This is a genomic window from Bradyrhizobium sp. LA2.1 (genome assembly GCF_040547725.1).
In the GTDB taxonomy this organism is placed as follows: domain Bacteria; phylum Pseudomonadota; class Alphaproteobacteria; order Rhizobiales; family Xanthobacteraceae; genus Bradyrhizobium; species Bradyrhizobium barranii.
The window spans coordinates 342,442-398,456 of sequence record NZ_JBEPQI010000006.1; the positions used below are offsets into that span (position 1 = coordinate 342,442).

A 56,015-nucleotide genomic window follows, 5' to 3' on the forward strand; every position below is an offset into this window, starting at 1 on the left:
AGCCGGATGGGCCGATCAGCGCCACCACGCCCCCCTTGGCCACGTCGAGGCTGATGTTCTTCAAAACCTCGTTGCTGCCAAAGCTCTTGCGCAGGCTGCGGATCTCGATCTTCGAAGTGTTCTTGGATGGCTCGCTCATTCGCTGACCGCCAGTCGCTTCTCGCCGCGGCGGACGATGATGGTTAGCGGAATCAGGATCGCCGCATAGGCGACCGCGACCGCGGTGTAGGTCTCGAGCGGCCGGTAGCTGTCATGGGCGGCGACCTGGCTCTGGTAGACGAGGTCGGGCACGGCGAGCACCGAAACCAGCGAGGTGTTCTTGAACTGGATGATCGACTGGTTCATCAGCGCCGGGATCATGCGCTTGATCGCCTGCGGCAGCACGATGCGCCGCATGCTCTGTCCCGGCGTCATGCCGAGCGCGGCGCCGGCTTCCGACTGGCCCTTGTCGATCGAGATGATGCCGCCGCGGATGATCTCGGAATAGAACGAGCCGCCATAGAGCGAGAGCGCCAGGGCTGAGGCCGTGATCGGCGTCATCTCGACGCCGGCCAGGATCGGCAGCGCGTAATAGAACCAGATCAGCTGCACCAGGATCGGCGTGCAGCGGAACGCCTCGATGAAAGTGAGGGCGATCAGACGCACCGCCTTGAAGCGCGACAGGCTGCCGAACGCGCCGAACAGGCCGAAGACGAGACCGAGCACGACGATGACCACGGTGAAGCCGACGGTAACGCCGAGCCCGTTGAGAAAGAGCCAGCGATAGCTCCAGAGGATGCCGAAGTCCCACTGATACATGCGTGTTCTTACTCGTACCCGATGTCAGTCCAGAAACTTGCCGTCATGCCCGGGCGTAGCCGTCCGAAGGACGGCGTCGCTTCCGCTCGCCTATGTCCCGGGCATCCACGTTCTCGGTGCCATGGGGCAGGCGTGGATGGCCGGGACAAGCCCGGCCATGACGATGTGGATACTTCAGGCGCTCATCACCTACAGCGAAACGCCCGGCGGAATGTCCGCTTCGGTCACGCCCACCAGCTCCATGTTGGTGATGATCGCGTTGCGGATGAAGCCGAGGCCCTTGTTGAAGTCGATCCAGGTGTTGACGTAGTCGCGGAAGGTCTTGTCGTTCTCGCGGCGGAAGCCGGCATTCGACGTGGTGGCGAAGATCGGCGTCGGCAGCACGAACTGGCCGAGCGAGGGATTCTTCTTCAACACGGTCAGCGACAGCATGGTGATCAGGCACTGCGCGTCGACGCGGCCGGTTTGCAGCGCGGCGGTGGCATCGTCGGCGGTCTTGAGTCGCGAGATCTGCGCCTTCGGCGTCAGGCGGCTGACGACCTGGTCGTGTGAGGAGCCCTGGTCGACGGCGATCTTGACGTCGGGCGAGTTCAGCTCGGCCCAGCTCTTCGGCTTGAAGTCCTTCTTGCAGAGGATGCCGAAGGCGTTGTTGAAGACCGGCACCGAGAAGTCGACCACCAGCGCGCGCTTCGGGGTCGGGTTGAGGCCGAAGAAGATGTCGATCTTGTTGGACTGCAGATCGAGCACCGAATTGCCCCAGGTGGTCTCGGTGATCTCGAGCTCGGCCTCCATGTCGTCGGCCAGCCCCTTGGCGATGTCGATGTAGAAGCCCTTCCACTGGCCGCTGGCGAGGTCCTTCATGTAATAGGGCGCGCCACCGCCGACCGCGCCGATCCGCATCTTCTTGGTGCGGCGAATGCGGGCAAAGGTCGATTCGTTGGAATCCGCTGCGGTCTGCGCCACGGCCGGTGAGGCCAGCGTGGCCGCAGCCATCGCGCCAAGTCCGACAATCGATGCGACATCACGACGTGTAACCATTTTGAGGAATCGCTTTTCTGGTTGGATGAAGGTGTGTGGTTGAGCTTGCGCAAAAAATTCGCCCATCAATCGGCGTCAGCCGGCTGAAAAATGCTCTGGATCGGATTTTTGCGCACCCTTTGTTTCAGTTCCGGCAGGATTTCATAGAAAGGCGCTGCCGGGCGGGCCCTGTCAAGACTCGATTGCCTCAGGGATGTGCGGGGCCTCGAAGATAGGCAGGGAGCCCATCGGCCTTGACGCTTTCCGAGGCGAACGTCCGCATCTGCACTTCGCGACAGGCGTGCCGCGACGATACGCGAGGGAAGGCCCGGCGAGCGCGTCGGCTCGAGCTATTTTCGCGAGAAAATTGAGAGGCTTCGGCGGTTCGCTTTAAAAATGCGAACGGCGCCCTGTCGGCGCCGTTCGCCGAAGACGGCGAAAGGCCGGTGCGGATCGACCGACGCTATTCTGCGGCCTTTTCCGTAGCCTTGGCACGAGCGGTCGCGAGGCGCGTCAGCGCGTCGCGGACGCCCGCGCCATAGGCGGGATCGGCCTTGGCGCAGTTGGCGATGTGCCGTTCCTGGATCGCGATGGCAGCGGCGCCGACAGCACGCGCCGTGTTGTCGAACAGGGCCTGCCGCTGGGCTGCGTTCATCTTGCGAAAGAGGTCGCCGGGCTGCCGATAGTGATCGTCGTCGATGCGGTGATCCCAATGTGCGGCTGCACCATCGATCTCGAGCGGCGGCTCGTTGAGATCGGGCTGGTCCGTCCACTCGCCGCGGCTGTTCGGGAAATAGGTCGGCGTCCTCCCGAGATTGCCGTCGGTCCGCATCGCGCCATCGCGATGGTAGCTGTGATATGGGCATTTCGGCGCGTTGACAGGGATCAGATGATGGTTGACGCCGAGGCGATAGCGCGCCGCGTCCCCGTAGGAGAACAGCCTCGCCTGCAGCATCTTGTCGGGCGAGAAGCCGATGCCCGGAACGACATGAGCCGGCGAGAAGGAGGCCTGTTCGACTTCGGCGAAGACGTTTTCTGGATTTCGGTTCAGCTCGAAATAGCCGACCTCGATCAGCGGAAAGTCCGCCTTCGGCCAGATCTTGGTCAGGTCGAACGGGTTGAAGGCAAACGCCTTGGCCTGATCGTCGGTCATGATCTGCACGAACATCGTCCAGCGCGGGAAATCGCCGCATTCGATGCTCTCGAACAGGTCGCGCTGGTGAGTCTCGCGGTCCTTGCCGATGAGGGCTTCGGCCTCGGCGTCGGTCAGGTTTTCGATGCCCTGCTGCGTCCGGAAGTGAAACTTCACCCAGGTCCGCTCGTTGGTGGCATTGATGAAGCTGTAGGTATGGCTGCCGAAGCCATGCATGTGCCTGAAGCTTCTGGGAAGGCCGCGCTCGCTCATCACGATGGTGACCTGGTGCAGAGCCTCCGGCAACAACGTCCAGAAATCCCAATTGTTGTCGGCGCTGCGCATTCCGGTCCGGGGATCGCGCTTGATCGCATGATTGAGGTCGGGAAAGCGCAAGGGATCGCGGAAGAAGAACACGGGCGTGTTGTTGCCCACCATGTCCCAATTGCCTTCCTCGGTGTAGAACTTCAGCGCAAAGCCGCGGATGTCGCGTTCGGCGTCGGCTGCGCCGCGCTCGCCGGCCACCGTCGAGAAGCGCGCGAACATCGGCGTCTGCTTGCCGACTTCCGAGAAGATATTCGCTTTGGTGTATCGGGTGATGTCATTGGTCACGGTGAAGGTGCCGAAGGCGCCGGAACCCTTGGCATGCATCCGTCGCTCCGGGATCACTTCGCGATCGAAATGAGCCAGCTTCTCGATCAGCCAGACGTCTTGCAGCAGCGCGGGCCCGCGGCGGCCCGCGGTCATGATGTTGAGGTTATCGCTGACGGGCGCGCCCGTCGCATGGGTCAAACGTTTCGGCTCATCGGCCATGGAATGCTCCTGAATATGGGGTCATTGGCTATTGCTGCCCGCGTGCGAAATCTCAGGCTCGCATGGGTCCACAGCAGTCGATTTCGAGATCGCACTGTCCTTGCGCGAACGCCGGTCAACCGTGCCAATGCGAGTTGCGGATGACGCTGCAGAAATTGCCGCGATGGAAATGCGGCTCCTTGTCGGCGATGACGTCGGCCTTGACGTTGCCGAACGTCGTGTCAGGCCGATGCTTGATGCCGTCGTAGAAGGCCTGGATGATGTCTTCCTTGAAGTGCGGCGTGCGCGGAAACGCCTTCACGACCGTCTCGCGCTCCGCGTCGGAATATTCGCTGTAGGTGAGCCCGAGCACGTCCATCTCGACGCCCGCGGTCACCAGCGCGACGACGGGGTGCATGTGCTGTGGGACGCCCGGCGTGGTGTGCAGGGCGATCGCGGTCCAGACCGTGTAAGCGTCGGCTTCTGAAATGCCGTGGCTGCGCAGGAAATCGCGCGCGGCGTGCGCGCCGTCGACCTCGAACCGCTCGTGCTGGCTGCCATCGCCCGGCATCAGGCCGATGTCGTGAAACATGGCGCCGGCGTAGAGCAGCTCGCGGTCGAACGTCAGCCCACGGCGGACGCCGGCCATCGCACCGAACTGGTAGACGCGGCTGGAATGGTTGAAGAGCAGGTCCGTTTCCGTGTCGCGGATGTATTCGGTGATGGCGCGCGCCAGCTTGCTGTCGGGAATGACGGCGGCCTCGGTGATTTCTGACATGATCAGCTCCTGAAATTTCGATCGCGCTCACTGTAAATCCGGGCTATGTTGTCTTAAATCGACGTTACACGTCAAAAACGGACAAATCCGGATCGAGGCAGACATGGGCGCAAAGCCGAAACCAAGGACGGTTGTGATCGTGGCGCTGCCCGGCGTGCAGCTGCTCGATGTCGCAGGGCCGCTCGATGTGTTCGCCGAGGCGAACGTGCAGGCCGGCTATCCCGCCTATGCCTTGTTCGTGGCGGGCGCGGAGCCAGGGCCGATCCGCAGTTCCTCAGGCGTCCGGCTGATGCCCGACCGAATCGTCGACCGCGACTTCCAGGAGCCGATCGACACCTTGCTGGTGGCGGGATGCCCGAACGCGGCCGAAGTCCCGGCGGACGGGAGCGTGATCGACTGGCTGCGGCGGCGGGCTTCGCGGACCCGCAGATTCGGCTCGGTTTGCAGCGGGGCCTTCTTCCTTGCCGCCGCCGGTCTCCTTGATGGCAGGCGGGTCACGACGCATTGGGCGGTCGCAGACATGCTGGCCAGCAAATTCCCGTCGGTCACCGTGGACAAGGATGCCATCTACGTCACCGACGGCAAGCTCCGCACGGCCGCCGGCGTGACCGCAGGGCTCGACCTCGCGCTGGCACTGGTCGAGGAAGATCTCGGGCGCGACACGGCCATGAGAGTCGCAAGCCAGCTCGTGATGTTCTTCAAGCGCCCGGGTGGGCAGATGCAGTTCACCCGCAAGGGCGAGGCTGTTCCCGCCGGCCGCGCCGCATTGCAGGAGCTGCAGCGCTGGGTCGCCGCCAATCCCGGGCTCGACCACAGCGTTGCGAGCTTGGCGACGCGCATGGAGCTCAGCCCGAGGCACTTTGCACGGCTGTTCCGCGCCGAGGTGGGCGTCACGCCTGCGACCTGGGTCGAGGAAGCCCGCGTCAATGCGGCGAGGCGGCTGCTCGAGTTTGGCAATGAAGCCCCGAAGCAGGTCGCGCTCCATTGTGGATTCGCGGACGCCGATACGCTGCGTCGCGCGTTCAATCGTCACGTCGGCGTGACGCCCGCCGAGTATCGCAAGCGGTTTGCGCGAATCACGGAGGTTCCAGGTCGCCAACACTGAGCCGGCTTCCGCGTCCAAATGGGCCGGCCGGGGCCGCCCAGCGGGGTGTGCGGGACCCACGGATACCCGCTTGCTTTCCCGACCTTTTGGCCCCAAATAGGGACCGGGAGATTGGCGGTGGACGAGCCACTCGCCAACCGGGTCAGGTCCGGAAGGAAGCAGCCCTAACGAGGTCCGGATCGGGTCGCTCGTCAGTCTCCTACCTGTTTTTCCGAGCGAATTGCGCCGGCGGGCTTCCCGCCAGCGCGCTCCTTTCCGCAAAAGCCGGGCGAAAGACATTCCATTGCGGATCGACCGATGACCGACGCTGGCGCCCCTCCCAACCCCGACAGCGCCGGCCAGGCCAGCACGCCCTACCGGGTGCTGGCGCGCAAATACCGGCCCTCCAGCTTCGACGACCTGATCGGCCAGGAGGCCGTGGTCCGCACCGTCTCGAACGCGTTCGAGACCGGGCGCATTCCGCAGGCCTGGATCCTCACCGGCGTCCGCGGCGTCGGCAAGACCACCACCGCGCGTATCCTTGCCCGTGCGCTCAACTACGAGATGCCGGACGGATCGGTGAAGGGCCCGACCATCCACATGCCGACGCTCGGCGTGCATTGCCAGGCGATCATGGAAAGCCGGCACATGGACGTGCTGGAGATGGACGCCGCCTCCCACACCGGCGTCGACGACGTCCGCCAGATCAATGACAGCGTGCGTTACGCGCCGGCCAGCGCCCGCTACAAGGTCTACATCATCGACGAAGTCCACATGCTGTCGACGGCGGCGTTCAACGCCTTCCTGAAGACGCTGGAGGAACCGCCGGAGCACGCCAAATTCGTGTTCGCGACCACCGAGATCCGCAAGGTTCCGGTCACCGTGCTGTCGCGCTGCCAGCGTTTTGACCTGCGCCGGGTCGAGGCCTACGTGCTGATGAAGCACCTCGCCAATATCGCGGCGAAGGAGAACGTCGAGATCGAGCCCGAGGCGCTCGGCATCATCGCGCGCGCCGCGGAAGGCTCGGTGCGCGACTCTCTGTCGCTGCTCGACCAGGCGATCGCGCACGCGGCAGGCACCGTGAAGGCGGATGCGGTCAGGCAGATGCTGGGGCTCGCCGACCGCACCCGCGTCATCGACCTCTTCGATTCGCTGGCGCGCGGCGACATCGCTGCCGCTTTCAAGGAGTTCCGCGACCAGTACGACGTCGGTGCCGATCCGATCGTCGTGCTATCGGACCTTGCCGAGTTCGTCAATTTCGTCACCCGCGTGAAGATCGTGCCGGCGACCGCCGACAACGTCGCCTATGGCGAGACCGAGCGCGTGCGCGCGCGGGATTTTGCCTCGAAGATCTCGATGCGCGTACTGTCGCGGATGTGGCAGATGCTGCTCAAGGGCATCACCGAGGTGCAGGCCGCGACGCGCCCGGCAGCGGCCGCCGAGATGGTGCTGGTGCGCATCGCCTATGTCGCCGACCTGCCGACGCCGGACGAAGCGATCAAGATGCTGGAGCAGAACGGCGGCGGCTCGCCGGTCGTGGGCGGCGGAAGTGCCGCGCGCAGCGGCGCGCCGGGTGCGCCGGTGGCCTCCGCGGCGCCGGTTGCTTCGGCTGCACCCATGCGCGCGCCGACCTCGTCACCGTCCGGGTTCGGCGGCGGCGCTGCCCGGCCGCAGATGGCGGCGCCCGCGCCGGATCCGCAAGGGGCCGCGCCCCAGCTGCGCATCACGAGCTTCACCCAGCTCGTCGCGGTCGCCGGGCAGAAGCGCGATCTCATGACCAAGGCCGCGCTCGAAGGCGACATGCGCCTCGTCCGTTTCGAGGAGGGCCGGCTGGAAGTCGCGCTCGAGCCCAACGCCTCCAAGACCATGATCTCCGAGCTCGCGCGAAAATTCGAGCTCTGGACCGGCCGGCGCTGGACCGTGATCGTCTCCAACGAGCAGGGCCAGCCGACGCTGCGTTCGGTGAACCACGCGGCGAAGCAGGAACATGCGCGCTCCGCCGAAGCCGATCCGCGCGTGCAGGAGGTGCTGTCGCGTTTTCCCGGTGCGAAGGTCGTCGAGGTCCGCAGGCTTGCCCCCGAGGCGCCGGAAACCAATATGAATGCGGACTATGGCAGTGACGATCCGCCCGATGGTTCCGACGGCGACGATCTCTAGAGCATGATCCGGACCCGAAGGGCCGCGTAGCGCAAAGTGTGAAGCGGTTTTCCGATTAGATCAGGCTCAAACCAAGAGTTAAGGCGCGATGACGAGTCATCGCGCCAACCAAGGACAGCACCGATGGTCGATATTTTCGGCATGATGAAGCAGGCGCAGCAGCTGCAATCCAAGATGCAGGAGATGCAGGATCAGCTCTCCAACGTCGAGGTCGAAGGCATCTCCGGCGGCGGTCTCGTCGCCGTGCGCATGACTGCGAAGATGGACGTGAAGGGCATCAAGATCGATCCCTCGCTGATGAAGCCGGAAGAGCGCGAGGTGCTCGAGGACCTGCTCGTCACCGCCCTCGGCGATGCCCGCCGCAAGGCCGAAACGGCCGTGCAGGAGAAGATGCAGGCGCTCACGGGCGGCCTCAGCCTGCCGCCGGGTATGTTCGGCCAATAAGATGGGTTCGGTTGCAGGTCCCGAAATCGAGCGGCTGGTCCAGCTCCTCGCACGGCTGCCGGGCCTCGGTCCGCGCTCGGCGCGGCGTGCGGCGCTGCATCTGATCAAGAAGCGCGAAGCGCTGATGATGCCGCTGTCCTCGGCCCTGCAGGTCGCGCTCGACAAGGTCCAGGTCTGCAAGACCTGCGGCAACATCGACACGCAAAATCCCTGCACGGTCTGCACCGATCCGAAGCGCGATCCCGCCATCATCGTCGTGGTCGCCGATGTCGCCGATCTCTGGGCGCTCGAGCGGGCCAATGCCACTCAAGGGCGCTATCACGTGCTGGGCGCGACATTGTCGCCGCTCGACGGTGTCGGCCCGCAGGATCTCACCATCGACGCGCTGGTGGCGCGCGCGCATGCTGCCGAGGTGCACGAGATCATCCTGGCGCTGAATGCGACGGTCGACGGCCAGACCACGGCGCATTACATCACCGACCTGCTTCAGGACGCCAACGTAAAAGTAACCCGGCTGGCCCATGGTGTGCCGGTCGGTGGCGAGCTTGATTATCTCGATGAAGGTACGCTATCGGCCGCCATGCGGCAGCGGACCCTGTTCTAGCCATCCAGACCTACGGAACGGACGACATGACGAAACTTTTCGCCACACGATCGGCTTTGGTCGCGACGATGATAATGCTGGCGACCCCGGCCATCTCCGCGCAGCAGGACGACGGCGCGCCGCCGCCGCCGAAGCCCGGCAAGCCAATCAGTGCCGGCGAGGTGCTCTCGGGCGAATTGAACGCAATGAAGGTGCGCGACATCAAGAACGCCGGCAAGCGGATTGCGATGTACCAGATCACCTCCGAGCCGCGTCGACTGCCGGCGCCGAACGGGCTGTGCAATCTCGAGACCGGCCCTGAGACGTTCCAGCTCGTCACTTCGAGCGACGCGCAGGCCACGCAGCTGAAATCGTTCGTCGGCAAGGCGATCTCGGTCAAGGTCGACGAAGTCGCCTGCGCCAGCGATCCCGGCCAGATGAGCGAAGCCGTGATCACGAAGTGGAGCCTGATCAAGAAGCAGTAGGGGGCGCGGCTCCAGCCGAGCTACCGTAGGGTGGGCAAAGGTGCAAAGCGCCGTGCCCACCATTCTCCCGGCGACGATTCAGGTGGTGGGCACGCTTCGCTTTGCCCACCCTACGGCATCGCGGGCGTAGCGCGTGCCGAGTTTACACCCTTACCGGCCCCAGCGTCTCGAAATGCCCGCGCTTCTGCAGCCAGGCCAGCAGCACAAGGCTCGGGATCGCCACCAGCACGCAGATCACGAAGAACAGCGGCCAGCCCGTCGTGTCTGCCACGAAGCCCGCACTCGCTGACAGATATGTTCGTCCGACCGCCGCAAGCGCGGTGAGCAGCGCGTATTGCGTCGCCGTGTGCAGCGGATTCTGGCACAGCGCGGAGAGATAGGCGACGAAGATCACGGTGCCGATGGCGCTGGTAAAGTTCTCGCAGGTGATGGCAAAGGCCAGCGCCCATTGGCTGGTGCCGACGAAGGCCAGCCAGGAGAAGGAGAGATTGGCGAGCGCCTGCACCACGCCGCCGATCCACAGGCTGGTCGCCAGCGAATAGCGCCGCGCGAGGAAGCCGCCGGCAAAGCCGCCGATCAGCGTTGCCGCGAGGCCGACGCCCTTCACGATCGCCGCATAATCGTTGCGGGAAAATCCGAGGTCGATCACGAACGGCGCGGTCATCGTGCCGGAGAAGGCATCGGTGAACTTGAACAGCACGACGAAGGCGAGCGCGGCGAGCGCGTCCTTGCGCGACAGGAATTCCGAGAAGGCCCCGATCGCCGCGTGCAGCACGCGCGCGAACGCCGTCTCGGTTTGTGTCGCAGCTTCCGCCCGCGCCGATTGCTCGGGCTCGGTCGCGGCCAGCGCGGTGATCGTGCCGATCAGCACCATCGCCGCCATCACCACGTAACCCCACATCCAGGCCGACGCGCGCGGAATGCCGGTACCCTCGAAGCCGGACACGATGAACAGCGCGCCCGCGGTCGAGACCAGCATGCCGATGCGATAGGCCGCGACATAGGAAGCCATTCCGGCGGCCTGCTCGCTCTCCGGCAGGCTCTCGACGCGGAAGGCGTCGACCACGATGTCCTGCGTCGAGGACGTCGTCGCGACCAGCAGCGCGCCGAGCGCGACGTAGAACGGCGAGCGCGCGGGATCGGTGAGTGCCAGCAGCAGGATCGCGATGATCAGCAGCAATTGCGAGAACAGCAGCCAGCCGCGCCGCCGCCCGAATGCGCGCGTGAACAGCGGCACATGCAGCGCATCCACCAGCGGCGCCCACAGGAATTTCAGCGTGTAGGGCGTGCCGACCAGCGCAAACAGCCCGATGGTCTTGAGGTCGACCCCGGCCTCGCGCATCCACACCAGGAGCGTCGAGCCCGACAGCGCCAGCGGCAGCCCAGACGAGAAGCCGAGGAACAGCACGATCAGCACCCGCGGTTGCAGGTACACGGCCAGGCCGTCGCGCCAGGAGGTGGGGGCCGTGTCGGGGCTGGCAGGGGAGGTCGCGTCGGGTGCGGTCATGGAGAGGTGTTAGCAGATTCTGGGGGCGCTGCCTCGTCTCCCTCTCCCCGTTCTTACGGGGAGAGGGCGGGGTGAGGGGCCTCTCTCCGCGCGCGAGATCGACGCGAGACCTGTACCCCCTCACCCGGATCGCAAGGGCGATCCGACCTCTCCCCGCAAGCGGGGAGAGGTGAACAACTCACTCCCCCGCCTGGAGCTTCCTCGGGAACAGGTCCGCGGCACCGGTTGCCACCAGATGTGGACCCTCCGGCGCATCGGTCTTGCTGAAATCGAGCTCCTCGATTCGCCCGGCGCGCTTCTCGATCTTGTCGGCGGAGATCAGCACCTGCCGCACGTCCTCGTTGGCGTCGGCAAAATGCTTCTGCAATTTCAGCACGCGGTCGCGCAGGCGTCCCAAATCGTCGCCGAGCTTGATCACCTCGGTGCGGATCTGGTCGGCGGCGTCGCGCATGCGCGCGTCCTTCATGATCTGCTGCATCACCTGGATCGCGAGCATCAGCAGCGAAGGCGACACCAGCACGACACGGGCGCGATAGGCCTTCTGGATCACGTCGTCGAAACCGTCATGGATCTCGGCGTAGACCGATTCCGACGGCACGAACATCAGCGCCATCTCCTGGGTCTCGCCGGCGACGAGATATTTGTCGGCGATGTCGCTGACATGCTTCATCACGTCGCCGCGCAGCCGCTGCGTGGCGATGCGCTTCTCCTCGTCGGTGCGCGCATCGTGCAGCGCGGTCATCGCCTCCAGCGGAAACTTTGCGTCGATGCAGAGCGGCCGCTGGTCGGGCAGGAACACCACGCAGTCCGGTCGCTTTCCCGTCGAGAGCGTGAACTGGAACTCGTAGGCGCCCTTCGGCAAACCATCCTGGACGATCGCCTCCATCCGCGCCTGGCCGAAGGCGCCGCGCGACTGCTTGTTGGCGAGCACGTCGCGCAAGGTCGTCACCTGCGTGGTGAGGTCGGTGAGGTTCTTGTGCGCGTTGTCGATGATGCCGAGCCGCTCGTGCAGGGCGCGCAGGCTCTCCATGGTGTTGCGGGTCGAGTGTTCCATCGACTGGCCAACCCGATGGGTCACCGAATCCAGCCGCTCGTTGACCGCGCGCGTCATGTCGGCCTGGCGGCCGGCCAGCGCCTGGGTCATGGCGTCGGCTCGGCCGGCGGCTTCGCTCTGGGCGTGCAGCACCTGGCTGAGGCGCTCCTCGAGCTCGTCCGCGCGGATGGCATTGGCCATGGCGAGTTCCGCCCCGCGCCGTCCGGAGCGCGCGATCACCACCGCGATCACCACCAGCAGGATGACGACGAGGGCGCCGAAGCCGATCAGCGCATCGATCGTGCGGACCGGCCAGTCGCCAGCCAGGAAAATGATCTCGTTCATGGCGGCCCTTGTAGCCGATTCGACACCCTCCGCGAACGAATAGCGAACGCTTATGGTTAATAGCCCCCTAATTTTTATGGTTAACGAAACCTGAAGTTTTATGGTTAGCGAAGGGTTAACGGAGTTCCTCGCCGCATTGACCGCATCCGGCATGCGGCTTAAATCGCGGCCATGGCCCTCAGAGAAATCATCATCCTGCCCGACAAGCAGCTGCGTCTGGTCTCCAAGCCGATCGAGAAGGTCACGACGGAGATCCGCAAGCTTGCCGACGACATGTTCGAGACCATGTACGACGCGCCCGGCATCGGGCTCGCGGCGATCCAGATCGCGCAGCCCTTGCGGCTGATCACCATGGACCTCGCCAAGCCTGACCCGGACGGCGAGACAAAGCCGGAGCCGCGTGTCTTCATCAACCCTGAAATTATCGCCTCCTCCGAGGATCTGTCGGTCTACGAGGAAGGCTGCCTCTCGATCCCCGAATATTACGAGGAGGTCGAAAGGCCTGCGAAGGTGCGCGTGCGCTTCACCGACCTCGACGGCAAGGTGCACGAGGAGGACGCCGAAGGCCTCTACGCCACCTGCATCCAGCACGAGATCGACCATCTCAACGGCGTGCTGTTCGTCGACTATCTGTCAAAGCTCAAGCGCGACCGCGTGATCAAGAAGTTCGAGAAAGCCGCCAAGCGCGCGGAGTAGCCACGTCCTCCGCCGTCATGCCCGGCCTTGTGCCGGGCATCCGCGTTCTTTGCCGCCGCGAGCAGCGAGAACGTGGATGGCCGGGACAAGCCCGGCCATGACGAGTAACTTGCTCGTTTCCGAGGATTGTCTCGCCACATGCCCCTCCGCCTCATCTTCATGGGCACGCCCGATTTCTCCGTGCCGACGCTGCTCGAGCTGGTCTCGCATGGCCACGAGATCGCGGCGGTCTATACGCGCGCGCCCAAGCCCGGCGGGCGGCGCGGCCTGCAATTGCAGCCGACCCCGGTCGAGGAAGCCGCGCGAAAGCTCGGCGTTCCCGTGCTGACGCCGAAGTCGTTGAAGACGCCCGAAGCGCTCGACGAGTTTCGCGCCTTTGACGCCGATGCCGCTGTCGTCGTCGCCTACGGCATGATCCTGCCGCAGGCGATCCTCGATGCGCCGAAGCTCGGCTGTTACAATCTGCACGCCTCGCTGCTGCCGCGCTGGCGCGGCGCCGCGCCGATCAACCGCGCCATCATGGCAGGCGATGCCGAGAGCGGCGTCATGGTGATGAAGATGGATGTCGGTCTCGACACCGGCGACGTCGCCATGGCCGAGCGTCTTGCGATCACGGACAACATGACCGCGGTCGATCTGCATGACCGTCTCTCCCGGCTCGGCGCCGATCTGATGGTGCGCGCGATGGCCGCGCTCGCCCGCGGCGGGCTCCAGCTCAAGAAGCAGAGCGAGGATGGCGTCACCTACGCCGCCAAGATCGACAAGGCCGAAGCGCGGATCGACTGGACCAGGCCCGCGCGCGCCGTGCTGCGCCACATCCACGGCCTGTCGCCGTTTCCCGGCGCCTGGGCCGAGCTTGAGAATGCGCGCGTAAAAATCCTGCGCTGCGAGTTGGCGAAGGGCTCCGGTGCACCCGGCGAGGTGCTCGACGACCAGCTCACGATTGCCTGCGGCGAGGGCGCGATCCGCATCCTCGAGCTCCAGCGCGAAGGCAAGGCGCGGATGCAGGCCACGGACTTTTTGCGCGGCGTGCCGGTGAAGCCGCCGATGCGGCTGGCCTGATGCCCCGCTACAAGCTCACCATCGAATATGACGGCGCGCCGTTCTTCGGCTGGCAGGTGCAGGACACGCTGCCTTCCGTGCAGGGCGCGTTAGAGGCGGCGGTGAAGGCGATGACCGGCGCGGATCTGCGCGTGCACGGTGCGGGCCGCACCGATGCCGGCGTGCATGCGCGCGGCCAGGTCGCGCATGTCGACATCGAGAAGCAGTTTCCGCCGGGCCGTTTTCGCGACGGGCTGAACGCGCATCTGCGCCCGCATCCGATCGCGGTGTTGGAGGCCGAGATCGTCCCTGACACCTTCGAGGCACGCTTCTCGGCCGTGAAGCGGCACTACCGCTACCGCGTCGTCAACACCCGCGCCAATCTCGCGCTCGATATCGGCCACGCCTGGCGCGTGCCGCGCCGGCTCGATGCCGATGCGATGCATGCGGCGGCACAACGCCTGCTCGGCAAGCACGATTTCACGACGTTTCGCGACACCGAGTGCCAGGCCAAGTCGCCGGAGAAAACGCTCGACCAGCTCGACGTGCACCGTGACGGCCGCGAGATCACAATTCTCACCTCGGCGCGCTCGTTCCTGCACAGCCAGGTGCGCTCGATGGTGGGATCGCTGGTCTGGGTCGGCGAGGGCCGCTGGACCGCGGACGATCTCTCAGCGGCACTCGCAGCCCGCAACCGCGCAGCGTGCGGCATCGTCGCACCGCCTGACGGGCTGTATCTGATGAAGGTGGATTATTAGCGCACCATGCCGCCACGGGCGTCATGGCCGGGCTTGTCCCGGCCATCCACGTGCGTCAACATGCAACCATGCATGGTGGATGGGTCTACATCCTTGCGAGCGCGCCAAACGGCATTTTGTATGTCGGTGTGACGAGCGACATTATTCGCCGCATCTATGAGCATCGAAACGGACTCGTTCCCGGCTTCACCAAGAAGTACGGCGTCAAGCTGCTGGTCTATTTCGAGCGCTATGAGGATATCCAAACCGCTATCCAGCGCGAACACAACATCAAGCATTGGTCGCGGACGTGGAAGGTGAGGTTGATCCTCAGGGATAATCCCGAATGGAAAGACCTCTACGACACGATCGCTCAGTGATACGGGCCCGGGCTCTCGCCACATCGTCATGGCCGGGCTCGTCCCGGCCATCCACGATCTTTCTTGTCAGGAGCGCCAAAGAACGTGGATGCCCGGGACAAGCCCGGGCATGACGGCGGTGGGTTGGGCGGCGATTAACGCCCTACCCAAAATACCGCGTCAAAATCCCCCGATACACCTGCGTCAATCTCTCCAGATCCACCACCGGCACGCGCTCGTCGACCTGGTGCATGGTCTGGCCGACCAGGCCGAACTCGATCACCGGGCAGTAGCTCGAGATGAAGCGCGCGTCCGAGGTGCCGCCTGAGGTCGACAGCTCGGGCTTGCGCCCCGTCACCTCTTCGATCGCGGAGACCGCGAGGTCGGTGAACGGGCCGGGCTTGGTCACGAACACATTCGAGTTCGAGGGCTCCCAGACGATGCGAGCCTTGATGCGGTTGCCGCAGGCTTTCGTCAGGCGCGCCTCGACCAGCTCGCGCAAGGATGCCTGGGTGTGGTTGTCGTTGTAGCGGATGTTGAATTTTGCGCGCGCCTCGCCGGGGATGACGTTGTTGGCCTTGTTGCCGACGTCCACCGAGGTGAATTCGAGATTGGAGGCCTGGAATTGCGCGCTGCCATGATCGAGCGGCTCGTCACTGATCGCCACGATCAGCCGCGAGATATCAGGCACCGGATTGGACGCGCGGTGCGGATAGGCGACATGGCCCTGCACGCCGTCGACATAGAGCGTGCCGGATTGCGAGCCGCGGCGGCCGACCTTGATGGTGTCGCCGAGCGTCTCGACGTTGGAGGGCTCGCCAAGCACGCAATGGTCGAACTTTTCGCCGCGCTCCGCGGCCCATTTCAGCAGCTTGATGGTGCCGTTGATGGAGACGTCTTCCTCGTCGCCGGTGATCAGGAACGAGATCGAGCCCTTTCCATCGGCGCGCGGCGTGCCGCCATTTGCGGCGAGATGCTCGAGCACGGCTGCCACCGAGCAGGCGATGCCACCCTTCATGTCGACGGCGCCGCGGCCGTGCAGGAAGCCGTCCTTCACCTCGCCCGAGAACGCGCCGACGCTCCAGGCGTTCTCGTCGCCCGGCGGCACCACGTCGGTGTGGCCGGCGAAGGTGATGTGCGGGCCTTCAGTGCCGATCCGCGCATAGAGATTGTCGACGTCGGCGGTGCCGGGTTCGGAGAAGGTCACGCGGTGGCAAGTGAAGCCGGCAGCGTTCAGGGCTTTCTCAAGCACGCCGAGCGCACCGGCATCGGCCGGAGTTACCGAGGGGCAGCGGATGAGATCGCGGGCAATCGAGAGAGCATCGGTCATGCGCCCCGCTTAACATGCATGCCGCCGGGTGGGCTAGCGCTGGGCGGCACCAATTCGAGCTCGCTTTGCTGGTCCCAGCTTTTTGCAGGGGACGAGCCGTCCTCGGTCTTGGCCAATGGATCAGGACCGAACCGGTTATCGCCGACGCTGCCTGATACGATGAACATCTCGACAAACCCCCACAGCCACAGGATGGACGCGACCAGCCAGAACGGAAGCATCCAGGTGGAGTTCGGCAGCAGGTCCGAGAACTGGCTGTACAGGCCAGGCAGGAAGAAGAACGGAACGAGCCACCAGCCACTCCTGTCGCGATCATGTAGCCGCTTGATCGCAGTCGCGAGATAGATCCAGAGGAACAGCGACAAGCCGAACGCCTTCAGGATCAGGTTGGTGCGATCAACGGGCGCCAGCGAGCGATAGGCCCGGGGATCGACCAGCTTGAAGAGGTCGTCGAGGCCGAAGTCGAAATCGAGTTTCAGGGATAGCTTCAACGCCCCCTCGGCGTTGATGAGGTGGATCACCTGAGCAATGATTCCCAGCAAGGCTGCCAGCACCGCGACGATCAGCAGCGCCTGCCACAGCAAGGCGCGATTGATGCGGCCGTCGAAGCGAAAAAGATACCAGGTCCAGTCCATGGCGAAGGTTCCGGGCAGCGGAGGCCGTCCGGTGATTGGTCGCGATGGAGTGATAGAGGGTTCGATAGGAAAGCCGCCGCGGGCTCGCTTCACCTCGCCCCGCTTGCGGGGAGAGGTCGGATCGCCTCGGCGATGCGAAGCATCGTCCGGTGCGATCCGGGTGAGGGGGTACCGGTCTCTCGAATATCTCGCGTGTGGAGAGAGGCCCCTCACCCCAACCCTCTCCCCGTAAGAACGGGGAGAGGGAGAGGAGAGAGTCTTAATCCCGCAGCAGCTCGTTGATGCTGGTCTTCGAGCGCGTGCGCTCGTCGACGCGCTTGACGATCACGGCGCAGGCCGTGCTCGGGCCGATCTGGCCGTTCTTCATGTGCTTGCCGGGCAGCGCGCCGGGCACAACCACCGAATACTCAGGCACCTCGCCGATGAAGATCTCGCCGGTCTCGCGGTCGACGATCTTGGTCGAGGCGCCCAGGAACACGCCCATCGCCAGCACCGCGCCCTTACGCACGATCACGCCTTCGGCGACCTCGCTGCGCGCGCCGATGAAGCAGTCGTCCTCGATGATCACGGGCTCGGCCTGCAGCGGCTCGAGCACGCCGCCGATGCCGGCGCCGCCGGAGATGTGCACGCGCTTGCCGATCTGCGCGCAGGAGCCGACGGTGGCCCAGGTGTCGACCATGGTGCTCTCATCGACATAGGCGCCGAGATTGACGAAGGACGGCATCAGCACGACGTTCTTGGCGATGAAGGCCGAGCGGCGGACGACCGAACCCGGCACCGCGCGAAAGCCGGCATCGCGAAAACGGTTCTCGCCCCAGCCCTCGAACTTCGAGGGCACCTTGTCCCACCAGGTCGCCTTGCCGGAACCGCCGGGAATGACGCCCATGTCGTTGAGACGGAAGGACAGCAGCACGGCCTTCTTCAGCCATTGATTGACCTTCCACTTGCCGTCAGCCCCGCGCTCGGCGACGCGCGCCTCGCCCTTGTCCAGGATCTCCAGCGCCTGGTCCACGGCCTCGCGCACTTCGCCCTTGGTCGAGGTCGAGATGCCGTCACGCGCGTCGAAGGCGCTGTTGATGGTGGATTCGAGGGCGGACAGGGACATCGGGATTTCCTCTGGGAAATGAGAATTTTGACGGATTGGGGCGCTTTTTCGGGATTTGGCGGGGAGGAGTCAAGGCATACTCCGCCGCCGTCCCGGGGCGCGCGAAGCGCGAGCCCGGGACCCATAGCCACAGGCAGTCATTTGGCGAGGACTCGGAGTTATCGATCTCGCGCCACAGCCACCCCTGTGGTTATGGTCCCGGGCTCGCTTCGCGCCCCGGGACGACGGCGGCTATTTGGGCGACAGCTTGCCCAAAAACCCCGTCAGATCATCCGTGACGTGGTCGACATGGGGCGCGTCCCGGCCCTCCAGTTCCCAGTCCTCCCGTACCACTTCCCTGGTGCCGTCAGGCACCACCAGCACGGTGGTCATGCCGAGCGCGTGCGGGACGGTGAGGTTGCGGGCGAGGTCCTCGAACATCGCGGCTTTGGTCGGATCGACCGCATGGTCGGCGAGGAATTTTTGATAGGTCTGCGGCGACGGTTTCGGTTCGAACCCGGCAGCGATGATGTCGAACACGCCGTCGAAATGCGAGGCGAGGCCGAGCCGCGCCAGCACGGCATCGACATGGTCGACAGAGCCGTTGGTCAGGATCAGCTTGCGCCCCGACAGTTTTGCGATGGCCCCGCCGAGCGCCGGGTTCGGCTCCAGCGGCGAGTGGTCGATCTTGTGGACATAGGCGAGGTAGTCGTCGGCGCGCACGCCATGCAGGGTCATCATGCCGCGCATGGTGGTGCCGTAGCGCTGATAATAATCCTTTTGGATCTTGCGCGCTTCCTCCGGACCGACGTTCAGCCAGTTGCAGACGAACTCCCCGATCCGCGCGTCGACCTGCTGCCACAGATTGACATGATGCGGGTAGAGCGTGTTGTCGAGGTCGAACACCCAGGTGTCGACATGGGCAAAGGTGCGGGGGAAGATCATATCAAATCTCTATCGGTTGGGTGCAAGCGCCGCCCCACTCTCCGCTGTCGTCCCGGACAAGCGTAAGCGCAGATCCGGGACCCATAACCACAGGGAGGAATCGTTTGCGGGATCGTAGTTACATCGTGCCCAACAACTGCGGCCTGTGGCTATGGGTCCCCGCGTTCGCGGGGACGACAGCGGAGTTTGTGGCGCGGTCTCACCCATCACGGCATCGCAAAGCGGAGCGTCTTGCCGCCGCTCGACATGTCCACCACGCCAAAACCCGTCGCCGCGAATCCGCGCGCGCCGCAATCGGCCTGCTCGTTGGTCTCGAACTTGGTCTCGCGCGTGCAGAGCTGCTTGTCGCCGCCCCAGTTCAGCGGCTTGTCCTTCAGCTTGATGACGCGGTTGTCGGCATCGATGGCCTCCGCGAAGCTGAAAATCTGCTTCGGCTGCCCGGTCACATCGGGGTGCAGGCACGTCTTGGGATCGATGCGGTACCAGCCGCGGCTCGTCACGGACTTGCCGTCGTCGGTGGCGACCGCCGCCATCACCTTGTGCGGCGTGTCGTTGCACCAGGTCAGGCCGGTTGCAGAAGGCGTCTGCACCGCATCGACCATGGTCTTGAAGAAGTTCGGCGACGACATGATGTCCGCCGCCAGTCCGCGGCTCTTCAGGAAGGCGGCAAGTGCTGCTTGCGTCTTCGGCCCGTCGACGCCGTCGATCGGCGCGGCGTCGTAGCCCGCGATCACCAGCAGCCGCTGGATGCCGGCGAGGCGGGCCTGCTCGTCGTCATATTCGGAATCCTCGGCGAGATAGGCCGTGAAATTGCCGTCCGCGGCTTGCGTCGGCATGATCTGGGTGAACGCGGCCTGGGTCTGGCCGCTGCGGCATTGCCGCGCCGCCGCGATGACGAAATTGTCCTGCGCCACGCACAGCATGTCGCTGCCGTTCTGCGGGATCGGCGAGGCGCCGTAAACGCCGAGCGCGCGGGCGTTGAGCAGGATGCGGTCGGCGGTCAGCGTGCCCTGCACCACGACGCGGCAGGTGGCGGGATCTATCCTGAACCAACCGCGCGTCGCGGTCGCCGCCTTGTCGTCGATGCCGATCGCGGCCTCGACGACATAGGACATGCGGTTACAGATCTTCAGGTCGGCCAGGGCGGGCGCGGAGGAGAAGAAGAACGAGACGGCCGCGGCGGGCAGCGTCATCAGGAAGCGGGTCAGGGTCGAGCGACGATGTCGCCGAGCCCTCAACTCGTTATGCCCGGCCTTGTGCCGGGCATCCACGTTCTTGGCGCGAGACGAAAGGTCGTGGATGGCCGGGACAAGCCCGGCCATGACGGCTTGCTTTGGCCCGCTCATCATCACTTATGGATCAGCGTTCCCGTGCCCGTGTTGGTGAAGAGCTCGAGCAGCACCGCGTGCTGCATCTTGCCGTCGATGATGACGACGCCCTCCACGCCCTGTTCGAGCGCGTAGATGCAGGTCTCGACCTTCGGAATCATGCCGCCGGAAATGGTGCCGTCGGCGATCAGCTTTCGCGCGTCCTTCACCGAAAGCTGCGGGATCAGCTTCTTCGACTTGTCGAGCACGCCCGGCACGTCGGTGAGCAGCAGCAGGCGCTTCGCCTTCAGCGCGCCGGCGACCGCGCCGGCAAAGGTGTCGGCGTTGACGTTGAGCGTCTGGCCTTCCTTGGAGGTCGCGAGCGGCGCGAGCACCGGGATCAGCTCGTAGCCGATCAGCTGGTTCAGCAGCGTGAGGTCGACCTTCTCGGGGTCGCCGACGAAGCCGAGATCGATCGCCTTCTCGATGTTCGAACCCGGATCGACGATGGTGCGCGTCGTCTTCGACGCCTTCACCATGTTGGCGTCCTTGCCCGACAGGCCCACGGCCTTGCCGCCGGCTTCGTTGATGTAGCCGACGATCTGCTTGTTGACGGAGCCGGCCAGCACCATCTCGACGATCTCGATGGTCGCGGCATCGGTGATGCGCAGGCCTGCTGCGAACTCCGACTGGATGCCGAGGCGCTTGAGCATGGTCGCGATCTGCGGCCCGCCGCCATGCACCACCACCGGGTTGATCGCGGTCTGCTCCAGCAGCACGATGTCGCGGGCAAAGTTCTTCGCGGTCTCCTCGTCGCCCATGGCATGGCCGCCATATTTGATGACGATGGTTTCCTCGTCATACTGCTGCATGTGCGGCAGCGCTTCGGACAGGATGCGGGCCTGGTCGAGCGGAGAGATGTCGGTCATGAGGCGGATCTCGCTGGCGGGACTGTCGGTGCGCGTTCTATCCGATTGGCGGGCGCGGCGCAAAGTGGGTGTTGCCTCTTACCCTCCCCTGGAGGGGGAGGGTCGATCGCGCGCAGCGCGAGCGGGGTGGGGTGACGGTCTCTCCGCGATGAGCAGTGCCCGAGTGGAGAGATCACCCCACCCCGGCTCACATTTCGCTACGCTCAATATGAGCCGACCCTCCCCCTCCAGGGGAGGGTAAGACGGAGCATCACTTCCGCGCCGCCACCGCCGCGAGCGTCACCGCCAGCCAGCTCAGGATCATCACCGTCCCACCCGTCGGCGCGGCATATGGAAACAGCGAGTGCCCCGCATATTGCCGCAAGGTCAGATCGCCCGCGAACAGCGCGGCGCCGATCACGAAGCCGAACGCCGCGACGAGGCCAATTCCGCCGTGCAGAAGGCCGCGCGCGAGCAGGGCGACGCCTGCGAGTATGGCAGTTGCGTGAAACAGCAGCATGGCGCTGGCGGAAGCGAGCCGGCTGGCGTCGGCGCCGTGGGCCGAGGCGGCGGCCAGCGCGACGCCGGCGGCGCCCATCAAACCGGCAAGCCCAATCAGCAGGCGGAATGCGAGCGTCACGAGGTTCGCTCTTCCAGCAGCTTCGCCATCGCGGCGCGCAGTTCGGCCATGCCGGTCGAGCTCCGTGACGAGGTCGCGAGCACGTTCGGAAACGCCGCCGGATGTTTTGCCAGCGCGGCCTCGGTCTCGGTGATGCGGGACTCAAGCTCGGACGCCTTCACCTGGTCGGCCTTGGTCAGCACGATCTGGTAGCTCACCGCGGAACGGTCGAGCGTCCCCAGGATTTCGAGGTCGACGTCCTTGAGGCCATGCCGCGCGTCGATCAGCACGTAGACGCGTGCGAGCGAGGCGCGCCCCAGCAGGAATTTGTGGATCAGCTCGGTCCAGGACGCGACTTGCGTCTTCGGCGCCTTGGCGTAGCCATAGCCGGGCATGTCGACGAGGCGCAGGTCCTTCTTGCCGGGGACCTCGAAGAAGATCAGTTCCTGGGTGCGGCCCGGCGTATGCGAGGTGCGCGCAAGCGCGTTGCGGCCGGTCAGCGCGTTGATCAGGCTGGACTTGCCGACATTGGAGCGGCCGGCAAAGGCGATCTCCAGCCCGTCCATCGGCGGCAGCGTCGCAATCGAGGGCGAGGCCCAGATGAACTGCCAGTCGCGGGTGAACAGCTTTCGCCCGGTCTCGATCAGCTTCGCATCTTTGTCGTCGGTCATGCGAAGATCTCACCTCTCGTCATGGCCGGGCTTGTCCCGGCCATCCACGTCTGTCCACACGGTACCCTCCAAAACGTGGATGCCCGGGACAAGCCCGGGCATGACGATGTGGAGGCATTTGCGCCCAACAATGACGGCGCTACGTCGCCTTCTTCGCGAACGTCGCCTTGAGATTGTCGAACAGCTCCACCTTCACGCCGTTGCGGCGCATGATGAAGCTCTGCTGGAGCACCGAGAGCGTGTTGTTCCAGGCCCAGTAGATCACGAGACCCGCCGGGAAGCCCGCCAGCATGAAGGTGAAGATCAGCGGCATCCAGTTGAAGATCAGCTGCTGGGTCGGATCCGGCGGCGTCGGGTTCAGCTTCATCTGGAACCACATCGTGATGCCCATGATGATCGGCCAGATGCCGAGCGCGAGGTAGTGACCGAACACCGGAATCGTCGTCGGATCGAACGGGATCAGGCCGAACAAGGTGAAGAGGTTGGTCGGATCGGGCGCGGAGAGATCCTTGATCCAGCCGAAGAACGGCGCGTGCCGCATCTCGATCGTGACGAACAGCACCTTGTAGAGCGAGAAGAACACCGGGATCTGGATCACCACGGGAAGACAGCCGGCGACCGGATTGATCTTCTCCTTGCGGTAGATCTCCATCATCTCCTGCTGCTGCTTCACCTTGTCGTCGGGAAAGCGCTCCTTCAGCGCCTGAAGCTGCGGCTGGACCGACTTCATCTTCGCCATCGAGGCGTAGGACTTGTTGGCCAGCGGGAAGAACAGCAGCTTGACGATCACGGTGACGAGCAGGATCGAGATGCCGAAATTGCCGAAGAAGCGATAGAAGAAGTCGAGGCCGAGGAACATCGGCTTGGTGATGAAGTAGAACCAGCCCCAGTCGATCAACAGATCGAAATGGTTGAGGCCGAGCTCCTTGTTGTAGCCGCCGAGACCGGCGAACGGGAACACGCCGACCACGCCGGCTTCCTTGGCGCCGGCGAACAGCCGCGCGTTCGCGGTCGCGGTGCCGCCGATCGCGACGGTGACGGGGTCGAGCAGATAATCGGTCTGGTAGGTGTGGACGTTGCCGACCGGGTTCGACGAGAAACGCGCCTGAAGCTGGGCACTGGTGTCGGGCAGCAGCGCCGAAGCCCAGTACTTGTCGGTGATGCCGAGCCAGCCATTGGTGGCCTTGAAGTTCACCGCCTTGGCTTCGTCGATCTTCTTGTAGGCGTATTCCTGCAAGCCATCGAGATAGCCGATCAGGCCTTCATGCAGGATGTAATAGCCGGAGACCTGCGGCGTGCCGTGGCGCGAGATCAGCGCGAACGGATAGAGCGTAACAGGCGCGTTGCCGACATTGCTCACCTCGTCCTTGAGCGTGAAGAGATAATGGTCGTCGACCGCGATGGTGCGGCGGAAGCTGAGGCCCTCGCCATTGTCCCATTTCAGCACCACCGGCGTCGTCGGCGTCAGGCTGCCGCTGCCGTCCTGCTGCCAGAGGGTCTGGGCGTCCGGCAGCTTGGCCGTCACGCCCGTCGCCGGCACCCAGCCGAACTCGGCGTAATAGGGTTCTGCGGTGCCCGAGGGCGAATAGAGCACGATCGGCGGCGACTTCGGGTCGACCGTCTCGCGGTATTGCACCAGCGCAATGTCGTCGATGCGGCCGCCCTTCAGCGAGATGCTGCCGGCAATTCGCGGCGTGTCGATCTTCACGCGCGGGCTGGCGGCAATCGCGCTTTCGCGGGAAACGACCGGCTGGGCCTGGTTCGCGGCCGGTGTTGCCGGCTGGGCCGCGCTGCCGGGCTGCGGCGCGGCGCCCGGCGTTGCGGAGGCCGTCGGCTGCGGCGTGTTCTTCTGGAGCTCGGCCTGCGCCTGCTGCTGGGCGCGCTGCTTCTCCATCGCCGGCACGTTGTAGAAATATTGCCAGGCGATCAGGACGAGGCCCGACAGAATGACGGCGAGGATGGTATTGCGATTGTCGGTCATCACTATTGTCTCGTCATCAATCCGGTTTGCGGCTGGTCGCAGGAGCGGGGCCGGGCCTTGAGCCGTCGGTTCTTGAGCCGCGTCCCTTGTGCGTATGCCGCGCAGGCTTCGTGAACGCTATGCGCAGATCGTCGAGCATGGTGGCGAAGTCGCGCGAGAGCGCGTCCCTTCGGCCGACCAGTACATAGTCATGATGGGGCTGCATCGACACCGGGTCGAGCCGCTTCACCAATTCGCGAAGCCGGCGCCGGATGCGATTGCGCTGGGGGGCGTTGCCGTTCTTTTTGGTAACGGTGAAGCCGATCCGGATCGGGCCGCTGTCGTCGCAGCGGCGGCTTTGCAGGACGAACGCGGGACTATTCGCCCGCGCGCCATTGGCAACGGCGAGGAAATCCGCTCGCTGCCTCAGCCGATCCATGATGAAATCCCAAAAATGGGGGTCCGGCTCAGGCGCTCAGACGCTTGCGGCCGCGGGCGCGGCGGGCGGCGAGAACCTTGCGGCCGCCGGCAGTGGCGAGACGGGCACGGAAGCCGTGACGGCGCTTGCGCACCAGTTTGCTGGGTTGATAAGTCCGCTTCACGGGTTTTTCTCCGCTGACCGGGCAATTTGCCTGTAGAATTGATGATAAAGTCCGGAAGATGCGGCCCAAAACGGGCCCTTTTCGGCCCCAAGAGAGCCGCTCCCGGCGTGCGCACCGGGTCATCGCGGACAATTTGCGCGGCTTATATGCGAGCGTCTTCTTTTCGTCAACGTCGCAAGAGCGCGCTGTTCCGGTGAATATCACTGTTTGTGCGGGGTTTTTAACCCTTGAGGTGGCGACTCGCGATATCAGAGCTTACATCCCACCTTGAGAGATTAGCGATCCGTAATTTGACCGGCCCCCGGCCGGGTCGCATCCTTCATCAGCCAGGCTCTATTACAAAGCCAACAGGGGCGAACTTCGTGGCAGCGACAGACCTCCAGCCGGTCCATGATACGGATCAGCCGGGCCAGCCGGCGATGCGGCCGCGTGGGCCCAGCGGGCTCGGGCTATCCGGCAAGCTGCTGCTGCTCACCGTCCCCCTGGTGATGATCGCCGCTGTCCTGCTCTACGTGCCCGCCATCGCCAACTTCTGGGTCAACCGGCTCAATGACCGCGTCGCGGCGGCTAACACCGCCGCGCTGGTGCTCGACGCCGCCCCGCTCGGCATGGTCCCCGAGTCGCTGTCGCGCGAGATCCTGAAAAGCATCAATGCGCGTGCCGTCGCCATCAAGATGGGGCAGCAGCGACGGCTGCTCGCCAGCGACAACCTTCCCACGGCCATCGAGCATGACATCGATCTGCGCGACATGACGGTGTGGGAGGCGATCACCGGCTCGTTCCGGATGATGCTGGAGACCGGCAACCAGGCCATCCGCATCGTCGGGCCCGGCGTCGGCAATGCCCAGTTCATCGAGATCGTGACCGATGAGCTGCCGCTGCGGCAGCAGATGTATCGCTTCTCCCGCAACGTCGTGGTGGTCGCGCTGATCATCGCGGTGCTGACCGCGGGCCTGGTCTATCTCGTGCTGCATTATCTCTTCGTGCGCCCGATGCGGCGGCTGACCGCGAGCCTGGTCGGCTTCCACGAAAACCCCGAAAGCTCGGCGCGGATCATTGTGCCGAGCCAGCGCAGCGATGAAATAGGCGTCGCCGAGCGCGAATTGTCGGACATGCAGCGCGACCTGATGTCGATGCTGCACCAGAAGAGCCGGCTCGCCGCCCTCGGCCTCGCCGTCTCCAAGATCAACCACGATCTGCGCAATCTGCTCGCGTCGGCCCAGCTCCTGTCCGACCAGCTCGCCAGCGTGCCGGATCCGCGGGTGCAGCGCTTTGCGCCGAAGCTGGTGCGCTCGCTCGAGCGCGCCATCGCCTTCTGTCAGTCGACGCTGTCCTACGGCCGCGCCCAGGAAGCGGCTCCCGACCGCCGCATGATCATGATCGAGCCCGTGGTGCTGGAGGTGCGCGAAACCGCGGGCCTCGCCACCGACGCCTCGATCGCCTGGGTGGCCGCGATCGAGCGCGGGCTCGCGGTCGATGCCGATCCCGACCAGCTCTTCCGCGTGCTGCTCAACCTCGTCCGCAACGCTGCCCAGGCGCTGGAAAGCCATTCGTCGGGCGATGGCGGGGCGCAGCAGATCCGGATCACGGGAAAGCGCGAAGGTGCCGTCGCCATCCTGGAGGTCTCCGACACCGGCCCCGGCGTCCCCCAGAAGACCCGGGACCATCTGTTCGAGGCGTTCCAGACCTCCGGCCGCCCCGGCGGCAGCGGGCTTGGTTTGGCCATCGCCGCCGAGCTGGTCCGCGCCCATGGCGGCGAGATCCATCTGGTCGAGGGCACCATCGGCGCCACCTTCCGGATCGTCATCCCCGACCGCCCCGTGGAACTCCTCTCCATCCGCAACGAGCGGCAGAGGGCGTAGTCGGCCAGCGACCCACCCGGGAAATCGTCACCTCCCTGTAAAATCTCCCCCTCCCGGACCTTGCCAATCGAGGCAAGAGCGGTTAGTCAGAGCGCTCTTTCGCACCCCTCCGGCGCTGTCCGGAGGCTGCCTGCGGGCCCAGCCCGCACTGTTTGCGAAAAACGCGCCCGTAGCTCAGCTGGATAGAGCATCAGACTACGAATCTGAGGGTCGGACGTTCGAATCGTTCCGGGCGCGCCATTCCGCTACAAAACTGGGCACTCCAAAACCTCCCATTTCTGCGCCGGGCGAGATCATCGCGCCGCTGCTCATGTTCGTCACCGCGTAAGCCTGGAGCTGGTGACGGCCTTTCCGGCCGGCCTCGGCGGAGCGAAAAATCGCGTGGCATCGCCGAATGTGCGGCCGGTGCGCTTGGTCGGCCGCAGCGTCATGGCACCACGGCGAAGCAGTCGTTCCCGTCTTTATCGGCCGTGTGGCGCCGGTTAGATTGAGGACTCGCCAGAGACGCCTGGACATGTCGGTGAATATGGAGATGACCCATGAAGCTCGCGCATGACGGAATCGAGCTGTCCTTCGACATTGCCGGCGCGGGACCGCTTCAATTCCTGTTCGTCCATGGCCTCGGCGGGGATCGCACGCATTTTGCGCCGCAGATGGAGTATTTCGCCCGTCAAGGTCGGGCATTGAATGCCGAGCTGCGGGGGCATGGTGAGAGCGACAAGCCGCAACAGGCGTATTCGATCGAAGGCTTCGCCGATGATCTCGTCTTTCTGTGCAACCGGCAGCAGATCACAAAGCCGATCATCGTGGGTCAAAGCATGGGTGGCAACATGGCGCTCGAAATCGCCGCCCGCTATCCGGACTTTCCTGCAGGCCTGGTGCTGCTCGACTCAGGGGTGCTCTTCCCTGCCTCGGCAGGGACGGTGTTCGCCGGGTATCTGGAGGGCTTAAGGGGCGCGAATTTTGCGGACGAGGTACGGAAAATCGTAGCGGACTCCTGTCTGCCGACCGACAGATGCCGCGCCCATGTTGAACAGACCTTTCTGGCGACGCCACAGCACGTGCTGGTGTCCACGTTTACAAGTCTGTTTCCCTGGGATGTGCATCGGGCGCGTGAATGCGCCCAGGCGTGCCGGGTCCCGGTGCTCTACATCGAAGCGGCCCATCGGCTCGCGGATCTGGATCGTTTTGCGGAGCTGTGCCCGCAGCTGGTCACGGCCAAGGCCGTCGGCTCCGGACATTTCCTGTCGCTGGAGGTGCCGGAGCAGATCAACCCGATGATCGACCGGTTTATCGCGCTCTACGTGCGAAGACCCGGGTAAGCTTCGCGAATATCTGCCGGGTAGGCTCGGCCCCCCGACGCCGGCGTCCATCGCGAAGATCACAATCGGGCAAGGACGAAACCCTTTGCAGGCCGGGTGAAGCCGGCCGGAAACAAACCAAGCCTAACCTTTCCCGAGCTTTCCCGTCCAACCCGATTCAAGGGAGGATTTTATGAAAGCAGCGCTCTTGGTCCTGCCGCTTCTTGGCCAGCCCACGATTCCGATTTCAGACCGTGTGCCCATCTTCAATGTGGAAGCCCTTTGCAGGGACGTTTCCGCTGACGACAAGGCCTCAGGGCTCACCCTGGCGCAGGACGCCGGCGAGTGCATGCGTGACGAGACAATTGCGCAGCAACAGCTGAGCTCGACCTGGCTGACTGTTCCGGGCCCCGCGCGCGATAGTTGCGAAGGCGAGGCTGCGGCAGGGGGAATAGAAAGCTATGTCGATCTGATCACCTGCCTGCAGATGGCAGGCTGGGCGAATCCGACTCCGCCGCCGAAGCCCCCGCTCAGGGGGGCGAGCAAGATGCGGAACGCCAAGAATGAGCTGCGGAACGAATTGAAGAATTAGCTGCGCAGGCGAGCGCGCTTACGCGCGCGTGCCGTCGATCGAGCGGCGGATCACCCGCTACACTTCCGCGCGTGCGCGTTCGCCGGCAGCGGGGTCCTGCGAGCGATGCGACGAAGTTCCGGGCGCCGTGTGGCGGTCGCCATCAATGATGGGCCGACACGCCCTTGACGCATTGGGTCAACAGATCACCGGTGGCGAATTGGCCGACATCGCCCAGGCTGATCATGCCGACCATCCGCCTGCTCTTGTTGATCACGGGCAGCCTGCGGATTTTCAGCGTCTCCATGTGATGCACGGCTTTCGCCAGATCGTCGTCTTCCCGGCAGCAATGGATGCCTTCGGTCATCACGTCCCGCGCGGTCGCGCGCGCGGCGTTGAAGTTCTTGCTCGCGAGGCCTTTGCAGACGATGTCGCGATCGGTCACCATCCCGATCAGATGGTCGTCATCGCCGATCGGAATGCAGCCGACGTCGTGCCCTTGCATCAACTTCGCGATCTCGGTGATCGGGGTGTCCGGGCTGACCCAATCGACACCCTTGTGCATCACGTCCTTGACCTTCATGAGGACCTCCGTTGCGAACGCAGCCCCCGTGACGCGATTATACTACGAACCGGGCGCGACCGCACGCGCGCCGCGACGAAGGCGCGGGGGAAATCATCCCGCCGCCATGCTGCGTCAACCGTGCGTGCTGAAGCGTCCATGCGGCGCATTGCCCGTCAGCCGTTCGAACTGTGCATGCGTCAGGTGAAGCAGCGTCTCATGGTCGCCGGCTTCGATATAGATCTCGGGCTGCGCCCGGATGCTGTCATCGACGATGAGATCGAGCCCGTAGCATCGGCCTACCGCCGGAACGGCTCCATGCGCGCAGTCCGCGAACAGCCTGTTGATCTCGGTTTCGTTCGCCATCACGAGATCCGCGCCGAGCTTCTCCTTCAAGTCCGGCAAGTTGAGACGGTGCGATGCCGGAACGATCGCGAGCATATAGCCGCCGTCATGGCGCAGCACGATGGCCTTGGCGAAACGATCGCCCGAGACGTGGCAGGCCTGCGCCGTGCGCGCGGATGACATGGTGAAAACGTGCGGGATCTCGACATACTGGATGTTCTCGGCAGCCAGGTATCGGTGGAGCGTGGGGGCAATGGTCATGGCGTAGCCTTTCGGATGGATATGCGAGCCATCCACCGTGATGCTGCCCCGCCGCACGATGGGCGGCCGCGTGATTGCCGGATGCCAGCATAGGCCTCGCGCTCGAACGCCGCAATCGGGGCGCGGGTTCGGATCGTTCCCGGCGCGCCTTTCCGCTTCGTTTGCGGCCGATCGATTGTGGGCCTTTGCTGCGCTTCTCGTGGCTCACGGGATCCTTGCGACAACGTTGGGCCGGTTCTCCCTGAGCCACGCGACGGCCTCGGGTCCATCGACGACGCACGCGAAGGTTTCCCAGGTCGGGTCCTCCAGGGACTCCGATTGCAGTCGCTTCGCCGCATACTCAACGAGGTCGTGCAAGCCCTCGTATCCTCGTCGGTGCTCGAGGGACTCTGCAATCGCCGTGCTGGTCCAGCCTCGTCGGGCCAGATCGACAATGCTCGGAGCGTCAGCCTCGCTGAACCAAGGTGTGGCATCGAACTCGATGCAGCGGACATTATCGGCGGTGTGGCAAGTGGCGTGGATCATGGGGTTCCTCCGTTCGCCGGCTCAGTTTCACATCGCTGCCTCGCACGCGCTCAGACTTTGACCAGATCCCCCAGCAGGTTCGCCGCCACCGTCAGCTTGGCAAGCGTCAGGCCGCTGGCGGCAATCTCCTCGACCGAGCGGCGGATGCGCGCCGCTTCGGGGTGAGCCGCGAGCCAGGTCTCGACGGCCTGCTGGCCGGACTGGCCGGTTGCCAGCATATCCGCGGCCAGTCTTCGTTCGGCGCCGGCGATCTGCTCAACGGCGCGATCGACCGCCATACGTTCGAAATAATCATTTGCCGGCACGCTGCGCGCGGCCGCGATGATGCGGTCGAGACGGAAATTGGCTTCCGCGGCGAAGAAGGTCGCGGCGGCATCACCGATGGCGCGGGAGGTGCGCTCGGCGACCGTCACGATATCGGGTGCCGCAATCAGAGGGTCGAGATCGGCGAGCTCGCCGGCGAGGCTGGCCGGGACGCCGGCATCGGTGAGCTCCTGGCGCCGCTTGCCGCGCGCGGCTTGCAGGTCCGGCGGCAGGTTGGTGTCGAGGGAGGCCGCGATTTCGCGGATACCCGGGCCAAAACGTCCGATCACCGCCTCGAGGCCGTCCTTGAAATCGACATTGCGCACGTACCAGACCAGGCGGGAAATCAAGAGGTCCTGGACCGTCGCGTAGAGGCCGAGCTGCAACTGCCCGTCGATGCGGGTGTCGAGCGCGTCGATCGCGTCATTGAGCCGCCTGAGCTCGTAGATCGCGTCCACCGCCACCTGCGCCATGACGATGGTGGAGACATCGGCGTCGGTCTCGTCGGTCAGGCGCACGATACACGCCGGGCCGCCGCGGTTGATCACGGCATTGACGAGACTGGTCGCGATGATCTCGCGTCGCAGGCGATGGAGCTCGACCGCGGCCGGAAATTTATCGGGAACCTCGCGCGGAAAATACAGGGACAGTCTGCGGGCGAGATAAGGATCATCAGGCACGCTGGTGGCGAGCAGGTCCTCGTAGAGCGTCAGCTTGGCGTAGGCGAGCAGCACGGCAAGCTCGGGCCGGGTGAGGGCCTGGCCGCGCCGTGTACGCTCGGTGAGCGCTGCGTCGTCGGGCAGGAACTCCACGGCGCGGCTGAGCAGGCCGCGCTGCTCGAGCGACTGCATCAGGCGGGTGAGGAAGCCGGTCTCGGCCACGCCCTTGCGCTCGGCGAGCGAGAGCGCCAGCGTCTGCAGATAGTTGTTGCGCAGCACCAGCGTGCCGACCTCGTCGGTCATCGCGGCCAGCAGGCTGTTGCGGTCGGCAAAGCTGAGGCGGCCCTCGCGTTCGGGGCGCGCCAGCGCGACCTTGATATTGACCTCGACGTCGGAGGTGTTGACGCCGGCCGAATTGTCGATGGCGTCGGTGTTGAGCTTGACGCCCTTCTGTGCCGCTTCGATGCGGCCGCGCTGGGTGACGCCGAGATTGGCGCCTTCGCCGATCACCCGGGCGCGAACGTCAGTGCCTGCGATGCGGATCGGATCGTTGGCGCGGTCGCCGGCCTGATCGTCGCTCTCTGCCGATGCGCGGATATAGGTGCCGATGCCGCCGAACCACAACAGGTCCGTGCGCGCTTTCAGGATCGCCGTCATCACCTCGAACGGCGTGGCCTGCTCCTTGTCGAGATCGAGCAGGCTGCGGACTTCCGGTGCGAGCGGGATCGCCTTGAGCGTGCGCGAGAACACGCCGCCGCCCTGCGAGATCAGCGACTTGTTGTAGTCCTGCCAGCTCGATCGCGGCAGGTCGAACAGACGCTTGCGCTCGGCGAAGCTGGTCGAAGGGTCGGGGGAGGGATCGATGAAGATGTCGCGGTGATCGAACGCGGCCACGAGCCTTGTCGCCGGCGAGAGCAGCATGCCGTTGCCGAAGACGTCGCCGGACATGTCGCCGACGCCGGCAGCGGTGAACGGCATGGTCTGAATGTCGGTGCCGAGCTCGCGGAAGTGGCGCTTGACCGCCTCCCAGGCGCCGCGCGCCGTGATCCCCATCTTCTTGTGGTCGTAGCCCTGGCTGCCGCCCGAGGCGAACGCATCGCCGAGCCAATGGTTCTTCTCGGCCGAGATCGCGTTGGCGACATCGGAGAAGGTGGCGGTGCCCTTGTCGGCGGCGACCACGAGGTAGGGGTCGTCGCCGTCATGGCGCATGGTGGAATCGGGCGGCACGACGGCGTCGCCGTCGAGATTGTCGGTGAGCTCGAGCAGCGAGCGCACGAAGATGCGATAGGCCTCGGTGCCTTCCGCGAGCCAGGCGTCGCGATTGGACGGCGGCGGCAGGCGCTTGGGCACGAAACCGCCCTTGGCGCCGACCGGCACGATCACGGCGTTCTTGACCTGCTGCGCCTTCACGAGACCCAGGATCTCGGTGCGGAAATCCTGCGGCCGGTCGGACCAGCGCAAGCCGCCGCGCGCGACCTTGCCGAAGCGCAGGTGAATGCCTTCGACCCGTGGCGAGGAGACGAAGATCTCGTAGAGAGGCCGCGGCGCCGGCAAATCGTCGATCCGCCGCGCGTCGAACTTGAAGGAGATGACCGGACGCGGATGTCCATCCTCGCCGATCTGCCACAGATTGGTGCGGATGGTTGACTGCACCAGATTGGTGAAGCGGCGCAGGATGCGGTCTTCATCGAGCGAGGCGACGGATTTGAGCTGCTCCTCGATCTCGGCAAGGAGTGCCGTCTCGCGCGCCGAACGCTCGCGATCGGTAAGCACGAGGCGTGGATCGAGGCGGGTCTGGAACAGTGCGACGAGGGTGGCCGTGATCGCGGCGTTCTTGCGCAAGGTCTCCCACATGTAATCCTGGGTGAACGGTGCGCGGATCTGGTGCAGGTAGCGCGACAGCGCCCGGATCGTCGAGACTTCGCGCCAGCCCAGCGCGGTGCGCAGGATCAGGGCGTTGTATCCGTCGGATTCGGCGCGATCTGTGACCACCGCCATGATCGAGGCTTCCAAGCGATGGCTGAATTCCGGGTTGATCTCGATCGGCTGGCCGTCGCTGGTCTCGATCGTCATCTCATGCAGCCAGACCGGCTCCGGCCGGTTGCCGGGCACGATCTGATAGGTGCGTTCGTCGACCACGCGCAGGCCGTGATTTTCGATCACCGGCACGCGGTAGGACAGCGATAGCGGTGCGGCGTCGGAGAACACCTTCAGGCCGAAGCGCCTGGGATCGTCCTCGCCCTTGTCGCGGTGCACCGAAATCGTCACCGGGCGGGCCGGCGTCAGCTTTTCGATGGTGGCGATATCGGCGATGGCCTGCTCCGCCGTGAAGACCTCGGTATAGCCGCCGCTAAAGGCCTGGGCATAACGATTGGCGATCATGCGCGCCCGCATGCCGTCGGTCGACGCGGTGAGCGCGGCCTTCAGCTTGTCGGTCCAGGTCGCGGCAATGGCGCTGATGCCGGCTTCGAGCGCGGCGCGCTCGACGACGGGCGTTTTGCCTTCATAGCGCCCGATGATGAAGTGGACGCGCGCAAGTGCGCCCTCGGGGAACGATACGTAGGACGCCGACAGGGTCCCCTTGTAGACCTGCGACAGGAAGGCTCCGACGCGCGTGCGGACGTCGGTGTCGTATTTGTCGCGCGGAATGAAGGTGAGAATGGAGACGAAGCGGTCGAACTTGTCGACCCGCGCCAGCGCCCGGACGCGCGGGCGCTCGTAGAGGATCAGGACCTCGATGACGAAATTGTAGAGCGTGTCGACGTCGATCTGGAACAGCTCGTCACGCGGATAATCTTCGAGGATATGCATGAGCGCCTTGCCCGAATGGCCGTTCGGGTCGAAGCCGGCGCGCTGCAGCACCCGCGCAACCTTGTGGCGCACATAAGGGATCTGCCGCACCGAGCGGGTATAGGCGCCGGAGGTAAACAGGCCGACGACGCGCAATTCGCCCTCGAGTCGGCCGTCAGGTGCATAGAGCTTGATACCCACATAATCCATTCGGATGCGCCGATGGACGAGGCTTGAGACATTGGCCTTGATGACGATCAGTAGCGTCGGCTCGTGCATGAACTCGCGGATTTCCGATGTCATCACCACCATTTCGTTGCCGCGGCGCAGGACCTTCACGTCGGGATCGCGCAGGATGCCGAGGCCTTCGCCGCTGGTGATGTCGTCGGACGCATCGCTGTCGGGCGAGAAGCGATATTCGCGCACGCCGAGGAAGGTGAAATTGTCCGCGCAGAGCCATTGCAGGAACTGATTGGCTTCGGCGACCTCGTCGATCGGCAGCGGCGGCGGATTGGAAGCGAACGTCTTGATTGCCTCCTCGACGCGGTCACGCATGGCGCGCCAGTCGGTGACGCAGGCGCGGACGTTGTTCAGCGCCCTGGTGAGTCCGTCGATCAGCTTCTGGCGATCGGCGTCGGCGTCCAGGCGGGTGATGTGGAGGTGAATCAGGCTTTCGCGCGCGCCTCTTGCGCCCTCCGGCAGTGCTTCGCCGTAGAACCGCAGTAGCTTGCCTTCGGCATCGCGCTCCACGGCGATGATCGGGTGGGCGACGAGGGTGACTTCGATGCCCTGCTCGGCGAGCTCCGCCATCGTGGAGTCGTACAGGAAAGGCATGTTGTCGTTGAGAATCTCGAGCACGGAAATCTCGCGCCCGTTCGGCAACGTCGGATTGACCACGCGGATATCGGCGCTGCCCGACGTGCGCCGCTGCACATGCTCCCAGGCTTGCTCCGCCAGGACGGCAAGCGAGGCGGCATCGTAATTGTCGAGATCCTCGATATTGCTGTAGCCGAACAAGGGCTCGGCAAAGGCCCGCGGGCTCTTGCCCGGCGGCACGCTGCCTGCTGCATCGCGGATCAGGGTTGCCCGGGCCTTGTCGTCACGCCACGCCATCATGTCCTCCATTTGCCGCGCCGTCCGACCGCAGTCGCGATCCTCAGCCTAATTCTGGAGTGCATCTCGTCGAGCGCCGCGATCGAGTGGATACGCAAGATCCCCGGTCTCGTGCGTCGGCAGCTTCCGACGACAATACTACGATCCCGGAGCGAAAGGCGCACGCTGTTGTGAGGCGTGCCGTAATTCCCTACGGCAGCGGCCCCCACGGCCGCCAAATCATAGAGGTGAGAAAATCACAAGCAATTTCAAATCTGTATGAGCTCGTGGTTTTATTCTGAATGGCGCGCCGGAACTCCGTTCCGATTGCGCTGCAGCGGGCTCTGGTGAGTGCGGGTCAGCTCCACGCCATCGACCACCATTTTCCATGTTCCCGCCTCCTGGTGAGGCGGCGTCGACACCTCGAATGTCGTCAAGAGGTATGCAATGCCGACGACGAAATGATCGCCCTCGAACCGCCGCAACGGGGCATTGATCGACGGCGTGGTGGTCGCGCCAGCCCGGTTCAACCGGACGCGCCGATGCAGCGCGGCGCATCGGCACGCGCGTTAACAGATCGTTCATTGACCACGGCGCGCCAGCCGTAACCGCCGGTTAACCATGGATATTTACGGTGTAGCAAGCCTCTGAACCGGGGCTGTCAGTTGATTTCGAGTCCAATCCTATGGCGTTCGGTCGAAGCGCATCTCCGCGAAGCATCGCCCCGACGGAGCCTGCGGCTTCGTGGGAAGGGCCGCGGGCTGCGACGGCGAAGCCTGACAGCGCTGCTCCTGCGCTGATCAAGGGATCGCTGACCGTCACCGGTGCGCTCTCCTTCCTGCGCGAGAATGGCCGGCGCATCCTGGCGCTGGCGCTGGCGCTGTTCGCCCTGGGCGTCATTGTCCTGATGGTCTTGCCGGTCCGGTATGCCGCGACGGCCCTGGTCGTCGTCGATCCCCGCGAGCTGCGCGTCACCTCGGAGCAGGACGTGTTGCCGGGCATCGGCCAGGATGCCGCGGCACTTCAGAGCCAGATCGAGATCGCCAAATCGGACGGCTTTCTCCGCCCCCTGATCGAGCAGCTCAAGATCGCCGAAGACCCCGACATCGCGGGCGGCTACACCGACATGACGCGCCTGCTCGAAAAATTCCGCAACCGTCTCGATATCTCGCGCCGCGGACTGACCTACCTCATTGCGATTTCATTCACCTCGAACAATGCGGAACGGGCCGCGCATTACGCCAATGCCATCGCCGAGGCGTTCGTCGCGAGCCAAGGTCGTGTCCGCACCGAGGCCACGGACGAGGCGGCCGACTGGCTCAAGGACCGGCTGAAGGCATTGAACGAGCGCCTGCGCGTATCGGAAGATGCCGTTGCCGCCTTCAGGTTCGAGCACAAGATCCTCAATGCCGGCAAGGATTCCACGACCCAGCAATTGCGGGTGACCGATCTCAACCAGCAGGTCTCCGCTGCTCGCGCGCGCACTGAGGAAGCCAAGGCGCGCTACGAGCAGGTGCAGCGCGATCTCAAGGCCAATGTCGAAGGTCCGGTGAAGCAGGACCTTCTGAGCATGCTGCGCGCGCAGCGCTCGACCCTGAACGATCAGATCGCGCAGAAGAAAGCGGTGTACGGCGACCGCCATCCCGACCTCGCGATCTCCTACAGCCAGCTGGCTGACATCAACAGGCAGATCGAGGTCGAGCGGAAGAAGAACATCGACACGGTGAAGTCCGAATATGAGGCTCAGCTGGAGCAGCAGAACGCGCTGGAAAAGCAGCTCAGGGCGGTCGAGACGCAGATGCTGGTCGACGGCCAGGCGCTCGTGAAGCTGCAGGAGCTGCAGCGTGACGCCGATGCCAACAAGAACATCTACGAGCAGTTCCTGTCGCGGTTCAAGACGACCAACGAGCAGCGCCAGCTGCAGAGCTCCCAGACCAAGATCGCCTCGCTCGCCATTCCGCCGATGCGCTCGACGCGTCCGCCCCTCGCCTTGCTGCTCGCGGCGCTCGCGATCGGCTCGATCCTGACCTCGACGGCGGCCGTTGCGGCGATGGGAAGCATGTCCGACGGGCCCGCGCCTGCCGAAGCTCCTGCTCAAACTCCTGCTCAAACTCTTGCGCGTGCGGAAGCGGCGGAGGCGCAAGTCCGGCGTCCGGCTCCGGCTGCGCGCCAGCCCGAAGCGATGCCGAACCTGCCTGTCTGGGCTCGCATTCCCGATCTGGCGCCTGGCGCCGTGGCCAACACTGTATGGCAAAGGCCGATCACTGCCTCGGCCGAGCTCGATCTCGGCGCTTATTTGCGTCCGCTTCTCGAGCGGATCGATCGCGCGCCGGTGCGTGGCTGCAAGGTCGCCCTCGTGTTGTCGGTCGGCAAAGGTGCCGGCGGCAACACCGTTGCGCGCTCGCTCAATCGCGCGGCAGTGAATCGGGGCATGATGAGCGTGCTGATCCGGCTCCAGCCGGAATTCGCCGGTGCCCAGCCTCCGGTGACCGAATGGCAGGACGGCTCCACCACGGCGGGGCTGCAGTCGATCGACGAGCTGTTGAGCGCCGGCAGAAAAGCCGATGCCCGGCCCGAGGACGATATTCGCTCGGAGTTCGATCTCATCGTCGTCCATGCGAGCAATCTCGCACTTCAGCCCGACGCCATCGCGCTGGCCGCGCACGCGGACCTCATCATCCCGGTGGTGCGCGCCGGCGAGCTCGGTTCGGCGGCGATGCGGCGGGTCACCGCTGCGCTGTCGAGGTACAACACCGTGCCGACCGGTCTCGTCGTCAATCACGCGCCCGCGGGCTCGGTGGCGCCTCACCCTGAGGGCAGCGCGTTGAGCAGGGCGGTTTGACGATGCCGACCGCTGGCAAGGCTGCGGCTCATGCCTGAGGCGCAGCACGCAAGCGCACCTGTAATCTGCTTCACACGCAAACGCGCCCAATGACGCTAGATGAACTAGGGCCCGCCTCCGCGCGGCCCGGTTCGGAGCTGGCGATGATGGCTGCACTGGCAAAGGCGATATCCCGCGCGACGAGAACCAACGTTGATGTCGAAACCCTAAAGGTGCTGGTGATCTTCTCGGGCGCGGGCTTGCTGCTCTCCCTCGTGGTCGCGATGATCTACGGACAGGCCGTCAGCGCCGCTTTGTTCTGAGATAGCGCGAGTTGATCCCCAGGAGCCCGCCCGAAGCGGGCGTCTCGAAGGTGTCGGCCTTGCATTCGAGCCGTCATTGACGCCGCGAGGCGGCGCCCGCAGGATGCAGCGTCTCCAATGCACGACTATCTCGGCTCGGGATTGCGGCGATGACCTGTCAAGCTCACTCCGTAACGCTGGTGCTCATTGCCCGCATACCGCCCGAGGGTATCGAGGCCTTCCGCGCCTACGAGGATGCCGTCTTGCCGCTACTCCCTTCGTTCAACGGGCGTGTGGAGCGTCGTCTTCGAAATCCGGATGGCACGATCGAGGTGCACATCGTCAGCTTCGCATCCGATGCGGACTTCCAGGACTATCGCAATGATCCCCGGCGCCTTGCGCAGGCCGGGTTGCTGGAAAAATCATCCGCGAAGCTGGAATTGCTTTCGATGGCGGACGTCTCGCAATGGCCGGTGACATCGGCGCAGGGATGGTCGACGGCGCAATGACCGAGATGTAACCGGGCGGGCCGGGCATCATCGAACTGTCATCGCTTCGTCATGCGCGCTCTATGGATCGCTGCTCCCTTCGCCGCGCATCGTGGGGGCTGATATGCATCTGACTGAGACAATGTCGTCCGACCGCCGGTCGATCCTGAAGGGCCTCGCGGCCGCAGCCGTCACGTCCCTGGCGGCACCGGCCATGGCAGCCGACGGTCTGCCGGCGCAGCCGACCGGAGCGGCGGCCGCCATCGCCACCGACAATGCCTATTGGGCGGCGGTGAAGGGGCTCTATTCAGTGACGCCGGATGTCGTCAATCTGGAGAACGGCTTTTGGGGCATCATGGCCGAGCCGGTGAGGCGCGAGTTCATTCGCCAGACCGATATGGTCAACTATCAAAACACCTACTACGCGCGGCAGCGCGCGGGTGCGGATTTCGAGGCCGTGCGCATCAAGGTGGCCCAGGCGGTCGGCGCGGCGCCCGAGGAGATCGCGCTCACCCGCGGCGCGACCGAAGCGCTGCAGCTCCTGATCGGCGGCTACAACAAGCTGAAGCCCGGCGACAGCGTGCTCTACGCCGACCTCGACTACGATTCGATGCAGTACGCGATGAACGCGCTTAAGGCGCGTCGCGGTGTCGACGTGGTCAGGTTCGATGTGCCGGAGCCGGCCACCCGCCAGGCCGTGCTCGACGCCTATGCCCGTGCCCTCGAGGCGAATCCGAAGGCTAGGCTTCTCCTCCTCACCCACGTCAGCCATCGCACCGGCCTCGTCATGCCGGTCGCCGAGATCGCTCGCATGGCCAGGGCCAAGGGCATCGACACCATCGTCGACGCCGCGCATTCCTGGGGGCAGATCGACTTCAGGGTGGGCGAGCTCGACGTCGATTTCGTCGGCTTCAACCTGCACAAATGGATCGGCGCGCCGCTCGGCGTGGGCTTCCTCTACATCAGGAAGGACCGTCTCGCCGACATCGACCGCGACATGGGCGACGAGGACTTTGCGGAGACCGATATCCGCTCGCGGGTGCACACCGGCACGGTCAATTTCGCTACGGTGCTGACGGTGCCCGCGGCGGTGGCGCTCCATCAGCAGATCGGCGCGGCGGCAAAGCAAGCCCGGCTGCGATATCTGCGCGACTACTGGGTCAGCCGCGTGCGGGGCTTCAAGGATATCGAGATCCTGACGCCGGATGAGGTCGGCTCATATGGCGCGATCACGTCCTTCCGTCTCGCCGGCAAGACCAGCAAGGCGGACAACGAGGCTATCGTCGTGAAGCTGAGGGACAGCCACAAGGTCATGACGGTGCGCCGGGCGGGCGTCGCCAAAGGTCAATGCATCCGTGTGACGCCGGCGCTCTTTACCGACGAGGCCGATCTCGATCGTTTCGTCGAGGCGCTCGCCGTCGTCACCGGTACGAAGACGGGGTAGGCCCGGGCTCGGGACTGACATCACCACGAATTCACGGGACTTCATCCTCCGCGCATCTGACAAATGTCAGATGCGGGGCGTCCATGAGCCTCGGCCGCCCCATTTTATCGGCCCACGGTCTGGTTTATCTCTGTCACTCCGGTGCCCTGCGCATGGAGGAGACGCGTGCTCGATCATATTCTCAGATTCATGACGCTCGGGACGATCATCGTCGGCATGACGGCGATCTACGTAGCGCTACACACCAACAATCGGCGTCTCGGCGCGGACATCTTCCTTCGATATTCCGACCGGGTCTCCGACCTGCGACGCCGCCTTCCGGTCGCGGCATTCCTCGAGCGAAGGGCTGCCGGCGACATTGAGATCACACCGGAAGAGCGCCGGGCGGTACACGAGATCATTCACGCGATCTTCGAGCTCTACGAGCTCAAGGTGCATGGCTTCTTTCCGCCGGCGATCTGGAAGATCAGGGAGCCCGATATCGAACGGTTGCTCTCGCTGCCGGTCTTCCAGCAGGAGCTGGCAGGCCTGGAGGGCCGATATACGAGACATCCGCGTTTGACAGCTTGGCTTGAGAAGATCAGGGGTCAGCAAGAGACGGCCTGACTTTCGCAGTGAACCGGTCGACGGTCTCACCGCCAGCCAAGCGCCGGCGCGACGTGCTTCAAGATCGCCTCGATCGCATGCGCACAATAGTCGACGCCGAGCTGGTTCGGGATCGTCAGCAGCAGCGTGTCGGCCTCGGCGATTGCCTCGTCCTGCTTGAGCTGCTCGATCAACGCGTCCGGCTCAGCGGCATAGGAGCGGCCGAAGATCGCGCGCGTTTGCGGATCGATGAAGCCGATCTGGTCCTCGCCTCCGCGCTCCCCGCCGAAATAGGCGCGGTCGCGATCGTTCATCAGCGCGAAGATGCTGCGGCTGACGGACACGCGGGGCTCGCGGGTGTGGCCTGCCTCCGTCCACGCGGCGCGATAGCTCCGGATCTGCGCCGCCTGCTGCACATGAAAGGCTTCGCCGGTCTCGTCGTTCTTCAGCGTCGAGCTTTGCAGATTCATGCCGAGCTTCGCCGCCCACACCGCGGTCGCGTTCGAGCCGGCGCCCCACCAGATCCGTTCGCGCAGGCCTGCCGCATGCGGTTCGAGGCGCAGCAGTCCCGGCGGATTGGGAAACATCGGCTGCGGATTGGGCTCGGCAAAACCTTCGCCGCGCAACAGGTCCAGAAAGACCTCCGCGTGGCGCCGGCCCATGTCGGCATCGCTCTGGCCGTCGGCCGGGCGATAGCCAAAGTAGCGCCAACCGTCGATCACCTGCTCCGGCGAGCCGCGGCTGATGCCGAGCTGGAGCCTCCCGCCGGCGATGAGATCGGCGCTGCCTGCATCCTCGATCATGTAAAGCGGGTTCTCGTAGCGCATGTCGATCACGGCCGTGCCGATCTCGATTGTGCTGGTTTTTGCGCCGACAGCGGCGAGCAGCGGGAAGGGCGAGGCCAGCTGGCGCGCGAAGTGATGCACGCGGAAATAGGCGCCATCCGCGCCGAGCTGTTCCGCCGCGACGGCCAGCTCAATGGATTGCAGCAGCGTGTCCGCCGCCGAGCGGGTCTGTGATTGCGGCGAGGGCGTCCAGTGTCCGAAGGACAGAAATCCGATCTTTTTCATGGGCGTCATTTAATGATGGCGGGGGCGGCGTCAACCGCCTGCGCCGGCGGTGCGGGTATGCGACGGGGCCGGCGCGAAATGCTCGGCGCGGTCGACCAGGAGATCCAGAAAGCTTCGCGCGCGCAGCGACATCCACTGCGTCTCCGGATAGACCGCGTGCAGGGGCAGCGCGGCGATGGTGTAGTCCGGAAGTACATGTTCGAGCTCGCCGCTGCGAAGGCCCTCCGCGGCATTCCATTCGGGCAGGATCGCGATGCCGAGATGCTGCATCGTCGCCTCCTGCATCGCATCGGCGTCGTCGACGTGAATGGGTCCGTTGATCGATGCGACGTGACGGCCATGCTCGGATTCGAAGGCCCATTGGTGCGCCGGCGACATCCGTGAATAGACGATGCACTGGTGCGAGCTGAGATCGTCAGGCGTCCGCGGCAGCGGGCGGCCGTGCAGATAGGTGGGTGTTGCAACCAGATGGCGCTGCACTGTCCCGAGCCGGCGGGCGACCAGCGTGCTCGCCTCCAGGTTTCCAATGCGCAGCGCCAATTCGATGCCTTCCTCCACCAGATTGACGAACCGCTCGCTGAAGCGGATGTCGACCCGCACCTCCGGATAATTCCGAACGTACTCGGCGATGACGGGCATCATGTAGCGCCGTCCGAACGACGACGGCACGCCGATCCGGAGCGTGCCGGTCGGACGGGGTGCGGCCTGTTCGACACTCGACCGCGCCATGTCGAAGCTGTCGAGGATCTGCCGCGCGAGATCGTAGATCCGGTGCGCCTCGGCCGTCGGCTTCAGTGTGCGCGTCGTGCGCGAAAACAGCTGCGTGCCGAATTCGCTTTCAAGCATAGCAATGCGCTTGCTGATCGCGGGCTGGCCGATCCCGAGCTCCTTGGCCGCAGCCGAGAAGCTGCCGCCCTCCAGGGCGCGAACGAAAGCGCGCAGGCAATCGATCCGGTCCATAATTCATTCCAATCTGGAATAAATTATATCCCATTTATTCCGTAGTGCGCAACTCGGCGGGTCGCTAGGCTCCCTCAAAACAAGCATTCACAGGGGAGGAGACGAAATTGGCACGCCATATCGGAATTGTCGGCGCCGGCATCGCCGGCCTGCATCTCGCGCTTTACCTGCAGAAGCACGGCGTGGACGCGACGATCATCACGGATCGACCGCCTGAGGAATACAAGAACATCCGCCTGCTCAACACCGTCGCGCATCACCACGTGACGATCGCGCGCGAGGACTATCTCGGCGTCAATCACTGGAGCGATCCGAAGGACCATTATTACTACCACGACCACGTCTTCAATTTTCCGCAGCCGCTGAGTTTTCGCGGTGATTTCTCGAAGCCGAGCCGCGCCGTCGACTATCGGATCTATCTTCCTGCCCTGATGCAGGATTTTGTCAGCCGCGGCGGCAAGATCGAATACCGCCGCATCGAAGAGCGCGACATTCGTCCGCTGGTCGCCCGCTTCGATCTCCTGGTCGTCTCGACCGGGAAGGGCCCGCTAGGCCAGCTCTTCACTTACCGGCCGGAACACACCCCCTATTCGCAGCCGCAGCGGCGTCTGTGCGTCGGGCTTTACACCGGCGTCCGGCAGCCCGATCCCATGAATGTCACGCTCTCGGTGTCTCCAGGACATGGCGAGATGATCGTGATCCCGACCATTACGTTCGGCGGTGTCGCCAACGCGCTGCTGATGGAGAACGTGCCCGGCGGCGACATGGAGGAACTGGCCACGCTCAGCTACGACGACAACCCGAAGCACTTCTTGAAGGTGCTGCTGGGCAAGCTCGAGAAGCATCACCCGACGACCTACGACCGCATCGACACCGCGCGCTTCGATCTCGCGCAGCCGCAGGACCTACTGCAAGGCGGCGTGGTCCCGACGGTGCGCAACACTGTGGTCGAGTTCGACGACGGCAAATGCGCGATCGCGCTTGGCGACGTCCATGCGATCGTCGATCCCATGATGGGCCAGGGCGCCAATGTCGCCTCCTATGCGGCCTTCGTGCTCGGCGAGGAGATCGTCAACGCGGACGCGCTCGACGTGCGCCTGTGCGAGAAGATCGAGCTGAAACGACAGGATCGCGTGCTGGCGGCCTCGCGCTGGACCAATGTGATGCTGCAGCCGCCGACGGAAGCGCTGGGCATGCTGATCGGCGCGATGAGCCAGAACCCGGCGCTGGCCAACGAGTTCACCGAGAATTTCAACTACCCGGACCGGCAGTGGGATCGCATCTGCACGCCGCAGCGCATCCAGGCCTGGATCGAGCGCATGTCGGCGCCGCCTGAGCCGGTCAGGGCGATTGCGTGAGGACCGATGCGAGCGGAGGCTGAGATGCCGCGCGCCAATCCGGCGTCATTCCGCGAAGCCGCGTCGCGCTTTGCGACGGGCGTCGCGGTGCTGACCGCGCTGGACGAGCACGGCCGCGTCTGCGGCATGACCGCGAACAGCTTTGTCACCGTCAGTCTGTCACCGCCGACCGTGCTGGTGTCGGTCATGCCAGGACGCATGCACCGGGCGATCTCGGCGACTGGACGCTACTGCGTCAACGTCCTGCCCGAGCACGGCCGGGACCTGTCGCGGCACTTCGCGAGCCAGCCGAACACCGGCGCGGCGCCGGATTACGACATCGTCGACGGCCTGCCGCGTCTGTCCGGCTGCATGGCCTGGTTCGCCTGCGAGGTCACACGTCACGTCGATGTCAGCGACCACACGCTGATCATCGCCGAAGTTTCGAGCTGCGACTATCGCGACACCACGCCGCTGGTGTTCTTCTCCAGCCGGTATCATCTCGGGCCGGGTGTGCCGGTGGATCGGTGAGGGTTGCAGCGGTCCGCGGCTTGAGCGGACCTGGTGTTTTTCTGGCTGCATCGGGGCGCTTTGGCGTTACCGCCGGGACTAGCTTGCCCGGGCGTTCTTTGCGCGAGGGGGCGTATCGTTGACGTTGTCGGCGCGCTTGGGATCGTCCGCGGCACGCCATTGTCGTGGCGTCATTCCGGTCCAGCGCCTGAAGGCGTGGGTGAATGCGCTGACTTCGCCATAGCCGAGCAGCCAGGCGGTTTGCGAAATCGGCAACTCGTCCTTTTTCAAATAGCTTTTGGCGAGGTCGATTTTCAGCTCGTCCATAATGCCGGTGAAGGTCAGTCCTTCCGACGCGAGGCGCCGCGCCAACGTGCGGTGGCTCATGCCGAGCCGGCGCGCGATCTCCTCAGCCCGTGCCTCGCGATGGGGAAGCAGTGGCGCGATGGCATTCTCGACGCTCGATCTGAGCGAAACTCCCCCAGGCTTCCGATGTGCAAGCGCCTCCTCGCAGAAGGTCACCAGCAGATCGTTCAAGTGGTGATCGGCACTTTCGATGGGCATCTGTCCCACGGACTGAGGGAAGGCGATCTCATCGACGTCTGATCCGAACTCGATCTCGCAACCAAGGAACGACCTGACCTCCGCGGGCATCGCTCGACGGCGATGGGCGACTTTGACACGGCTTGGCACCACGCGGCGGTTGGTCAGTGCGCGGTTGATTCGAATGATAGAGGTCACCCAGAATTCGATCTGGTGCCGATCCGACCGCCGCTCCACGCCCACATAGCTCAACGCAATCGCCATGTCCTTCGCGGCAAATCGCAGTGAAATTCCCTCGTTCGCGAGGCGGCAATAGCGCTCCGTCTTTGAAAAGGCTTCAGCGACTGTCCCGGATGAGGCCGCGACATAGTAGAGCAGGCCGATTTCACGAAGGTCGAAGTCCCGTGCCAGGTGAAATCCCAGGGCGTCGTCGTGCAGCGCCTCGGCACCAAGCTCCAGAAATTTGATCTGGCTTTCAACGCTCAGCCGCGCCTTGCGGTCTTGGATCTGCTCGAGGGTCAATCCGGCCTTGGACAGCAAGCCGTTCGCGTGAATGCCGGCTTCGCGCAGGCGAGCCCACACCAGGCGGGCGATGCCGCCGGTCGCACTGGGCATGGCTTGCAATTGGGGCGAACGGGCAGCAGCCACATCGAACCCTTTCGTCGTTGCCGCTGCGGCCTTGAGTCCTCGGCTCGCGCATCGGGATCGCGGCATGGAAAATCAAGTTATTGGCTCACGATAACAAGAAACCGGGTGTCATGTGACTTAAATCGGCGATCTGTCCCCCTAGGTGCGTCGTCTGTACTCGGGGGCGAACCCACCCCGAAAAAGCCCGAAGGCCTTGATGTCCAGCTGCGATGGCGCGCCGCCTATAAACGTGAAGATATTGCGAAGTTACGGAAAATTGCTCGGAATTCCTCATATCGCTCATGGCCCACGGACGGTTGCGCTTGAGCGCGTTGGCGATTGCGAGATCAACATGTTCGAAACGCTTGAAGCCGGTTCAGCTGCGGCGCCCCTGTTCTGGATGGAGCTGTTCGATCTTCGCGTTCACGCCTCGCGCGACAGCCGCGGATGCCACAACATGAGCGACGCAGTCGCAGCGTTCAACGATTTTGCTTCGCAGGCGAGCCGCCTGGCGGAGGTGCCGCCGTGCGACACCGGCGAAGCCGTAGGCTGACAATTGCCGCGTCCACCGAGAGTATCCCCAGCGGAAAACGCAGCGCTTCTGACGCGCGGCCAGATTCTTGGCTACGACACGGAGCGGATGGCGTTTCTGTTTACGATGACGTATGGCGCCAGCATCGTCGACTGCGAGATAAGCAGCGTCGCGCTGGACGACCTTCACGGCTCGAAGGGCACGCGTCCCGACGAAAGGGAGACCCAATTCAGGTGTCTCCGCGACGCGGTCGAGCGCCTTGCATCATACGCTTTCGAACAGCAGGGCAGGCGGCAGCGCGAGCGGCTCCGCATCTTCTCCAAGCACGTCAAGGTGCTCTGACGACCGCCAAAGCAAGGCCGCCGCCGCAACGGCAACGCATATGCAATTTGTGCCACGTGAGATGCTCGACATCTCCCTCTTAAACATTTCACTCGACCATGGTCTGCAAGACCGGGTTCCGCAGTTGTCGCCGGCTGGGTGTTGCCGCGCCGTGACATCCAGGCACGCTCAGCCGGTATAGACTGGTCGATATCCGGTGCCCCTTCCGTTGCCCGGATGGTGAGTTATCGCGCTCTTGCGTCCAGTTGTGAGTGTTGCCGGTGGTCCGGACGAGTCGCATCAGTGCTCCAGCAGTTTTGTTGGCTTTGTCGATCGCAGCAGTCCTGGGCGGCTGTGCAGGACGTCCGTCGCAGGGCGTGCTTGTTCCGACAGCGCAGGTCGCCCCCGGAAACACAAATGTCCCGATCTACGTCGTCACCAATCGCAAGCGATCCGACGTCGATCCCGGTGAGATGTTCAGCGGGGACCGTTCGGACGAGCTGTCCTTTGCCGAGGTGACTGTCTCGATCCCGCCCGATGCCGCGCGGAAGATCGGCGAAGTGCAGTGGCCCGCGAGCCTGCCCGGCGCCCCCCAACGGGATTTCACGACTGTGTCGGCCGACTATCTCGACAAGACGCATTTCGCTGCGTCTGTCGCCGCGGCGATGAAGCAGTCCGGTCGCAACAAGGTGCTTGTCTTCGTCCACGGCTTCAACAACCGCTTCGATGATGCGGTCTATCGCTTCGCGCAGATCGTGCACGACTCCAAAGTGCCGGTCGTTCCCGTGCTTTTCACCTGGCCATCGCGCGGCGAGCTGAGGCTGCGCGCGTATACCTATGACCGGGAAAGTGCAAATTTTTCGCGTGACGCGCTCGACAATCTGTTGAGCACGCTCGACGCCTCGCCTGCCGTCGGCGAAGTTTATCTTCTGGCTCATTCGATGGGCAATTGGATCGCACTGGAAGCACTGCGAACGCGGGCGATCCGCGCCCCGGCTGTCGCGTCGAAGCGCAGCAAGCTGAAGAATGTGATGCTGGTGGCACCCGACGTGGATGTCGATGTCTTCCGCTCGCAACTGAACCGGATGAACGGCGCGCGGCCCCCCATCTCGTTGTTCGTCTCGCGTGACGACGGCGCGCTCTCGCTGTCGAAGACGATCTGGGGAGACGTCGCCCGCCTGGGCGATATCGACCCGACCCAGGAGCCTTATCGAACTGAGCTCGCGCGCGACCGGATCGACGTCTACGACCTGACGAAACTGGCGGTCGCCGGCGACGACGCCCACGACCGGGCTTTCGAGCAGGTAGGCCCGGTTGTCGCAATGATCCGCCAACGCATGGCCCAGGGCCAAGCGCTGGGTGAACAGAAGGCGGCCGCGGGCCCGCTCGCGCGGCTTGCGGAGTAGCGCGAGAGGCAGGCCCTGCCTGGCTTTTTCATGGCGACGTGTCGACGAGGCCGTGACGTCTCAGGCGTAGGCGACCCAGCCGCGGAACGTGAAGCCGGTGTAGAACAGGGTTGGGACGGAGAAGCCTGCGTCGCGCAAAATTGCTTCGTCTCGCGCGGGCGCCAGGATGCTCAATTGCCCATCGACCGCTTTGCGGGCGGCGGCCGCCTTGTCGGGCTCGACTCCGGCAGCGGCGAGAAAGGCTGAATACCGCGAGAGCCAAAGCGGCCGTTCATCGTCGTCGCCGGGGATGCTGAAATGGGCCGCGACGAACGGCGCGCCGGGCTTGAGGCGGCGGCGGATTTCGGACGCTATTCGCAGCCGTTCCTCGACATCGACGAAATGCAGGGTCAACAGGCACGTCGCGCCATCGAACGGCCCCTCCGGCGCATCGTCGATATAGCCTTGATGCAGATGCGCGCGCGACGCGAGCGGGCCCAGCGTCTGCTTCGCGAGATTCAGCATCGCCGCGGACGGGTCCACGCCATCAAAGGTCCAGCGCGGCTGCGCTTGCGCAAAGGCATTCAGCTCCAGGCCGCCGCCGGCGCCAAGAACGAGTATTCGCGCATCTTCACGCGCACGCTCGCCCAAAAGGATCGCCGCCATGGACAGCATCGAATTGTAGCCGGGAACGAACCGTGGCGGCCCTTCGGTGTACTTCGCCACCATCTGCGGATCGGAGAACGCGTTTTGAATGTCGGTCACGATGTTGTCCTGCTGAGGGGAGTCGGTCACGCGTGATGCGCGCTCATGCTGTGAAGCTTTCGCGCACCCAGGCGCTTGCGCAGATCGTCGCTCAGCATCGCCAGCGTCACTTCGGCAAAGCGCGACAGCAACAACGCCTCTGCATCGTCAAAGGCCTGATCGAGCGCGGCATTGACGGCCTGCTCGACCAGGCAGCCAGGCGCCTCGGTCCGGTTGCCCATGGCCAGAATCGAGGGGCTGCCGAGCGCGGTGTAGACATCGCGCAGCGTCACCTTCGACAGATCGCAAGCCAGCGTCCAGCCGCCGCCGTGCCCCTTCTCGGAGCGGACGTAACCGAGGTCGCGCAGGCCCGCCATGATGCGGCGGATCACCACCGGGTTGGTGTCCATGGCCTTCGCCAGGGTCTCGGACGTGAACGGGCCAGGCTGCTGCGCCATGTGCAGCAGGACGTGGAGCACGCCTGATAATCGGCTGTCTCGCTTCATGTAACTTCATATGTTACATGATGGCGCCGAGGTCAACCCGTTTCGGTGCGAGCGTAAGGGGCGCGTTGCCATCCCGCGCCCGTTTTGCCCGACGGGTCAACGTCGCCGCAGACCGCCTAAGCCATTGATCCCGCTCATGCCGTCTACTGTGCATGGGGTTGTTTTCGACATTTTTGCTTTGGGGACACAACAGCCGCGGGCTGAACCGGATCTCATCCGGCTCTGCCGCTACTTCATCACCCGCAGGCCCTTGGTCGTAAACCGCTGCGTCTTGCCGCCGGGGCGCACCGGTCGCCGTGTGCCGGCGGCCTTGCCGGTGCCGGGCGGCTGATGCGCGGGCACGAGCTGGTCGGGACGCGAGCCGATCAGGTCGCGGCGGCCCATCTCGATCAAGGCCTCGCGGAGCACCGGCCAATTGTCGGGGTCGTGATAGCGCAGGAAGGCCTTGTGCAGCCTTCGCTGGCGCAGGCCCTTGATCGCCTCGACCTTGTCGCTGCCGCCGCGGCGTACGCCGCGCAGCGGGTTGACGCCGGTGTGGTACATCGCGGTTGCGGTCGCCATCGGCGAGGGCAGGAAGGTCTGCACCTGATCGGCGCGATAGCGGTTCTTCTTGAGCCAGAGCGCGAGGTTCATCATGTCCTCGTCGGTCGTGCCCGGATGCGCCGCGATGAAATAGGGGATCAGGTAATATTTCTTGCCGGCCTGCTCGGCCGCGGCATCGAACATCCGCTTGAACTGGTTGTAGGCGCCGATGCCCGGCTTCATCATCTTGTCGAGCGGGCCGCGCTCGGTATGTTCAGGGGCGATCTTCAGATAGCCGCCGACGTGATGGGTGACGAGCTCCTTGATGTATTCGGGGCTCTCGACCGCGAGGTCGTAGCGCACGCCCGAAGCGACCATCACCTTCTTGATGCCCTTGGTCTCGCGCACCTTGCGATAGAGCCGGATCAGATCGTCATGCGAGGTGTTGAGGTTCGGGCAGATCTCCGGGAAGACGCAGGACGGCCGCCGGCACGCCGCCTCGACCTTCGGATCCTTGCACGCCATCCGGTACATGTTGGCCGTGGGGCCGCCGATGTCGGAGATCACGCCGGTGAAGCCCGGCGTCTTGTCGCGGATCTTCTCGATCTCACGCAGGATCGAGCCTTCCGAGCGGTTCTGGATGATGCGGCCCTCGTGCTCGGTGATCGAGCAGAAGGTGCAGCCGCCGAAGCAGCCGCGCATGATCGTGACCGAGAACTTGATCATGTCCCAGGCGGGGATTTTTGCTTCGCCATAGGACGGATGCGGCGCGCGCGCATAGGGCAGGTCGTAGACCGCGTCCATCTCGTCGCTGGTCAGCGGGATCGGCGGCGGGTTGAGCCAGAGATCGCGATCGCCGTGACGCTGCACCAGCGGGCGGGCATTGCCGGGATTGCTTTCACGATGCAGCACGCGCGAGGCGCGCGCATAGGCTTCCTTGTCCTGCTCGACTTGCTCCAGCGCCGGCAGCCGGATGACGGTCGCACCCTTCTGGCGCGTTGCGCCCTCGTCGGCGGAATCGAGATCGTCGGCGTGCAGTTCGCTGTAGTCCTCCGGGACGCGGCGGAACAGCGCGACGCCCCTGATGTCGCTGAGCTCGCGCGGTGCTTCGCCGGCGGCAAGACGGTTGGCCACCTCGACGACGGCACGCTCGGCATTGCCATAGAGCAGCAGGTCCGCCTTGGCGTCGGCCAGCACCGAGCGGCGCACCTTGTCGGACCAGTAATCGTAATGTGCGATCCGGCGCAGCGAGGCCTCGATGCCGCCGAGCACGATCGGGACATCCTTGAACGCCTCGCGGCAGCGCTGCGCGTAGACGACGGTGCAGCGGTCCGGCCGCTTGCCGCCTTCGCCGCCGGCCGTATAGGCGTCGTCGCTGCGGATGCGCCGGTCCGCGGTGTAGCGGTTCACCATGGAGTCCATGTTGCCGCCGGTGACGCCGAAAAACACTTTTGGCTTGCCGAGCGCCTTGAACGGATCGGCCGAATGCCAGTCGGGCTGGGAGATGATGCCGACCCGAAAGCCCTGCGCCTCCAGCAGCCGGCCGATGATGGCCATGCCAAAACTCGGATGGTCGACATAGGCATCGCCTGTCACCAGCACGATGTCGCAGGCATCCCAGCCGAGCGCGTCCATCTCGGCGCGGCTCATGGGAAGGAACGGCGCCGGCTTGCGCGGGCGCGCCTGCGCCATCAGGGGCTTTTCGGCGGTGATGATCTGGATGTCCATGGCGCCTACGCATAGGACTCCGGGCGTACGAATACAACCGACGGACGCGTGAAGATTTGCGGTTCCGCCAGGGGCTATCCGGCTTGCGGGAGTGCGTTAACCGTTCGCGAACCCTTGCCGGACCTCGGCAGTCGTGGCCGGCTCGCCGCCATGCTGGCGGACCATCCGCACGGCATTCCCGACGAGGCGGAGATTGGTCACCGTCGAGCCCGGCAGCGCCGCCTCGATCCAGACCTTGCGCAAGGCGAGCATCGCCTCGCCGCCCGCAACAGTGCGCGTGCCGCATATGCTCATGAGCGATCCCTCTTCCGGGTTCTCACCGCGGCCGACATCGGATATCCGATTGCTCCATGGGCAAGGAAACTTTTGACGGCGGTGATGACGCCGGCGCGGCGCCGTCCACCGAGGCCTGGCTCGGTGCGGTTGCGCTGATCGGCTTCATCCTGGTGGCGACCGCGCAGGCCTCAAATCAGATTCTGGCGCGCGGGCTTGCGGGCTCGGTCCCGCCCTTCGCGCTCGCCTTCTTCCGCTGGAGCATCGTTGCCATCGGGCTCGCGCCGATCGCGTTCGCCGAAATCCGCGCCGGCCGCGTGCCACTCGGCAAGAACATCTGGCCGATCCTCGCCGCCGGCTTCATGGGCATGTTCCTCTGCGGCGGTCCGGTCTACGCTGCCGGCATCTCGACGACGGCGATCCACATCGCGTTGATCATGGCGCTGTCGCCGATCACGGTGCTGATGATCTCTGCGGTGCTCGGCATCGAGCATGTCGGCCCGCTGCAATGGCTCGGCACAGCGCTTGCGCTCGCCGGCGCCTTGCTCATCATCTCCGGCGGTCATCCGGAGACCTTGTTCGCACTGGAGACCGCAGCGGGCGACGGCCTGGTCGTGATCGCGATGCTCGGCTGGTCCGGCTACACGCTGCTGCAATCGCGCGCGGCGCCCAAGGCGTCGCTGCTGGCGCGCATGAGCCTGTTCGCAGGCGCCGGCGCGCTGTTCTCGCTGCCGCAGGCGCTGATCGAGATGTGGACCATGCCGGCGCAGGTCTTCAGCACGAAAGCGGTGTCGGCTTACGTCTTCGCCGGGATCGTTCCCGGGCTGCTCGCCTATGCCGGCTTTGCCTGGCTCGGCGGCAAATTCGGTTCGGTCCGAACCTCGCTCGTGCTTTATCTCGGACCGATCGCGAGCGCCCTTCTGTCGTTCGCAATTCTCGGTGAACCGCCAAAACTGATCCATCTGTTCGGCGGTGTGCTGATCCTCGGCGGGGTCTGGGCCAGCCTGCGCAAATAGTTCCATTGATCGGAGTGGTGGTTCATTCGCAGGAACCAACCGCCTCCGCGAACATTCTGATCAAGGGACCGATGCGAGCCATGCTCGCGCGCGCCCCGACCATCCCGGCGCCAGTGCCGTAACCGGATTTTGCCTCGACGCTTCGTTCGGGGCGATGGGGGACTTGTGAGTACGGTCATAGAGAACTTGTTGTCACGGAAGCAGAAGCTTGTGGAACAGCTCGAGAAGGCGCAGTCGGTCGACGACCGCGACAAGATCGAGCACCAGCTCGAACAGATCAACACCGCGCTGGATTTTCTGGACAGGCCGGGATCGAAGGACGCGGGGTAGAAGCGCTCAGTCCACCTTCAGCGCCTCCACTTTCAAGGCCTCCACTTTCAAGGCCTTGGCGTAGACCAGGCCGGAATTGGTGATGTGCGTCGTCATCAGCGCTTCGAAGGCGGCGAACTCGCCGCGCGCGAACAGATCGAGCAGCTTGCGATGCTCGTCGAAGGACGAGCGGGTGCGCACGTCGATCGGCGACGTCAGATTGGTGCGCAGCGCGGCGACGCGGCCCGAGACGAGCTGGTAGGATTCGATGAGATAGCGGTTGCCGCAATGCGCGAACAACCCTTCGTGAAAGCTCGCATCGGCGCGGCCATAGGCGATGTTGTCCTTCGCCGCGATCGCCGGCTCCATCGCCGCGATTGCCTCGCTCATCGTCGCAATTGCGCCGTCGCGATCGTGACGAAACGCGAGCTCGGCGGCCTTGGGCTCGAGCGCGATCCGGAAGGTGCAGAGCGCAGTGATGTCGTCCGCGCTCGGCGTGAACACGAAGCTGCCGACCTGCGGCCGGATCACGACCAGGCCCTGCGCCTGCAACTGGCCCATCGCCTCGCGCACCGGCGTGCGGCTGACGCCGAAGGAATTCGCCACCATCTCCTCGGAGATGGCGGCGCCAAGCGCGAACTCGCCGTCGATGATGGCCTGGCGCAGCCGCAGCACCACCCGCTGCGACAGCGATTTCGGCGTATCGAGCTTGAGCGATCGCATCTGCTGTCTCAGATCACCTTGCCGGGATTGAGCAGGTGATCGGGATCGAGCGCGGCCTTCAGCGTCCGCATCAACGCGATCTCGGCTTCGCTCCTGGCATGGCCCAGCCACTTCTTCTTCAGCGTGCCGATGCCGTGCTCGGCGGAGACGCTGCCGCCCAGTTCACGGACCAGACCGTAGATGATCGCGTCCATCTCTTCCTTCGGCTGCTGCTCGACGGAAAGACCGGTGACCCAGGACACGAGATGCAGATTGCCGTCGCCGATATGGCCGTAATAGACGCTCTCGCACCCCTTGATGCCGGAGGCCAGCGCGGCCTTGCAGCGCGTGACGAACTCGTCCATCCGCGCCACCGCAAGCCCGATGTCGTAGGAGATGTGCGGGCCCAGCACCTGGCCGAACTCGGCGCAGATGTCGCGCACGCGCCAGAACGCCTGCGTCTGCGCCAGCGATTGCGCCACGGCGGCATCTGCGAGCAGCCCGCGCTCCATCAGCTCTTCGAGCCAGGCCTGGAAACGCGGTGCATCCAGGCTCTCGTCGGTGCCTTGGGCCTCGACGAGCACGTAGAGACCGTGGCCTGCGGCGACCGGCGGCTTCACCCCGGCGCGCGTCGTGATCACGTCCCAATAGTCCGGCCACATCACCTCGAACGCCGACAGCAACGGCCCGAGCCCGCTTCGCGCGGCATCGAGCAGGGCGATCACCGCGGCATAGTCCTTCAGCGCGCACAGCGCCGCCATGGTCGAGCGCGGTTTCGGGAACAGCCGCAACACCACGCGGGTGATGATGCCGAGCGTGCCTTCGGAGCCGATGAAGAGATGCTTGAGGTCATAGCCCGCGTTGTTCTTCATCAGCTTGTTGAGGCTGGTGATGATGGTGCCGTCGGGCAGCACCACCTCCAGGCCGAGCACCAGTTCGCGCGTCATGCCGTAGCGGATCACGCGGTTGCCGCCGGCATTGGTGGAGAGATTGCCGCCGATCGCGCAGGAGCCGCGCGAGCCGAGATCTAGCGGAAAGAAGAAATCGGCTTCGTCGGCGGCCTTCTGAATCGTCTCCAGCGGCGTGCCCGATTTCACCGTCATCGTCATTGACGCCCGATCGATCTCCTCGATGCCGGTCATGCGCTCGAGCGAGATCGCGACCCAGCCTGCTTCGGGCGATGCGCCGCGGCACAGCCCGGTCAATCCACCCTGCGGCACGAAGGGCAGCCGCGCCTGCCGGCAGGCCGCAATCGCATCGGCAACGCCTTGCGCATCGACCGGCCGGATCACCGCAAGCGGCGTTTGCGGCAGGCTCGCGCTCCAGTCGTTGCAATTGCGCGCGGGCACGTCGGTGCCAACAAGCACGGCGGCCGCGCCGAGCTTGTCGCGCAAGGCGCCAAGCAACTGATCGGGCCGCTCAATGGGGCTCACCATGTTCATGCGAGACCTCCTCGGAATCTGGCTGCGTCTCATGCGCGCCGTGATGGTGGAAAGGATTTGCGTCCGTCTTGTATGTAAGGTACAACATGAAAAGTAAAGCAAAAACAAGGCTCGGACAGCTTCCTAAGATCGTTCGAGATCAGAGGCTTAGTCCGGGACCGCAGCAATGGGTGGTGAGATGACGGAGGCAATTCGCGGGTTCTGGGTGGCGTCGGCGACGCCGCTGGCGACGGATGGCAGCGTGGACTCCGCCAAGCTCGCCGCTCACGCCAGGCAGCTCTTCGGCAAGGGCGTCGACGGCGTTGTGCTGTTCGGCACCACCGGCGAGGGCACCTCCTTCAATGTCACCGAGCGTGTCGCGACCATCGAGGCCGTGCTCAAGGCCGGCGTCGCGCCCGAGCGGATCGGCATCGGCGGCGGCTTTCCCGCCATCACCGACAGCATCGCGCTGACGCGCACCGTGCTCGGCCTCGGCCTGCGCCACGTGCTGTATCTGCCGCCCTATTTCGACCGCGGCGTCACGCCCGA

Annotated in this window: 57 protein-coding genes, 1 tRNA gene and 1 other RNA gene (2 of these 59 only partly in view); 27 read left to right on the forward strand and 32 right to left on the reverse strand. The window is 64.7% G+C overall.

Translation table 11 applies throughout. From position 1 onward, the window contains the following. The 5 genes from ABIB95_RS14240 to ABIB95_RS14260 form a co-directional block, all read right to left on the reverse strand. Positions 1-139, reverse strand: partial view of an amino acid ABC transporter ATP-binding protein gene (locus ABIB95_RS14240; RefSeq protein WP_354177842.1) — the beginning only. The gene continues 668 nt to the left of window position 1, outside the view; the window shows 139 of its 807 coding nt (coding positions 1-139); it begins with the start codon at positions 137-139; the stop codon falls past the left edge of the window. Next, positions 136-798: an amino acid ABC transporter permease gene (locus tag ABIB95_RS14245; RefSeq protein WP_063979828.1), complete on the reverse strand. Its 663-nt coding sequence runs from the start codon at positions 796-798 to the stop codon at positions 136-138. Before ABIB95_RS14245 ends, ABIB95_RS14240 begins: the two co-directional genes overlap by 4 nt. A 189-nt stretch (positions 799-987) precedes the next feature. Then, on the reverse strand, positions 988-1,836 hold the full coding sequence (locus tag ABIB95_RS14250) for a transporter substrate-binding domain-containing protein (protein ID WP_071909178.1): 849 nt from the start codon (positions 1,834-1,836) through the stop codon (positions 988-990). Between the two features lie 442 nt (positions 1,837-2,278). Then, on the reverse strand, positions 2,279-3,760 hold the full coding sequence (locus ABIB95_RS14255; protein ID WP_354240111.1) for a catalase: 1,482 nt from the start codon (positions 3,758-3,760) through the stop codon (positions 2,279-2,281). A 115-nt stretch (positions 3,761-3,875) separates the two neighbouring features. After that, on the reverse strand, positions 3,876-4,517 hold the full coding sequence (locus ABIB95_RS14260; protein ID WP_354240113.1) for an HD domain-containing protein: 642 nt from the start codon (positions 4,515-4,517) through the stop codon (positions 3,876-3,878). Positions 4,518-4,620: 103 nt separating this feature from the next. Between ABIB95_RS14260 and ABIB95_RS14265 the strand changes: the two genes are divergently transcribed. The 6 genes from ABIB95_RS14265 (at position 4,621) to ABIB95_RS14290 (ending at position 9,270) form a co-directional block, all read left to right on the forward strand. Further along, entirely contained in the window at positions 4,621-5,622 is a 1,002-nt protein-coding gene (locus ABIB95_RS14265) for a GlxA family transcriptional regulator (protein ID WP_354240115.1), read from the forward strand. A gap of 106 nt (positions 5,623-5,728) precedes the next feature. Further along, positions 5,729-5,825: signal recognition particle sRNA small type (gene ffs, locus ABIB95_RS14270), an RNA gene on the forward strand. 94 nt (positions 5,826-5,919) lie between these two features. Then, the gene (locus tag ABIB95_RS14275; protein WP_354240117.1) at positions 5,920-7,758 is read left to right on the forward strand and encodes a DNA polymerase III subunit gamma/tau; all 1,839 of its coding nucleotides are present in this window, start codon (positions 5,920-5,922) and stop codon (positions 7,756-7,758) included. Between the two features lie 123 nt (positions 7,759-7,881). After that, the gene (locus ABIB95_RS14280) at positions 7,882-8,202 is read left to right on the forward strand and encodes a YbaB/EbfC family nucleoid-associated protein (RefSeq protein ID WP_028148995.1); all 321 of its coding nucleotides are present in this window, start codon (positions 7,882-7,884) and stop codon (positions 8,200-8,202) included. 1 nt (position 8,203) lies between these two features. After that, entirely contained in the window at positions 8,204-8,806 is a 603-nt protein-coding gene (gene recR / locus ABIB95_RS14285) for a recombination mediator RecR (RefSeq protein ID WP_014491379.1), read from the forward strand. 26 nt (positions 8,807-8,832) lie between these two features. Further along, entirely contained in the window at positions 8,833-9,270 is a 438-nt protein-coding gene (locus tag ABIB95_RS14290; protein WP_063979822.1) for a hypothetical protein, read from the forward strand. A 142-nt stretch (positions 9,271-9,412) separates the two neighbouring features. On the opposite strand, the gene ABIB95_RS14295 is transcribed toward ABIB95_RS14290, so the two are convergent. After that, the gene (locus tag ABIB95_RS14295; protein WP_354240120.1) at positions 9,413-10,777 is read right to left on the reverse strand and encodes an AmpG family muropeptide MFS transporter; all 1,365 of its coding nucleotides are present in this window, start codon (positions 10,775-10,777) and stop codon (positions 9,413-9,415) included. Positions 10,778-10,955: 178 nt separating this feature from the next. After that, the gene (locus ABIB95_RS14300; protein WP_354240122.1) at positions 10,956-12,155 is read right to left on the reverse strand and encodes a DNA recombination protein RmuC; all 1,200 of its coding nucleotides are present in this window, start codon (positions 12,153-12,155) and stop codon (positions 10,956-10,958) included. A 171-nt stretch (positions 12,156-12,326) separates the two neighbouring features. On the opposite strand from ABIB95_RS14300, the gene def reads away from it, so the two are divergent. The 4 genes from def (at position 12,327) to ABIB95_RS14320 (ending at position 15,009) form a co-directional block, all read left to right on the forward strand. Then, entirely contained in the window at positions 12,327-12,851 is a 525-nt protein-coding gene (gene def / locus ABIB95_RS14305; RefSeq protein ID WP_063979819.1) for a peptide deformylase, read from the forward strand. A 138-nt stretch (positions 12,852-12,989) separates the two neighbouring features. After that, a complete protein-coding gene (gene fmt, locus ABIB95_RS14310; protein ID WP_354240124.1) occupies positions 12,990-13,913 on the forward strand; it encodes a methionyl-tRNA formyltransferase in 924 nt (307 codons plus the stop codon). Beyond that, positions 13,913-14,650, forward strand: coding sequence for a tRNA pseudouridine(38-40) synthase TruA (gene truA, locus ABIB95_RS14315; RefSeq protein ID WP_354240126.1), 738 nt, complete (start codon positions 13,913-13,915; stop codon positions 14,648-14,650). Before fmt ends, truA begins: the two co-directional genes overlap by 1 nt. Before the next feature lie 23 nt (positions 14,651-14,673). Next, positions 14,674-15,009 (forward strand): GIY-YIG nuclease family protein, encoded by a 336-nt coding sequence (locus ABIB95_RS14320; protein ID WP_354240128.1) that lies wholly within the window; start codon positions 14,674-14,676, stop codon positions 15,007-15,009. Positions 15,010-15,151: 142 nt separating this feature from the next. Here ABIB95_RS14320 and dapE read toward each other — a convergent pair whose 3' ends face one another. From dapE to rpmH, 11 genes are all read right to left on the reverse strand, one after another. Next, positions 15,152-16,318, reverse strand: coding sequence for a succinyl-diaminopimelate desuccinylase (gene dapE, locus ABIB95_RS14325; RefSeq protein WP_354121381.1), 1,167 nt, complete (start codon positions 16,316-16,318; stop codon positions 15,152-15,154). Next, the gene (locus tag ABIB95_RS14330) at positions 16,315-16,953 is read right to left on the reverse strand and encodes a DUF805 domain-containing protein (protein ID WP_354240265.1); all 639 of its coding nucleotides are present in this window, start codon (positions 16,951-16,953) and stop codon (positions 16,315-16,317) included. Before ABIB95_RS14330 ends, dapE begins: the two co-directional genes overlap by 4 nt. A 259-nt stretch (positions 16,954-17,212) precedes the next feature. Further along, positions 17,213-18,058, reverse strand: coding sequence for a 2,3,4,5-tetrahydropyridine-2,6-dicarboxylate N-succinyltransferase (gene dapD, locus ABIB95_RS14335; RefSeq protein ID WP_354240131.1), 846 nt, complete (start codon positions 18,056-18,058; stop codon positions 17,213-17,215). 231 nt (positions 18,059-18,289) lie between these two features. Then, complete coding sequence (locus tag ABIB95_RS14340) at positions 18,290-18,982, reverse strand: pyrimidine 5'-nucleotidase (RefSeq protein ID WP_354240133.1); 693 nt, start codon at positions 18,980-18,982, stop codon at positions 18,290-18,292. A 206-nt stretch (positions 18,983-19,188) separates the two neighbouring features. Beyond that, positions 19,189-20,175, reverse strand: coding sequence for a DUF1036 domain-containing protein (locus tag ABIB95_RS14345; RefSeq protein ID WP_354240267.1), 987 nt, complete (start codon positions 20,173-20,175; stop codon positions 19,189-19,191). Positions 20,176-20,330: 155 nt separating this feature from the next. Then, positions 20,331-21,218 (reverse strand): acetylglutamate kinase, encoded by an 888-nt coding sequence (gene argB, locus ABIB95_RS14350; RefSeq protein WP_028148983.1) that lies wholly within the window; start codon positions 21,216-21,218, stop codon positions 20,331-20,333. Positions 21,219-21,468: 250 nt separating this feature from the next. After that, complete coding sequence (locus ABIB95_RS14355) at positions 21,469-21,837, reverse strand: DUF423 domain-containing protein (protein ID WP_502917824.1); 369 nt, start codon at positions 21,835-21,837, stop codon at positions 21,469-21,471. Next, on the reverse strand, positions 21,834-22,487 hold the full coding sequence (yihA, locus tag ABIB95_RS14360; RefSeq protein ID WP_063979810.1) for a ribosome biogenesis GTP-binding protein YihA/YsxC: 654 nt from the start codon (positions 22,485-22,487) through the stop codon (positions 21,834-21,836). The genes ABIB95_RS14355 and yihA overlap by 4 nt, the downstream gene beginning before the upstream one ends. Positions 22,488-22,626: 139 nt before the next feature. Continuing rightward, a complete protein-coding gene (yidC, locus tag ABIB95_RS14365) occupies positions 22,627-24,468 on the reverse strand; it encodes a membrane protein insertase YidC (RefSeq protein ID WP_354114471.1) in 1,842 nt (613 codons plus the stop codon). Between the two features lie 16 nt (positions 24,469-24,484). Then, complete coding sequence (gene rnpA, locus ABIB95_RS14370) at positions 24,485-24,886, reverse strand: ribonuclease P protein component (RefSeq protein WP_354240135.1); 402 nt, start codon at positions 24,884-24,886, stop codon at positions 24,485-24,487. A gap of 28 nt (positions 24,887-24,914) precedes the next feature. Next, positions 24,915-25,049: a 50S ribosomal protein L34 gene (gene rpmH, locus ABIB95_RS14375; RefSeq protein WP_008542748.1), complete on the reverse strand. Its 135-nt coding sequence runs from the start codon at positions 25,047-25,049 to the stop codon at positions 24,915-24,917. Between the two features lie 362 nt (positions 25,050-25,411). Here rpmH and ABIB95_RS14380 point away from each other — a divergent pair, with 362 nt between their 5' ends. The 4 genes from ABIB95_RS14380 to ABIB95_RS14395 all read left to right on the forward strand — a co-directional run bounded on the left by ABIB95_RS14380 (position 25,412) and on the right by ABIB95_RS14395 (position 28,804). Continuing rightward, positions 25,412-26,911 (forward strand): ATP-binding protein, encoded by a 1,500-nt coding sequence (locus ABIB95_RS14380; protein ID WP_502917825.1) that lies wholly within the window; start codon positions 25,412-25,414, stop codon positions 26,909-26,911. A 163-nt stretch (positions 26,912-27,074) separates the two neighbouring features. Next, positions 27,075-27,151: transfer RNA gene (locus ABIB95_RS14385), tRNA-Arg, on the forward strand. A 299-nt stretch (positions 27,152-27,450) separates the two neighbouring features. Continuing rightward, the gene (locus ABIB95_RS14390; RefSeq protein WP_354240137.1) at positions 27,451-28,233 is read left to right on the forward strand and encodes an alpha/beta fold hydrolase; all 783 of its coding nucleotides are present in this window, start codon (positions 27,451-27,453) and stop codon (positions 28,231-28,233) included. A gap of 172 nt (positions 28,234-28,405) precedes the next feature. Then, entirely contained in the window at positions 28,406-28,804 is a 399-nt protein-coding gene (locus tag ABIB95_RS14395) for a hypothetical protein (RefSeq protein ID WP_354240139.1), read from the forward strand. Between the two features lie 142 nt (positions 28,805-28,946). Here ABIB95_RS14395 and ABIB95_RS14400 read toward each other — a convergent pair whose 3' ends face one another. The 5 genes from ABIB95_RS14400 to ABIB95_RS14420 all read right to left on the reverse strand — a co-directional run bounded on the left by ABIB95_RS14400 (position 28,947) and on the right by ABIB95_RS14420 (position 35,850). Next, complete coding sequence (locus ABIB95_RS14400) at positions 28,947-29,366, reverse strand: CBS domain-containing protein (RefSeq protein ID WP_354240141.1); 420 nt, start codon at positions 29,364-29,366, stop codon at positions 28,947-28,949. Between the two features lie 114 nt (positions 29,367-29,480). After that, a complete protein-coding gene (locus tag ABIB95_RS14405) occupies positions 29,481-29,951 on the reverse strand; it encodes an aminoacyl-tRNA deacylase (RefSeq protein WP_354240143.1) in 471 nt (156 codons plus the stop codon). A gap of 204 nt (positions 29,952-30,155) precedes the next feature. Continuing rightward, the gene (locus ABIB95_RS14410; RefSeq protein WP_063979802.1) at positions 30,156-30,476 is read right to left on the reverse strand and encodes a hypothetical protein; all 321 of its coding nucleotides are present in this window, start codon (positions 30,474-30,476) and stop codon (positions 30,156-30,158) included. 50 nt (positions 30,477-30,526) lie between these two features. Continuing rightward, positions 30,527-35,353: an NAD-glutamate dehydrogenase gene (locus ABIB95_RS14415; RefSeq protein WP_354240145.1), complete on the reverse strand. Its 4,827-nt coding sequence runs from the start codon at positions 35,351-35,353 to the stop codon at positions 30,527-30,529. A 260-nt stretch (positions 35,354-35,613) separates the two neighbouring features. After that, positions 35,614-35,850 carry a hypothetical protein gene (locus tag ABIB95_RS14420; protein WP_354240147.1) on the reverse strand — a complete coding sequence of 79 codons (237 nt, stop codon included), beginning with the start codon at positions 35,848-35,850 and terminating at the stop codon, positions 35,614-35,616. Positions 35,851-36,005: 155 nt separating this feature from the next. Here ABIB95_RS14420 and ABIB95_RS14425 point away from each other — a divergent pair, with 155 nt between their 5' ends. The 5 genes from ABIB95_RS14425 to ABIB95_RS14445 all read left to right on the forward strand — a co-directional run bounded on the left by ABIB95_RS14425 (position 36,006) and on the right by ABIB95_RS14445 (position 40,981). Continuing rightward, positions 36,006-38,162: a GumC family protein gene (locus ABIB95_RS14425; RefSeq protein WP_354240149.1), complete on the forward strand. Its 2,157-nt coding sequence runs from the start codon at positions 36,006-36,008 to the stop codon at positions 38,160-38,162. Between the two features lie 143 nt (positions 38,163-38,305). Continuing rightward, positions 38,306-38,464: a hypothetical protein gene (locus tag ABIB95_RS14430; protein ID WP_354240151.1), complete on the forward strand. Its 159-nt coding sequence runs from the start codon at positions 38,306-38,308 to the stop codon at positions 38,462-38,464. Between the two features lie 149 nt (positions 38,465-38,613). Further along, on the forward strand, positions 38,614-38,952 hold the full coding sequence (locus tag ABIB95_RS14435) for a hypothetical protein (RefSeq protein WP_354240153.1): 339 nt from the start codon (positions 38,614-38,616) through the stop codon (positions 38,950-38,952). 103 nt (positions 38,953-39,055) lie between these two features. Further along, positions 39,056-40,375, forward strand: a complete 1,320-nt coding sequence (locus tag ABIB95_RS14440) for an aminotransferase class V-fold PLP-dependent enzyme (RefSeq protein ID WP_354240155.1) — start codon at positions 39,056-39,058, stop codon at positions 40,373-40,375. A gap of 165 nt (positions 40,376-40,540) precedes the next feature. Next, positions 40,541-40,981 (forward strand): hypothetical protein, encoded by a 441-nt coding sequence (locus tag ABIB95_RS14445; RefSeq protein WP_354240157.1) that lies wholly within the window; start codon positions 40,541-40,543, stop codon positions 40,979-40,981. Between the two features lie 26 nt (positions 40,982-41,007). On the opposite strand, the gene ABIB95_RS14450 is transcribed toward ABIB95_RS14445, so the two are convergent. Beyond that, positions 41,008-42,030, reverse strand: a complete 1,023-nt coding sequence (locus ABIB95_RS14450) for an LLM class flavin-dependent oxidoreductase (protein ID WP_354240159.1) — start codon at positions 42,028-42,030, stop codon at positions 41,008-41,010. Between the two features lie 30 nt (positions 42,031-42,060). After that, entirely contained in the window at positions 42,061-42,990 is a 930-nt protein-coding gene (locus ABIB95_RS14455) for a LysR family transcriptional regulator (RefSeq protein ID WP_354240161.1), read from the reverse strand. Between the two features lie 107 nt (positions 42,991-43,097). On the opposite strand from ABIB95_RS14455, the gene styA reads away from it, so the two are divergent. Together styA and styB are read left to right on the forward strand one after the other, a co-directional pair. Then, positions 43,098-44,348 (forward strand): styrene monooxygenase subunit StyA, encoded by a 1,251-nt coding sequence (gene styA, locus ABIB95_RS14460; RefSeq protein ID WP_354240163.1) that lies wholly within the window; start codon positions 43,098-43,100, stop codon positions 44,346-44,348. 24 nt (positions 44,349-44,372) lie between these two features. Further along, positions 44,373-44,858 (forward strand): styrene monooxygenase NADH-dependent flavin reductase subunit StyB, encoded by a 486-nt coding sequence (styB, locus tag ABIB95_RS14465; protein WP_354240165.1) that lies wholly within the window; start codon positions 44,373-44,375, stop codon positions 44,856-44,858. Between the two features lie 78 nt (positions 44,859-44,936). Here the strand turns inward: styB and ABIB95_RS14470 are convergent, their stop codons facing one another. Further along, a complete protein-coding gene (locus ABIB95_RS14470; RefSeq protein ID WP_223153833.1) occupies positions 44,937-46,028 on the reverse strand; it encodes an AraC family transcriptional regulator in 1,092 nt (363 codons plus the stop codon). Between the two features lie 331 nt (positions 46,029-46,359). Here ABIB95_RS14470 and ABIB95_RS14475 point away from each other — a divergent pair, with 331 nt between their 5' ends. The 3 genes from ABIB95_RS14475 (at position 46,360) to ABIB95_RS14485 (ending at position 48,266) form a co-directional block, all read left to right on the forward strand. Next, positions 46,360-46,560, forward strand: coding sequence for a hypothetical protein (locus ABIB95_RS14475; protein WP_224580952.1), 201 nt, complete (start codon positions 46,360-46,362; stop codon positions 46,558-46,560). A gap of 3 nt (positions 46,561-46,563) precedes the next feature. Then, positions 46,564-46,881 carry a DUF1488 family protein gene (locus ABIB95_RS14480; protein WP_354240168.1) on the forward strand — a complete coding sequence of 106 codons (318 nt, stop codon included), beginning with the start codon at positions 46,564-46,566 and terminating at the stop codon, positions 46,879-46,881. Between the two features lie 590 nt (positions 46,882-47,471). After that, a complete protein-coding gene (locus ABIB95_RS14485) occupies positions 47,472-48,266 on the forward strand; it encodes an alpha/beta hydrolase (RefSeq protein ID WP_354240170.1) in 795 nt (264 codons plus the stop codon). A 60-nt stretch (positions 48,267-48,326) separates the two neighbouring features. Here the strand turns inward: ABIB95_RS14485 and ABIB95_RS14490 are convergent, their stop codons facing one another. The 4 genes from ABIB95_RS14490 to ABIB95_RS14505 all read right to left on the reverse strand — a co-directional run bounded on the left by ABIB95_RS14490 (position 48,327) and on the right by ABIB95_RS14505 (position 52,039). Further along, positions 48,327-49,040, reverse strand: coding sequence for a class I SAM-dependent methyltransferase (locus tag ABIB95_RS14490; protein WP_354240172.1), 714 nt, complete (start codon positions 49,038-49,040; stop codon positions 48,327-48,329). Next, positions 49,037-49,495 carry an Rrf2 family transcriptional regulator gene (locus ABIB95_RS14495; protein WP_354240174.1) on the reverse strand — a complete coding sequence of 153 codons (459 nt, stop codon included), beginning with the start codon at positions 49,493-49,495 and terminating at the stop codon, positions 49,037-49,039. The genes ABIB95_RS14490 and ABIB95_RS14495 overlap by 4 nt, the downstream gene beginning before the upstream one ends. 228 nt (positions 49,496-49,723) lie before the next feature. Beyond that, positions 49,724-51,745: a YgiQ family radical SAM protein gene (locus ABIB95_RS14500; protein ID WP_085400008.1), complete on the reverse strand. Its 2,022-nt coding sequence runs from the start codon at positions 51,743-51,745 to the stop codon at positions 49,724-49,726. 96 nt (positions 51,746-51,841) lie between these two features. Continuing rightward, complete coding sequence (locus ABIB95_RS14505; protein ID WP_354240176.1) at positions 51,842-52,039, reverse strand: hypothetical protein; 198 nt, start codon at positions 52,037-52,039, stop codon at positions 51,842-51,844. Between the two features lie 56 nt (positions 52,040-52,095). Between ABIB95_RS14505 and ABIB95_RS14510 the strand changes: the two genes are divergently transcribed. Beyond that, positions 52,096-53,034: a DMT family transporter gene (locus ABIB95_RS14510; RefSeq protein WP_354240178.1), complete on the forward strand. Its 939-nt coding sequence runs from the start codon at positions 52,096-52,098 to the stop codon at positions 53,032-53,034. Positions 53,035-53,223: 189 nt separating this feature from the next. Then, positions 53,224-53,364: a hypothetical protein gene (locus tag ABIB95_RS14515; protein ID WP_162131457.1), complete on the forward strand. Its 141-nt coding sequence runs from the start codon at positions 53,224-53,226 to the stop codon at positions 53,362-53,364. Between the two features lie 6 nt (positions 53,365-53,370). On the opposite strand, the gene ABIB95_RS14520 is transcribed toward ABIB95_RS14515, so the two are convergent. Both ABIB95_RS14520 and ABIB95_RS14525 read right to left on the reverse strand, forming a co-directional pair. After that, a complete protein-coding gene (locus tag ABIB95_RS14520; RefSeq protein WP_063979784.1) occupies positions 53,371-54,066 on the reverse strand; it encodes a GntR family transcriptional regulator in 696 nt (231 codons plus the stop codon). 8 nt (positions 54,067-54,074) lie between these two features. Next, positions 54,075-55,487 (reverse strand): FAD-binding oxidoreductase, encoded by a 1,413-nt coding sequence (locus ABIB95_RS14525; protein ID WP_354240180.1) that lies wholly within the window; start codon positions 55,485-55,487, stop codon positions 54,075-54,077. Positions 55,488-55,665: 178 nt separating this feature from the next. Here ABIB95_RS14525 and ABIB95_RS14530 point away from each other — a divergent pair, with 178 nt between their 5' ends. Continuing rightward, a protein-coding gene (locus ABIB95_RS14530) for a dihydrodipicolinate synthase family protein (protein ID WP_354240182.1) crosses the window boundary here: on the forward strand, positions 55,666-56,015 show its 5' portion. It continues 535 nt past the right edge of the window; 350 of the gene's 885 nt are visible here — the first part of the coding sequence; it begins with the start codon at positions 55,666-55,668; the stop codon falls past the right edge of the window.

Coding starts and splice junctions, on each gene's coding strand:
- ABIB95_RS14520 (WP_063979784.1), bottom strand. CDS start 54,066: ATGCGATCGCTCAAGCTCGATACGCCGAAATCGCTGTCGCAGCGGGTG.
- ABIB95_RS14425 (WP_354240149.1), top strand. CDS start 36,006: ATGGCGTTCGGTCGAAGCGCATCTCCGCGAAGCATCGCCCCGACGGAG.
- ABIB95_RS14475 (WP_224580952.1), top strand. CDS start 46,360: ATGTTCGAAACGCTTGAAGCCGGTTCAGCTGCGGCGCCCCTGTTCTGG.
- ABIB95_RS14510 (WP_354240178.1), top strand. CDS start 52,096: ATGGGCAAGGAAACTTTTGACGGCGGTGATGACGCCGGCGCGGCGCCG.
- yihA (WP_063979810.1), bottom strand. CDS start 22,487: ATGACCGACGACAAAGATGCGAAGCTGATCGAGACCGGGCGAAAGCTG.
- ABIB95_RS14320 (WP_354240128.1), top strand. CDS start 14,674: ATGGCCGGGCTTGTCCCGGCCATCCACGTGCGTCAACATGCAACCATG.
- ABIB95_RS14405 (WP_354240143.1), bottom strand. CDS start 29,951: ATGACCATTGCCCCCACGCTCCACCGATACCTGGCTGCCGAGAACATC.
- styB (WP_354240165.1), top strand. CDS start 44,373: ATGCCGCGCGCCAATCCGGCGTCATTCCGCGAAGCCGCGTCGCGCTTT.
- truA (WP_354240126.1), top strand. CDS start 13,913: ATGCCCCGCTACAAGCTCACCATCGAATATGACGGCGCGCCGTTCTTC.
- ABIB95_RS14395 (WP_354240139.1), top strand. CDS start 28,406: ATGAAAGCAGCGCTCTTGGTCCTGCCGCTTCTTGGCCAGCCCACGATT.
- ABIB95_RS14410 (WP_063979802.1), bottom strand. CDS start 30,476: ATGATCCACGCCACTTGCCACACCGCCGATAATGTCCGCTGCATCGAG.
- ABIB95_RS14330 (WP_354240265.1), bottom strand. CDS start 16,953: ATGGACTGGACCTGGTATCTTTTTCGCTTCGACGGCCGCATCAATCGC.
- dapE (WP_354121381.1), bottom strand. CDS start 16,318: ATGACCGATGCTCTCTCGATTGCCCGCGATCTCATCCGCTGCCCCTCG.
- ABIB95_RS14260 (WP_354240113.1), bottom strand. CDS start 4,517: ATGTCAGAAATCACCGAGGCCGCCGTCATTCCCGACAGCAAGCTGGCG.
- ABIB95_RS14345 (WP_354240267.1), bottom strand. CDS start 20,175: ATGACGCTGCCCGCCGCGGCCGTCTCGTTCTTCTTCTCCTCCGCGCCC.
- ABIB95_RS14435 (WP_354240153.1), top strand. CDS start 38,614: ATGACCTGTCAAGCTCACTCCGTAACGCTGGTGCTCATTGCCCGCATA.
- ABIB95_RS14245 (WP_063979828.1), bottom strand. CDS start 798: ATGTATCAGTGGGACTTCGGCATCCTCTGGAGCTATCGCTGGCTCTTT.
- ABIB95_RS14275 (WP_354240117.1), top strand. CDS start 5,920: ATGACCGACGCTGGCGCCCCTCCCAACCCCGACAGCGCCGGCCAGGCC.
- recR (WP_014491379.1), top strand. CDS start 8,204: ATGGGTTCGGTTGCAGGTCCCGAAATCGAGCGGCTGGTCCAGCTCCTC.
- ABIB95_RS14450 (WP_354240159.1), bottom strand. CDS start 42,030: ATGAAAAAGATCGGATTTCTGTCCTTCGGACACTGGACGCCCTCGCCG.
- ABIB95_RS14300 (WP_354240122.1), bottom strand. CDS start 12,155: ATGAACGAGATCATTTTCCTGGCTGGCGACTGGCCGGTCCGCACGATC.
- ABIB95_RS14455 (WP_354240161.1), bottom strand. CDS start 42,990: ATGGACCGGATCGATTGCCTGCGCGCTTTCGTTCGCGCCCTGGAGGGC.
- ABIB95_RS14400 (WP_354240141.1), bottom strand. CDS start 29,366: ATGAAGGTCAAGGACGTGATGCACAAGGGTGTCGATTGGGTCAGCCCG.
- ABIB95_RS14255 (WP_354240111.1), bottom strand. CDS start 3,760: ATGGCCGATGAGCCGAAACGTTTGACCCATGCGACGGGCGCGCCCGTC.
- ABIB95_RS14440 (WP_354240155.1), top strand. CDS start 39,056: ATGCATCTGACTGAGACAATGTCGTCCGACCGCCGGTCGATCCTGAAG.
- ABIB95_RS14390 (WP_354240137.1), top strand. CDS start 27,451: ATGAAGCTCGCGCATGACGGAATCGAGCTGTCCTTCGACATTGCCGGC.
- ABIB95_RS14265 (WP_354240115.1), top strand. CDS start 4,621: ATGGGCGCAAAGCCGAAACCAAGGACGGTTGTGATCGTGGCGCTGCCC.
- ABIB95_RS14340 (WP_354240133.1), bottom strand. CDS start 18,982: ATGATCTTCCCCCGCACCTTTGCCCATGTCGACACCTGGGTGTTCGAC.
- ABIB95_RS14495 (WP_354240174.1), bottom strand. CDS start 49,495: ATGAAGCGAGACAGCCGATTATCAGGCGTGCTCCACGTCCTGCTGCAC.
- argB (WP_028148983.1), bottom strand. CDS start 21,218: ATGACCGACATCTCTCCGCTCGACCAGGCCCGCATCCTGTCCGAAGCG.
- ABIB95_RS14295 (WP_354240120.1), bottom strand. CDS start 10,777: ATGACCGCACCCGACGCGACCTCCCCTGCCAGCCCCGACACGGCCCCC.
- fmt (WP_354240124.1), top strand. CDS start 12,990: ATGCCCCTCCGCCTCATCTTCATGGGCACGCCCGATTTCTCCGTGCCG.
- ABIB95_RS14415 (WP_354240145.1), bottom strand. CDS start 35,353: ATGGAGGACATGATGGCGTGGCGTGACGACAAGGCCCGGGCAACCCTG.
- ABIB95_RS14505 (WP_354240176.1), bottom strand. CDS start 52,039: ATGAGCATATGCGGCACGCGCACTGTTGCGGGCGGCGAGGCGATGCTC.
- def (WP_063979819.1), top strand. CDS start 12,327: ATGGCCCTCAGAGAAATCATCATCCTGCCCGACAAGCAGCTGCGTCTG.
- ABIB95_RS14250 (WP_071909178.1), bottom strand. CDS start 1,836: ATGGTTACACGTCGTGATGTCGCATCGATTGTCGGACTTGGCGCGATG.
- ABIB95_RS14525 (WP_354240180.1), bottom strand. CDS start 55,487: ATGAACATGGTGAGCCCCATTGAGCGGCCCGATCAGTTGCTTGGCGCC.
- dapD (WP_354240131.1), bottom strand. CDS start 18,058: ATGTCCCTGTCCGCCCTCGAATCCACCATCAACAGCGCCTTCGACGCG.
- yidC (WP_354114471.1), bottom strand. CDS start 24,468: ATGACCGACAATCGCAATACCATCCTCGCCGTCATTCTGTCGGGCCTC.
- rnpA (WP_354240135.1), bottom strand. CDS start 24,886: ATGGATCGGCTGAGGCAGCGAGCGGATTTCCTCGCCGTTGCCAATGGC.
- ABIB95_RS14280 (WP_028148995.1), top strand. CDS start 7,882: ATGGTCGATATTTTCGGCATGATGAAGCAGGCGCAGCAGCTGCAATCC.
- ABIB95_RS14500 (WP_085400008.1), bottom strand. CDS start 51,745: ATGGACATCCAGATCATCACCGCCGAAAAGCCCCTGATGGCGCAGGCG.
- ABIB95_RS14290 (WP_063979822.1), top strand. CDS start 8,833: ATGACGAAACTTTTCGCCACACGATCGGCTTTGGTCGCGACGATGATA.
- ABIB95_RS14430 (WP_354240151.1), top strand. CDS start 38,306: ATGATGGCTGCACTGGCAAAGGCGATATCCCGCGCGACGAGAACCAAC.